The organism is Pseudomonas sp. TNT3, from assembly GCF_010095445.2.
In the GTDB taxonomy this organism is placed as follows: Bacteria; Pseudomonadota; Gammaproteobacteria; order Pseudomonadales; family Pseudomonadaceae; genus Aquipseudomonas.
The window spans coordinates 1-42,589 of sequence record NZ_WFGV02000051.1 but is presented as its reverse complement, the minus strand read 5'-3'; the positions used below and the strand labels follow the sequence as shown (position 1 = coordinate 42,589).

At 59.7% G+C, this 42,589-nt stretch carries 38 protein-coding genes and 1 pseudogene; 20 read left to right on the top strand and 19 right to left on the bottom strand.

Annotated elements, in window-relative coordinates:
• The 10 genes from GBC55_RS23965 to GBC55_RS23920 all read left to right on the top strand — a co-directional run.
• Positions 1-1,808 (top strand): primosomal protein N' (locus GBC55_RS23965; protein WP_247266984.1); only part of this gene is annotated, 1,808 nt, incomplete at its 5' end.
• Between the two features lie 149 nt (positions 1,809-1,957).
• Positions 1,958-3,694, top strand: a complete 1,737-nt coding sequence (argS, locus tag GBC55_RS23960; RefSeq protein ID WP_162440025.1) for an arginine--tRNA ligase — start codon at positions 1,958-1,960, stop codon at positions 3,692-3,694.
• Between the two features lies 1 nt (position 3,695).
• Positions 3,696-4,403 carry an SPOR domain-containing protein gene (locus GBC55_RS23955; protein WP_008149545.1) on the top strand — a complete coding sequence of 236 codons (708 nt, stop codon included), beginning with the start codon at positions 3,696-3,698 and terminating at the stop codon, positions 4,401-4,403.
• Between the two features lie 231 nt (positions 4,404-4,634).
• Entirely contained in the window at positions 4,635-5,165 is a 531-nt protein-coding gene (hslV, locus tag GBC55_RS23950; RefSeq protein ID WP_162440024.1) for an ATP-dependent protease subunit HslV, read from the top strand.
• Positions 5,166-5,220: 55 nt separating this feature from the next.
• Positions 5,221-6,561 carry an ATP-dependent protease ATPase subunit HslU gene (hslU, locus tag GBC55_RS23945; protein WP_162440023.1) on the top strand — a complete coding sequence of 447 codons (1,341 nt, stop codon included), beginning with the start codon at positions 5,221-5,223 and terminating at the stop codon, positions 6,559-6,561.
• A gap of 206 nt (positions 6,562-6,767) precedes the next feature.
• Positions 6,768-7,148: a DUF971 domain-containing protein gene (locus GBC55_RS23940; protein ID WP_162440022.1), complete on the top strand. Its 381-nt coding sequence runs from the start codon at positions 6,768-6,770 to the stop codon at positions 7,146-7,148.
• Positions 7,149-7,403: 255 nt separating this feature from the next.
• Positions 7,404-9,083, top strand: coding sequence for a class II poly(R)-hydroxyalkanoic acid synthase (gene phaC / locus GBC55_RS23935; RefSeq protein ID WP_162440021.1), 1,680 nt, complete (start codon positions 7,404-7,406; stop codon positions 9,081-9,083).
• Between the two features lie 147 nt (positions 9,084-9,230).
• The gene (gene phaZ / locus GBC55_RS23930; RefSeq protein ID WP_162440020.1) at positions 9,231-10,085 is read left to right on the top strand and encodes a poly(3-hydroxyalkanoate) depolymerase; all 855 of its coding nucleotides are present in this window, start codon (positions 9,231-9,233) and stop codon (positions 10,083-10,085) included.
• Positions 10,086-10,200: 115 nt separating this feature from the next.
• Positions 10,201-11,883: a class II poly(R)-hydroxyalkanoic acid synthase gene (gene phaC / locus GBC55_RS23925; RefSeq protein ID WP_162440019.1), complete on the top strand. Its 1,683-nt coding sequence runs from the start codon at positions 10,201-10,203 to the stop codon at positions 11,881-11,883.
• A 27-nt stretch (positions 11,884-11,910) separates the two neighbouring features.
• Positions 11,911-12,531: a TetR/AcrR family transcriptional regulator gene (locus GBC55_RS23920; RefSeq protein WP_162440018.1), complete on the top strand. Its 621-nt coding sequence runs from the start codon at positions 11,911-11,913 to the stop codon at positions 12,529-12,531.
• A 201-nt stretch (positions 12,532-12,732) separates the two neighbouring features.
• Here GBC55_RS23920 and GBC55_RS23915 read toward each other — a convergent pair whose 3' ends face one another.
• The 3 genes from GBC55_RS23915 to GBC55_RS23905 form a co-directional block, all read right to left on the bottom strand.
• Positions 12,733-13,653 (bottom strand): phasin family protein, encoded by a 921-nt coding sequence (locus GBC55_RS23915; protein ID WP_162440017.1) that lies wholly within the window; start codon positions 13,651-13,653, stop codon positions 12,733-12,735.
• 10 nt (positions 13,654-13,663) lie between these two features.
• On the bottom strand, positions 13,664-14,086 hold the full coding sequence (locus GBC55_RS23910) for a phasin family protein (RefSeq protein ID WP_162440016.1): 423 nt from the start codon (positions 14,084-14,086) through the stop codon (positions 13,664-13,666).
• A gap of 245 nt (positions 14,087-14,331) precedes the next feature.
• Entirely contained in the window at positions 14,332-14,607 is a 276-nt protein-coding gene (locus GBC55_RS23905; protein ID WP_162440015.1) for a polyhydroxyalkanoic acid system family protein, read from the bottom strand.
• Positions 14,608-14,761: 154 nt separating this feature from the next.
• Here GBC55_RS23905 and ubiE point away from each other — a divergent pair, with 154 nt between their 5' ends.
• From ubiE to GBC55_RS23855, 10 genes are all read left to right on the top strand, one after another.
• Entirely contained in the window at positions 14,762-15,532 is a 771-nt protein-coding gene (gene ubiE, locus GBC55_RS23900) for a bifunctional demethylmenaquinone methyltransferase/2-methoxy-6-polyprenyl-1,4-benzoquinol methylase UbiE (RefSeq protein WP_007948968.1), read from the top strand.
• Positions 15,532-16,155, top strand: coding sequence for an SCP2 domain-containing protein (locus GBC55_RS23895; protein WP_162440014.1), 624 nt, complete (start codon positions 15,532-15,534; stop codon positions 16,153-16,155). The genes ubiE and GBC55_RS23895 overlap by 1 nt, the downstream gene beginning before the upstream one ends.
• Entirely contained in the window at positions 16,152-17,756 is a 1,605-nt protein-coding gene (ubiB, locus tag GBC55_RS23890) for a ubiquinone biosynthesis regulatory protein kinase UbiB (RefSeq protein ID WP_162440013.1), read from the top strand. Before GBC55_RS23895 ends, ubiB begins: the two co-directional genes overlap by 4 nt.
• Before the next feature lie 90 nt (positions 17,757-17,846).
• Positions 17,847-18,248 carry a phosphoribosyl-AMP cyclohydrolase gene (hisI, locus tag GBC55_RS23885; protein ID WP_162440012.1) on the top strand — a complete coding sequence of 134 codons (402 nt, stop codon included), beginning with the start codon at positions 17,847-17,849 and terminating at the stop codon, positions 18,246-18,248.
• On the top strand, positions 18,241-18,573 hold the full coding sequence (locus GBC55_RS23880) for a phosphoribosyl-ATP diphosphatase (protein ID WP_007899279.1): 333 nt from the start codon (positions 18,241-18,243) through the stop codon (positions 18,571-18,573). The genes hisI and GBC55_RS23880 overlap by 8 nt, the downstream gene beginning before the upstream one ends.
• Positions 18,574-18,598: 25 nt before the next feature.
• A complete protein-coding gene (locus tag GBC55_RS23875; protein WP_162440011.1) occupies positions 18,599-18,874 on the top strand; it encodes a twin-arginine translocase TatA/TatE family subunit in 276 nt (91 codons plus the stop codon).
• Positions 18,875-18,884: 10 nt separating this feature from the next.
• Positions 18,885-19,346 (top strand): Sec-independent protein translocase protein TatB, encoded by a 462-nt coding sequence (gene tatB, locus GBC55_RS23870; protein WP_162440010.1) that lies wholly within the window; start codon positions 18,885-18,887, stop codon positions 19,344-19,346.
• A complete protein-coding gene (gene tatC, locus GBC55_RS23865; protein WP_178114335.1) occupies positions 19,325-20,137 on the top strand; it encodes a twin-arginine translocase subunit TatC in 813 nt (270 codons plus the stop codon). Before tatB ends, tatC begins: the two co-directional genes overlap by 22 nt.
• A complete protein-coding gene (locus GBC55_RS23860) occupies positions 20,134-20,841 on the top strand; it encodes a 16S rRNA (uracil(1498)-N(3))-methyltransferase (protein ID WP_162440008.1) in 708 nt (235 codons plus the stop codon). Before tatC ends, GBC55_RS23860 begins: the two co-directional genes overlap by 4 nt.
• Positions 20,842-21,059: 218 nt before the next feature.
• Complete coding sequence (locus GBC55_RS23855) at positions 21,060-22,976, top strand: methyl-accepting chemotaxis protein (RefSeq protein WP_162440007.1); 1,917 nt, start codon at positions 21,060-21,062, stop codon at positions 22,974-22,976.
• Between the two features lie 143 nt (positions 22,977-23,119).
• Here GBC55_RS23855 and GBC55_RS23850 read toward each other — a convergent pair whose 3' ends face one another.
• From GBC55_RS23850 to GBC55_RS23775, 16 genes and pseudogenes are all read right to left on the bottom strand, one after another.
• Positions 23,120-23,854 (bottom strand): amino acid ABC transporter ATP-binding protein, encoded by a 735-nt coding sequence (locus GBC55_RS23850; RefSeq protein ID WP_123361152.1) that lies wholly within the window; start codon positions 23,852-23,854, stop codon positions 23,120-23,122.
• On the bottom strand, positions 23,847-24,806 hold the full coding sequence (locus GBC55_RS23845) for an amino acid ABC transporter permease (RefSeq protein ID WP_162440006.1): 960 nt from the start codon (positions 24,804-24,806) through the stop codon (positions 23,847-23,849). Before GBC55_RS23845 ends, GBC55_RS23850 begins: the two co-directional genes overlap by 8 nt.
• 199 nt (positions 24,807-25,005) lie before the next feature.
• Positions 25,006-25,803, bottom strand: a complete 798-nt coding sequence (locus GBC55_RS23840; protein ID WP_162440005.1) for a transporter substrate-binding domain-containing protein — start codon at positions 25,801-25,803, stop codon at positions 25,006-25,008.
• A 269-nt stretch (positions 25,804-26,072) separates the two neighbouring features.
• Entirely contained in the window at positions 26,073-28,643 is a 2,571-nt protein-coding gene (gene mdoH / locus GBC55_RS23835; protein ID WP_162440004.1) for a glucans biosynthesis glucosyltransferase MdoH, read from the bottom strand.
• Positions 28,636-30,459, bottom strand: a complete 1,824-nt coding sequence (locus GBC55_RS23830) for a glucan biosynthesis protein G (RefSeq protein ID WP_162440003.1) — start codon at positions 30,457-30,459, stop codon at positions 28,636-28,638. The genes mdoH and GBC55_RS23830 overlap by 8 nt, the downstream gene beginning before the upstream one ends.
• Before the next feature lie 322 nt (positions 30,460-30,781).
• Positions 30,782-31,219, bottom strand: coding sequence for a D-aminoacyl-tRNA deacylase (dtd, locus tag GBC55_RS23825; protein WP_162440002.1), 438 nt, complete (start codon positions 31,217-31,219; stop codon positions 30,782-30,784).
• Entirely contained in the window at positions 31,216-32,187 is a 972-nt protein-coding gene (pip, locus tag GBC55_RS23820) for a prolyl aminopeptidase (protein ID WP_162440001.1), read from the bottom strand. Before pip ends, dtd begins: the two co-directional genes overlap by 4 nt.
• A gap of 201 nt (positions 32,188-32,388) precedes the next feature.
• Complete coding sequence (gene hutG, locus GBC55_RS23815; RefSeq protein ID WP_162440000.1) at positions 32,389-33,192, bottom strand: N-formylglutamate deformylase; 804 nt, start codon at positions 33,190-33,192, stop codon at positions 32,389-32,391.
• A 10-nt stretch (positions 33,193-33,202) separates the two neighbouring features.
• Positions 33,203-34,408: an imidazolonepropionase gene (gene hutI, locus GBC55_RS23810; RefSeq protein ID WP_162439999.1), complete on the bottom strand. Its 1,206-nt coding sequence runs from the start codon at positions 34,406-34,408 to the stop codon at positions 33,203-33,205.
• Between the two features lie 101 nt (positions 34,409-34,509).
• A complete protein-coding gene (gene hutH, locus GBC55_RS23805; protein ID WP_162439998.1) occupies positions 34,510-36,042 on the bottom strand; it encodes a histidine ammonia-lyase in 1,533 nt (510 codons plus the stop codon).
• A 134-nt stretch (positions 36,043-36,176) separates the two neighbouring features.
• A complete protein-coding gene (hutH, locus tag GBC55_RS23800; protein ID WP_162439997.1) occupies positions 36,177-37,700 on the bottom strand; it encodes a histidine ammonia-lyase in 1,524 nt (507 codons plus the stop codon).
• Positions 37,701-37,863: 163 nt separating this feature from the next.
• Positions 37,864-38,694 carry a glycine betaine/L-proline ABC transporter ATP-binding protein gene (locus GBC55_RS23795; protein ID WP_162439996.1) on the bottom strand — a complete coding sequence of 277 codons (831 nt, stop codon included), beginning with the start codon at positions 38,692-38,694 and terminating at the stop codon, positions 37,864-37,866.
• Complete coding sequence (locus GBC55_RS23790; RefSeq protein WP_162439995.1) at positions 38,691-39,542, bottom strand: proline/glycine betaine ABC transporter permease; 852 nt, start codon at positions 39,540-39,542, stop codon at positions 38,691-38,693. The genes GBC55_RS23795 and GBC55_RS23790 overlap by 4 nt, the downstream gene beginning before the upstream one ends.
• Positions 39,543-39,612: 70 nt before the next feature.
• On the bottom strand, positions 39,613-40,581 hold the full coding sequence (locus tag GBC55_RS23785) for an ABC transporter substrate-binding protein (protein WP_162439994.1): 969 nt from the start codon (positions 40,579-40,581) through the stop codon (positions 39,613-39,615).
• 69 nt (positions 40,582-40,650) lie between these two features.
• Positions 40,651-42,123 carry a cytosine permease gene (locus tag GBC55_RS23780; protein ID WP_162439993.1) on the bottom strand — a complete coding sequence of 491 codons (1,473 nt, stop codon included), beginning with the start codon at positions 42,121-42,123 and terminating at the stop codon, positions 40,651-40,653.
• 155 nt (positions 42,124-42,278) lie between these two features.
• Positions 42,279-42,589, bottom strand: a pseudogene (locus GBC55_RS23775) (urocanate hydratase); the annotation flags it as partial.

Below are 42,589 nucleotides of genomic sequence, written 5' to 3'. Positions count from 1 at the left end.
CCCCGCGCCAGCGTGAAGCGCTGGCGACCCTTGCCCAGCACCCCCACGGCGTCGCCCATCAATTGCTGAGCAAACTGATGCTGAGCAAAGACAGTCTGGATTTGCTGCTGGCCAAAGGCCTGGTGCAGGTGGAGATCCGCAAGCACGCCCCCGGTGCTCGGCATGAGCACTGGCTGGCTCAGCCAGAATTGCCCCTCAATCCCGAACAACGTGCGGCATACGAGGCCATTCGCGCCGGGTTCGACAGTTACCACGCCTTCCTGCTCGCCGGCGTGACAGGCAGCGGCAAGACAGAAGTCTATTTACAACTGATTCGCGAAACCCTCAAGGCCGGCAAACAGGCACTGGTACTGATTCCAGAGATCAACCTCGGCCCGCAAACGCTGGCGCGCTTTGAACAGCGATTCAATGCGCGCATTGCGCTGATCCACTCAGCCGTGAACGACCGCGAGCGCCTTGAAGCCTGGCTCGCCGCCCGCGATGGCGACGCCGACATCATTATCGGCACGCGTTCAGCACTGTTCACGCCGATGAAAAATCCCGGCCTGATCATCATCGACGAAGAGCACGACGGATCCTACAAACAGCAGGAAGGCCTGCGCTACCACGCCCGCGATCTGGCGCTGGTGCGCGCACGGCAGGAAAACATCCCGATCGTCCTCGGCTCGGCGACGCCGTCCCTGGAAAGCCTGCACAACGCCTACACCGGTCGGTACGGGCTCCTGCGCCTGAACGAGCGAGCCGGCGGTGCCAAGCAGCCGCGCTTCCTGCGTCTGGACGTGAAAAGCCGTCCACTGGACAGCGGTATTTCCGGGCCCATGCAGCAGGCCATCGGCCAGACGCTTGCGGCGGGGCAACAAGTGCTGGTGTTCCTCAACCGCCGCGGATTTGCCCCGACACTGCTGTGTCACGATTGCGGCTGGATGTCCGAATGCCAGCGCTGTGATGCGCGAATGACCGTGCACCAGCGTTCCGGCGAGCTGCGCTGCCACCATTGCGGCTACGTTGAGCGTGTGCCCCGGCATTGTCCGAAGTGCGGCAAAGTCGACTTGCGGCCCGTGGGAGCCGGCACCGAGCGTGCCGAAGAGCGGCTGGCGATTCTGTTTCCGGACGTGCCAGTACTGCGGGTGGATCGCGATAGCACGTCGCGCAAAGACGCGATGAATCAATTGTTCGCAACCATCCAGAAGGGCCATCCCTGCATTCTGGTGGGCACGCAGATGCTTGCCAAAGGGCACCATTTCCCTCGGGTGACCCTGGTGTCGATCCTGGATGCCGATGGCGGGCTGTTCTCCGGCGATTTCCGCGCCAGTGAGCGCATGGCGCAATTGATTGTTCAGGTGGCTGGCCGCGCGGGCCGGGCTGAAGAGCCGGGACGAGTGATTATCCAGACGCACCTGGCCGATCATCCACTGCTGGTGCAACTGACCGAGCAGGGTTATTTCGCCTTTGCCGAACAGGCGCTCAGTGAGCGGCGCTCGGCAGGTTTGCCTCCATTTGCGCATTTGGCGCTGCTGCGGGCTGAAGCGCACAAGCCAGGACAGGCCGAGGGATTTCTCGATGAGGCGTGCAGCGAGGCCGAACGCTTGCTGGCCGAACAGAATCTGACCGGAATTGAGCTGCTTGGGCCAGTGCCGGCTCCCATGGAACGTCGGGCGGGGCGCTATCGCGCGCAGCTGCTGTTGCAGGCGACAGCGCGGGCGCCGCTGCATCGATTACTGAGCAGTTGGTTGCTGGTGTTGGAGCAGATGCCGAGCGGGCGGGCGGTGCGCTGGTCTCTGGATGTTGATCCCGTCGATCTGTATTGATACCTGTGGGCCTGACGCACCGCTTTTTGTCACCACATATCCATAACCTGCCCGCTATAGTTGGCAAGCCCGTCTCCGCCACGGATAATGCCCAGTTTTTCCACCCGCGCATCCAGGCGCCGCCGCGCTTGCGGTCGAAAGAGAGCCCCATGAAAGACACCATTCGTCAGCTGATCCAACAAGCCATCACCCAACTCGTCAACGAAGGTGTGTTGCCTGAAGGCCTGTCGCCGGCGATCCAGGTGGAAAACTCCCGAGACAAGAAGAACGGCGATTTCGCCAGCAACATCGCGATGATGCTCGCCAAACCGGCCGGCATGAAACCGCGCGACCTGGCCGAAAAAATCATCGCCGCGCTGCCGGCTGACGAGAACGTCACCAAGACTGAAATCGCCGGCCCAGGCTTCCTGAATTTCTTCCAGAACACCCAAGCCCTGGCCGCTCGCCTGGACGCCGCACTCGCCGACGAACACATCGGCGTGCGCAAGGCCGGCCCGGCCCAACGCACCGTTGTCGACCTGTCCGCCCCCAACCTCGCCAAGGAGATGCACGTCGGCCATTTGCGCTCGACCATCATCGGCGACGGCGTGGCTCGCGTACTGGAGTTTCTCGGCGACACCGTGATCCGTCAGAACCACGTCGGCGACTGGGGCACCCAGTTCGGCATGCTGATGGCTTATCTCCAGGAAAACCCGATCACCAGTGACGAGCTGTCGGACCTGGAAAATTTCTACCGTGCGGCCAAGCAACGCTTCGACGAATCCGAAGAGTTCGCCGACCGTGCCCGTGGTCTGGTGGTCAAGCTGCAAGCCGGCGACCCGGACTGCCTGGCGCTGTGGACCAAGTTCAAGGACATCTCGCTGTCCCACTGCCAGAAAATCTACGAGCTGTTGAACGTCAAGCTGACCATGGCCGACGTGATGGGTGAAAGCGCCTACAACGACGACCTGATCAACGTGGTCAACGACCTGAAGGCCGCCGGCATGCTTGTCGAAAGCAACGGCGCGCAGTGCGTTTTCCTCGACGAGTTCAAGAATGCCGATGGCGACCCGCTGCCGGTGATCATCGTCAAGGCTGACGGTGGCTACCTCTACGCGACCACCGACCTGGCGGCCGTGCGCTATCGCAGCAACGTACTGAAAGCCGATCGCGCACTGTATTTTGTCGATCAGCGCCAGGCCCTGCATTTCCAGCAGGTGTTCGCCGTGGCCCGCAAGGCAGGCTTCGTGACGCGCCCGATGGAAATGGAACACATGGGCTTCGGCACCATGAACGGCGCTGACGGCCGTCCGTTCAAGACCCGTGACGGCGGCACCGTGAAGCTGATCGACCTGCTGATCGAAGCCCAGGAGCGCGCCTATACCCTGGTCAAGGACAAGAACCCCGAGCTGGCCGAAGCCGAGCTGCGCAACATCGCCAAGGTCGTAGGCATCGGCGCGGTCAAATACGCTGATCTGTCCAAGCACCGCACCAGCGATTACAGCTTCAACTTCGATCTGATGCTGAATTTCGAAGGCAATACTGCGCCGTATCTGTTGTACGCCTACACCCGTGTGGCCGGCGTGTTCCGCAAACTCGGCAAGGATTTCAGCGAAGTCGAAGGCCAGATCGTTCTGGAAGCGGAGCACGAGCACGAACTGGCGGCCAAACTGGCGCAGTTCGGTGAAGTCCTGAACAACGTTTCCGACAAAGGCACGCCGCACATTCTGTGCACGTACCTGTACGATGTGGCGGGCTTGTTCTCCAGCTTCTACGAGAACTGCCCGATCCTCAGTGCCGACACCCCGGCGCAAATGCAAAGCCGCCTGCGCCTCGCCGCGCTGACCGGTCGCACTCTCAAGCAAGGCCTGGAACTCTTGGGTCTGGAAACTCTGGAGCGTATGTAAGTTGGCTGCCAAGAAAAAACCTGCACCCAAGCGTGGCGCCAGCCGTTACCAAGCTCCTGCGAAGCAACCGATTCCGGGTTGGCTGTGGATGGCCATCGGCCTGACGGTCGGCGCGTTCATCGTGTTTCTGATGAAGCTGGAGCCTGGCAAGGGCAGCGAGAGCGTCAAGCGCGAGAAGATCGAGCAGCAGAAAGCCACGAAGATCGCCGAGGCCAACAAGACCCCGCCGAGCCCGACCCAACCGGTGAAGCCGAAGTACGACTTCTACACGTTGCTGCCGGAATCGGAAGTCATCGTGCCGCCGGATGCTGTCCCGGAGAAAACCCTGCCGACGCCGCAAGTACCAGCGATTCCGACAACGCCGGTGACGCCTGAGCAAGCAGCGAAGATCGACACGGCACGGGCACAGGCGGCACTGGCCGGGATCACTCCACCGCCTGCGCCTCCGGTCTCCAAGGCGGCGCCAGTGACCAAGTTCTTCCTGCAAGCCGGTTCGTTCCGCAAAGAGGCTGACGCGGACAAGGTTCGGGCGCAGATCATCCTGCTGGGTCAAGCCGTAGCGGTTGAGTCCGGCACGGTGAAGGACGAGACCTGGTACCGCGTGTTGGTCGGGCCGTTCAGCAACCGCGAACAGCTGACCACCGCTCAGAAACAACTGGCGGGCAGCGGGTTTAGCAATTTGTTGTTACAACAACGCCAGAGCCGCTGACCCTGCGCCGCCACAGCGCCAGCAGGAGACAACAATCCCTGTAGGAGCTGCCGCAGGCTGCGATCTTTTGATTATGTTTTTAAAGACAAGATCAAAAGATCGCAGCCTGCGGCAGCTCCTACGCGACTCGCACCACTCGTCTCCTCTCCCTCCCCGCAGTTGAAAAACCCGTCACCACCCCCATATGAGTTTGCATAAGGCATTTTCGCCCCGCTGCGTGGAGACTCTCCCTTGACCACCATCGTTTCAGTTCGCCGCCACGGCAAAGTCGTCATGGGCGGCGACGGCCAGGTTTCTCTCGGCAATACCGTGATGAAAGGCAACGCGAAGAAAGTTCGCCGCCTGTACCACGGTCAGGTTATCGCCGGTTTTGCCGGGGCCACGGCTGACGCTTTCACCCTCTTCGAGCGTTTTGAAGGCCAGCTTGAAAAACATCAGGGCCACCTGGTGCGCGCCGCCGTTGAACTCGCCAAAGAATGGCGCACCGACCGCTCCCTCAGCCGCCTCGAAGCCATGCTCGCGGTCGCCAACAAAGACGCTTCCCTGATCATTACCGGCAATGGTGACGTGGTCGAACCCGAAGGAGGTTTGATCGCCATGGGTTCAGGGGGTGGTTACGCCCAGGCCGCCGCCAGCGCGCTGATGAAGAAAACCGATCTGTCGGCTCGGGAAATCGTCGAAACCGCCTTGGGTATCGCCGGCGACATCTGTGTATTCACCAACCACACCCTGACCATTGAGGAGCAGGACTGCGCCGAGTAAGCCTGTTTAGGCCTTTGTGCCACGGCTCATTCTTGCTTGAGGTCCGCCAAATACTATGTCCATGACTCCCCGTGAAATCGTCCACGAACTCAATCGCCATATCATCGGCCAGGACGATGCCAAACGCGCCGTCGCCATCGCGCTGCGTAACCGCTGGCGCCGGATGCAGCTGCCTGAAGAGCTGCGCGTTGAAGTAACACCGAAGAACATCCTGATGATCGGCCCGACCGGTGTCGGCAAAACCGAAATCGCCCGTCGTCTGGCCAAACTCGCCAACGCGCCGTTCATCAAAGTCGAAGCGACCAAATTCACCGAGGTCGGCTATGTCGGCCGCGACGTTGAATCGATCATCCGTGACCTGGCAGATGCGGCTATCAAGCTGCTGCGCGAACAGGAAATGACCAAGGTGCGCCATCGCGCCGAAGACGCTGCCGAAGACCGTATTCTTGACGCCCTGCTGCCTCCGGCACGCGCGGGTTTCAACAGCGATGACACGGTAACGTCGGCCGACTCCAACACCCGCCAGCTGTTCCGCAAGCGTCTGCGCGAAGGTCAGCTGGATGACAAGGAAATCGAAATCGAAGTCGCCGAAGTGGCCGGCGTCGATATTTCCGCGCCGCCAGGCATGGAAGAAATGACCAACCAGTTGCAGAGCCTGTTTGCCAACATGGGCAAAGGCAAAAAGAAAAGCCGCAAGCTCAAGGTCAAGGAAGCGCTGAAGCTGGTCCGCGATGAAGAAGCCGGTCGACTGGTCAACGAAGAAGAGTTGAAGGCCAAGGCGCTGGAAGCGGTCGAGCAGCACGGCATCGTGTTCATCGACGAAATCGACAAGGTCGCCAAGCGCGGCAATTCCGGTGGTGTCGACGTGTCCCGTGAAGGCGTGCAGCGTGACTTGCTGCCGCTGATCGAAGGCTGCACCGTCAACACCAAGCTGGGCATGGTCAAGACCGACCACATCCTGTTCATTGCATCCGGCGCGTTCCACCTCAGCAAGCCAAGCGATCTGGTGCCTGAACTGCAAGGTCGTCTGCCGATCCGTGTCGAACTGAAGGCGCTGACGCCTGAAGACTTCGAGCGCATCCTCAGCGAACCCCATGCATCGCTGACCGAGCAATATTGCGCCCTGTTGAAAACCGAAGGGTTGGGCATCGAGTTCATGCCGGACGGCATCAAGCGCATTGCCGAGATTGCCTGGCAGGTTAACGAAAAGACCGAGAACATCGGTGCCCGTCGTTTGCACACGTTGCTTGAGCGCCTGCTTGAAGAGGTGTCGTTCAGTGCCGGCGACCTGGCCAGCAGCCACGACGGCAAGGTGATCCTGATCGACGCGGAATACGTCAACAGCCACTTGGGCGAATTGGCGCAGAACGAAGACCTGTCCCGTTATATCCTGTAGGTCAAAATCTGTGTGAGCGGGCTTCTGTGGCGAGGGAGCTTGCTCCCGCTGGGACGCGCAGCGGCCCCAAAGCCCGCGAATGCGGTTTATCAGATGAACCGCATCGCCCGGGTTTTACGACTGCTGCGCAGCCGAGCGGGAGCAAGCTCCCTCGCCACGGGATCACCTGCCGACACAGGGCCTCCATCAGACGGACGACCGGCCCCATGACGACCCAACTCCCCACCGACATCAAACTCCACAAAGCCTCGAAAACCCTGTCGCTGAAATACGCATCCGGCGAGGAACATCACCTGCCCGCCGAATTCCTGCGCGTGCACTCCCCTTCCGCCGAGGTCCAGGGCCACGGCAAACCTATCCTGCAATTTGGCAAGATCGGCGTAGGACTGACCAAGGTAGAACCTGCCGGTCAGTACGCACTGAAATTGACCTTCGACGACGGGCACGACAGCGGCCTGTTCACCTGGGAATACCTGTACCAGCTGGGTGTGCGTCAGGAGGATCTCTGGAGCGATTATCTTGCCGAGCTCAAAGCGGCAGGGAAAACCCGCGACCCGAACGAATCCATCGTCAAGCTGATGCTCTAGCCCGCACCTCTTGCTCATTAGTGGGCATTTTCTAATTTCATCTGTTTGAATGCTCCGCTTCAGGGCCGACGATTGGCCCGCTTGCGAAAAAAATTAAACTCGGGTAACCAATGGAGCTGGCAAGTTCCCTGCAGTGCTCTCTGCATAAAAAAGCAGTGGTGCAGATTATCGGTCACCCGAGCAGTAGTACCTGACGCGTGCTGTGCGACTGAACAGCGGAACAGGTACTCGTCTCAGGACAATGGAGCGTCGTAGATGAGTAACAAGAATAACGATGACCTGAAATCTCAGGCCTCGGAAAATACCTTGGGGCTGAATCCTGTCGTTGGACTGCGTGGAAAGGATCTGTTGGCTTCTGCTCGAATGGTGCTCAGGCAGGCCATCAAACAACCGATTCACAGTGCCAAGCACGTCGCCCATTTCGGCCTTGAGCTCAAGAACGTTTTGTTTGGCAAATCCGCGTTGCAACCGGGTGGTGATGACCGTCGTTTTGCCGATCCGGCCTGGAGCCAGAACCCGCTCTACAAACGCTACCTGCAAACCTACCTGGCGTGGCGCAAGGAACTCCACGACTGGATTGACGACAGTAACCTCGAGCCCAAGGACGTCGCCCGAGGGCATTTCGTGATCAACCTCATAACCGAAGCCATGGCCCCGACCAACAGTGCGGCCAACCCGGCGGCGGTCAAACGTTTCTTCGAAACCGGCGGCAAGAGCCTGCTCGACGGCCTCTCGCATCTGGCCAAGGACATGGTGCACAACGGCGGCATGCCAAGCCAGGTCAACATGGGCGCGTTCGAGGTGGGCAAGAGCCTGGGCGTAACGGAAGGCGCAGTCGTGTTTCGCAACGATGTGCTGGAGCTAATCCAGTACCGGCCAATTACCGAGCAAGTGCATGAGCGCCCGCTGCTGGTGGTGCCGCCACAGATCAACAAGTTCTACGTATTCGACCTGAGCCCGGACAAGAGCCTGGCGCGTTTCTGCCTGCGCAACAATGTGCAGACCTTCATCGTCAGCTGGCGCAACCCGACCAAGGAACAGCGCGAGTGGGGCCTGTCGACCTACATCGAAGCCCTGAAGGAAGCCGTGGACGTGGTCACCGCGATCACCGGCAGCAAAGACGTGAACATGCTGGGCGCGTGCTCCGGCGGCATTACCTGCACCGCGCTGCTGGGCCACTACGCGGCGATCGGCGAGAAGAAGGTCAATGCACTGACGCTGCTGGTCAGCGTGCTGGACACCACCCTGGACAGCGACGTGGCCCTGTTCGTCGACGAGCAGACCCTCGAGGCCGCCAAGCGTCACTCTTACCAAGCCGGGGTGCTGGAAGGCCGCGACATGGCGAAGGTCTTCGCCTGGATGCGTCCCAACGATCTGATCTGGAACTACTGGGTGAACAACTACCTGCTGGGCAACGAGCCGCCGGTGTTCGACATCCTGTTCTGGAACAACGACACCACTCGATTGCCAGCCGCGTTCCACGGCGACCTGATCGAGATGTTCAAAAGTAATCCACTGATCCGCCCCAATGCACTGGAAGTGTGCGGTACGCCGATCGACCTGAAGCAGGTCACTGCCGACATCTTCTCGCTGGCCGGCACCAACGACCACATCACGCCGTGGAAGTCCTGCTACAAGTCGGCGCAACTGTTTGGCGGCAAGGTCGAGTTCGTACTGTCGAGCAGCGGCCACATCCAAAGCATTCTGAACCCGCCGGGCAATCCGAAGTCACGTTACATGACCAGTGTCGACATGGCCGCCAACGCCGAGCAGTGGCAAGAAAACTCCACAAAGCACACCGACTCCTGGTGGTTGCACTGGCAGGCGTGGCAGGCGGAGCGCTCGGGCAAGCTGAAGAAATCGCCGACCGCTCTGGGAAACAAAACCTATGTCGCGGGCGAAGCTGCACCGGGCACTTATGTACATGAGCGGTAACTGACACACCCCACACTTCGGTAGGAGCTGCCGCAGGCTGCGATCTTTTGATCTTGACCCTTGAAGCAGGATCAAAAGATCGCAGCCTGCGGCAGCTCCTACAGGGTTGGGGATGAATTTGAGAGCGTGACCCACAGGGCCTGAAGCATGCCGCAACCGTTCGTTTTTCGTACCGTCGACCTGGATGGCCAGACCCTCCGGACCGCGGTACGCCCCGGCAAGCCTCATTTGACGCCCTTGCTGATTTTCAACGGCATCGGCGCCAACCTGGAGCTGGTATTTCCGTTTGTCGCGGCGCTGGACCCGGACCTGGAAGTCATCGCTTTCGATGTTCCCGGGGTCGGCGGTTCGTCGACACCCAATCGGCCGTATCGCTTTCCAGGTCTGGCAAAACTCACGGCGCGGATGCTCGACTACCTGGACTACGGACAAGTCAACGTGATCGGCGTGTCCTGGGGGGGCGCCCTCGCCCAGCAGTTCGCCTACGATTATCCCGAGCGTTGCAAAAAACTCGTCCTGGCGGCGACAGCGGCCGGTGCAGTCATGGTCCCGGGCAAACCGAAGGTGCTGTGGATGATGGCCAGTCCCCGACGCTACATTCAGCCTTCTCACGTCATTCGCATTGCGCCGATGATCTATGGTGGCTCGTTCCGTCGCGACCCCACACTGGCGGCCAGCCATGCGGCGAAAGTGCGGTCGGCTGGCAAGCTCGGTTACTACTGGCAGCTGTTCGCCGGCCTTGGCTGGACCAGCATTCATTGGCTGCACAAGATCCATCAGCCGACGCTGGTATTGGCCGGTGATGATGATCCGCTGATCCCGTTGATCAACATGCGCTTGCTGGCATGGCGAATTCCCAACGCTCAATTGCACGTCATCGATGACGGGCATCTGTTCCTCATTACCCGGGCCGAAGCGGTGGCCCCGATCATTATGAAATTCCTCGAGGAAGAACGGCAGCGCGCGGTGATGCACCCGCACCCGGCGCCATTGGGCGGTTAAGCCTCCCCATCGTCGGTCGGCAGGATGCCGCACCGCGCAACAACCCGTTGCAGCGTCTATGGTGTTCTGGTTCGGTACGTTTGTTTTTGGCCTGAAGACGAAGGAGTGTTGAGTCATGCGCGACAAACCAGTGAGGGATTCCTTACCCACTCCCGCCGCGTTCATCAACGCACAGAGTGCGATTACCGGCCTGCGTGGCCGTGATCTGTTTTCGACCTTGCGCAGTGTGGCCGCCCATGGCTTGCGCAATCCCGTGCACAGCGCCCGACACGCCTTGAGACTCGGCGGTCAACTGGGCCGCGTGTTGCTGGGAGAAACCTTGCACCCCACCAACCCGCAGGACAATCGGTTTGCCGATCCGGCGTGGAGCCTCAACCCTTTTTACCGCCGCAGTCTGCAGGCTTACCTGAGCTGGCAGAAACAGGTCAAAAGCTGGATCGACGAGAGCAACATGAACCCGGATGATCGCGCTCGCGCGCACTTCGCGTTCGCTTTGCTCAATGACGCCGTGGCGCCCTCCAACAGCTTGCTCAATCCGCTGGCCATCAAGGAAATTTTCAACTCCGGCGGCAACAGCCTCGTGCGCGGGGCCAGCCATCTGATCGACGATTTTCTGCACAACGACGGCCTGCCAAGGCAAGTCACCAAACAAGCTTTCGAAGTGGGCAAAACCGTCGCCACGACCACCGGCTCCGTGGTGTTTCGCAATGACATGCTGGAGCTGATCCAGTACAAGCCGATGAGCGAAAAACAGTATTCCAAACCCCTGCTGGTGGTGCCGCCCCAAATCAACAAGTACTACATTTTTGACCTGAGCCCGAGTAACAGCTTCGTCCAGTTCGCCCTGAAAAACGGTTTGCAGACGTTCATGATCAGCTGGCGCAATCCTGATGTGCGACATCGCGAATGGGGCCTTTCGTCCTACGTTGAAGCCGTGGAAGAAGCCATGAACGTGTGCCGGGCCATCACCGGCGCCCGCGAGGTCAACCTGATGGGCGCCTGCGCTGGCGGGCTGACCATCGCCGCGCTGCAGGGTCATTTGCAGGCCAAACGACAACTGCGTCGTGTCTCCAGCGCGACGTACCTGGTGAGCCTGCTCGACAGTCAGATGGACTCGCCAGCCACCCTGTTCGCCGACGAGCAGACGCTGGAAGCCGCCAAGCGTCGTTCCTATCAGAAAGGTGTGCTGGACGGGCGTGACATGGCAAAGGTATTCGCCTGGATGCGCCCCAACGATTTGATCTGGAGCTACTTCGTCAACAATTACCTGTTGGGCAAAGAGCCGCCAGCGTTCGACATCCTCTATTGGAACAACGACAACACACGGCTGCCGGCAGCGTTGCACGGTGATCTGCTGGATTTCTTCAAACACAATCCACTGAGTCACCCAGGCGGTCTTGAAGTGTGCGGTACGCCGATAGACCTGCAAAAAGTCACGGTCGACAGCTTCAGCGTGGCCGGTATCAACGACCACATCACGCCCTGGGACGCGGTGTATCGCTCAACCTTGTTGTTAGGGGGTGACCGGCGTTTCGTGCTGTCCAACAGCGGCCATGTACAAAGCATCCTGAACCCGCCGAGCAACCCGAAAGCCAACTACATCGAAGGCGCCAAGCTGAGCAGCGACCCACGCGCCTGGTATTACGACGCAAAGCAAGTCGACGGCAGCTGGTGGACTCAATGGCTGAGCTGGATTCAGGAACGTTCGGGCGCGCAAAAAGAAACCCACATGGCACTTGGCAACCAGAACTATCCACCGATGGAGGCAGCACCTGGCACCTATGTGCGCGTGCGCTGACGCTCAACGAACCATTAAGAAGACTGGATGAAAACCCGCGACCGGATTCTCGAATGTGCTTTGCAGTTGTTCAATCAGAAGGGCGAACCGAACGTTTCCACGATGGAAGTGGCGAACGAAATGGGCATCAGCCCTGGCAACCTCTACTACCATTTTCACGGCAAGGAACCGCTCATCCTAGGGTTATTCGAGCGCTTTCAAGCCGAGCTGGCACCGCTGCTCGATCCACCTGCGGATGTGGAACTGGCGCCGGAGGATTACTGGCTATTCCTGCACTTGATCGTCGAGCGGCTGGCGCATTACCGGTTTCTGTTCCAGGACCTGTCGAACCTTGCCGGACGCTTGCCGAAACTCGCCAAAGGCATCCGCAACCTGCTCAACGCGCTCAAGCGCACGCTGGCTTCGTTGTTGGCGCGTTTGAAGGCTCAGGGTCAGTTGGTCAGTGATACCCAGGCGTTGGGGCAACTGGTGGAGCAGATCACCATGACGCTGTTGTTCTCACTGGACTATCAGCGAATTCTGGATCGCGAGGGTGAAGTGAAGCTGGTGGTGTATCAGATCATGATGCTGGTGGCACCGCATTTGTTGCCGCCGATCAAGGCTGCAACGGAGCACATGGCGATGCAGTACCTGGAAGAACACGAATAACCCTCTCACTGGATAAACATATTTCACTGTAGGAGTGAGCCTGCTCGCGATGGTGTGGGGCCAGTCAATATCAATGTTGAATGACACACCGCAATCGCGAGCAGGCTCACTCCTACAGGGGATCTGCGGTGACTCTTAAAATGTTTTCACAAACAAAAACGCCCGACCTTTGCAGGCCGGGCGTTTTTTTGAGCCCTGAAATCAGGACTGACTGGTTGGCGTCGATGGGGCTGGCGCGACAGTCGGGGTGGCAGCAGGGGTCGGCGCGGCAGCAGAGTTCGATGTGCTGGCCGCAGGTGCCGGGGTTGCCGGTTTGGCGGCAGCCACTGCTGGTTTTGGTGCTGCGGCTTTCGGTGCCGCCGGTTTTTTCACTGCTGGCTTTTTGGCTGCGGCAGGTTTTGCCGCTGGCTTGGCTGCAGGTTTGGCTGCTGCCGTTTTCGCTGCGGGCTTGGCCGCAGGTTTAGCAGCCGGCTTGGTGGCAGGTTTGGCGGCGGCTTTTGCGGCGACCGGTTTGGCCGCGGCCTTGGCTACTGCTTTGGCTGCCGGTTTTGCGGCAGCGGTTTTAGCGGCGACTTTGGCGGCTGGTTTGGCCACTGCTTTAGCAGCTGCCTTGACCAGTGGCTTGGCAGCCGTTTTGGCCGCGGGTTTAGCCGCTGCCGTTTTAGCTGCAGGTTTTGCCGCTGCGGTTTTCGTCGCAACAGGCGCAACCTTGGCACCGGTGAGTCTTTCGATCTGCTTGGTCAGGGTATCGACCTTGCTGTGCAGGGCTTTGACTTCATTGCGGCTTGGAACGCCCAAGCGCGAAATGGCACTGTTCAGGCGCTTGTCAAAAGCACCTTCCAGCTCGTCCCACTTGCCCAGCGCACGATCTTTAACACCGGTAATGCGCGACTTGGCCGAGGTAGCGGAGTCCTTGGCAGCGTCGACTTTCTTGCCGACTGCGTTCTTGGTGAGCTTCTCGGCTTTCTCGCCGTCTTTGACCAATGTATCGAAGAGCTTGCCGCCGTCATTGTCGATCTTCGAGTACACGCCTAAACCAGCCAGCCAGATTTTGCGGGAGTAGTCTTCGACTTTCCCGATCCACGAGCTGCCTTCTTTTTCGGTGTTCTTTTTACCAGCCATCCCGTTCTCCTTAAGATTTACGCGCGACGCGTTCGAGCAATGCCGTCAACTCATCGAGCTTAGCAGACAGCGTCTCAACGTCATGTTTAGACGGAATGCCGATACGATTCAAGGCACTTGCGACACGCGAGTCAAAAGCCTTCTCGACTTTGTCGAGTTGAACTTCGACCTTGCCTTTGAAAGTGCTGACTTCGCTCTTCGCTTCTTCGATCTCGGTGTTGGCTGCTTCAAGTTTCTCAGCAACTACCTTTTTGCCTTTCTTTTCAACAGTTTGACCTTCTTTGATCAACTCTTGAAAGTACTCGCTGCCTTCTTGTCCGACCTTGGTGTAGGCACCCAGGCCTGCCAGCCAGATCTTGCGGGCATAGGATTTGACGTCGCCCAGAGCAGTGGTCGTAACGTCGATTTTTTTCTTCAAAATAACTTTGGCCATGGTGCACCTCACGCGCAGAAGGTTTGAGGAACTGCCCGCGAAAGAGTCGGGCTCAGGCACAAAGTAGTGAGAATAATTAGAAACGGCACCCTAACAACTGACATAAATCTCTGGCTTCACCACAAAACAAATGTAGGAGTGAGCCTGCTCGCGATAGCGGCCTATCAGTCGAAACTAATGTTGACTGACAGACCGCTATCGCGAGCAGGCTCACTCCTACAGGGGGAAGGGATTTCAATCCGGAATCAGACCAACGCTTTATCCAGGGCCTTCTCGATTTCCGATTTGATCGTGCCGCTCATGGCCGACATCAGCATGCCCAGCTCCACATCCACCTTGATCGAGTCCTCGCCGACCTGCACCGTGCCTTTTACGCCCGAGCGTTTGAGGTTCAGGGTGTCGCCGGACCATTGCGGCTCCAGGCCATATTGGTCGGACAGTTTCTGCGCCAGCTTTTCAGCCTTCTCGCGGGCCGCTTCCTTACCCAGGCCGTGGGCACGTTCAACACTAATTCGGGCCATCGAATGACTCCTGCTTGATGAATACTTCCTGAAGCATCTTGACCGCCGCTGCGGCAAAACGTCCCGGTGTTTCCTTATCTTACCTTTACCCACTCCAAGACAAAGCAGGCCACCGGGATTAGAATGTCCCGCATTCTCTTCTGGTGACAGCGATATGACTGATCAGCGCAAAGGCAGCGATGCCGAACCCACCACTCACTTCGGTTTCAAAAACGTTCCGGAAAGCCAAAAAGCGGAAAAAGTCGCTGAGGTTTTTCACTCGGTAGCCGCCAAGTACGACCTAATGAATGACCTCCTGTCGGGCGGCATGCACCGTCTGTGGAAGCGCTTCGCAATCGAACTGTCGGGCGTGCGCACCGGTAATCGCGTGCTGGACATCGCGGGTGGCACCGGCGACCTGACCAAAAAATTCTCGCACCTCGTTGGCCCGACCGGCCAGGTCGTGCTGGCCGATATCAACGAATCCATGCTCAAGGTCGGTCGTGACCGCCTGCTGGACCTCGGTGTTGCCGGCAACGTTGAGTTCGTCCAGGCAGACGCTGAAAAGCTGCCGTTCCCGGACAACCATTTCGACTGCGTGACCATCGCTTTTGGCCTGCGCAACGTGACACATAAAGAGGACGCCCTGCGTTCGATGTTGCGCGTACTGAAACCGGGCGGCCGTCTGCTGGTTCTGGAGTTCTCCAAACCGACCAACGCGCTGATGTCCAAGGCCTACGACGCCTATTCGTTCGCGTTCATGCCGCTGATGGGCAAGCTGATCACCAACGACTCGGAGAGCTATCGCTACCTGGCCGAATCGATCCGCATGCACCCGAATCAGGAAACCCTGAAATCGATGATGGTCGAGGCCGGCTTCGACCGCGTGACCTATCACAACATGACCGCAGGCATCGTTGCCTTGCACCGCGGCATCAAACCCTGATGTTGCTCGCCGGTCTGCTCGCCAGCGTTGAACTCGGTCTGAACCGGGTGCTGCGTCTCGACAGCACGGCACTGCCACGGCTCGCGCATTTGAGTGGCAGGGTGATTGCCGTCGATTGCCGCAGCCCGGCCTTTCAGCTGTTCATCCTGCCCAGTGACGAAGGCCTGATGCTCGCTTCCCAGTGGGAAACCGGCGCCGACTGCACTTTGCGTGCACCCGCCTCAAGCCTGCTGAAACTGGCGATGAGCAAAGACAAGACCGCGGTGCTGCATGGCCCCGAAGTCGAGCTCGACGGTGACAGCGGTGTGCTGCTGGAACTGGCGGCGATCCTTCAGGACCTCGAACTGGATTGGGAGTACGAACTCTCGCGCTGGCTGGGACCGGTGGCCACGCAACTGGTTGGCGGTCATCTGCGCAGCCGCGCACGTTGGTACCAGCAAGGATTCACAAGCCTGGGGCAGAACCTGGGTGAATACCTGGCCGAAGAATCGCGAACCCTCGTCGGTCAGCGCGAAGCCGAAGCCCGTTTCAGTGAACTGGACCAGATCAAACTCGATCTGGAACGTCTCGAGGCGCGTTTCGAGCGCCTTTCCCGATCCCTCGACCCAAGCGATAACGCATGAAGCTGCTTGCCGTCCGCCGTTTGTTGCGCATCCAGCGCGTTGTGATTCGCTACCGCCTCGATGACCTTCTCTTCGCCCTGCCGCTGCCCTGGTTTCTGCTGGCGCTGCGCTATGCCTTGCCGTGGCGCTGGTTCCCGCGCAAAACCCTGGACCTGACCCGAGGCGCACGTTTGCGTCTGGCATTACAGGACCTGGGGCCGATCTTCATCAAGTTCGGACAGATACTGTCCACCCGTCGTGATCTGCTTCCCGAAGACATTGCCGATGAGCTGATGAAGCTTCAGGACCGGGTGCCTCCGTTCGATTCGCAAGTGTCGGTCAAGCTGATCGAAGAACAGCTCGGCAAAAAGATCAGCGAAGTGTTCAGTCGCTTTGACGTTGAGCCCCTGGCCTCGGCTTCGGTGGCGCAGGTGCATGCCGCGCAACTGAAAACCGGCGAAGAAGTCGTGGTCAAGGTTATCCGCCCGGGCCTGAAGCCGATCATTGCGCAGGATCTGGCCTGGCTGTTCATCCTCGCCCGAGCTGCAGAAAAGCTATCGGCCGACGCCCGCCTGCTACACCCGGTGGACGTGGTCCTGGACTACGAAAAAACCATCTACGACGAACTGGACCTGCTGCGCGAAGCTGCGAATGCCAGTCAGTTGAAACGCAACTTCGAAGGCTCGCCACTGCTCTACGTCCCCCAGGTCTATTGGGATTGGTGCCGGCCGAAAGTGCTGGTGATGGAGCGTATCTACGGCATTCAGGTCACTGATCTGGCCACCCTCGCTGACCAGCGCACCGACATGAAAATGCTCGCCGAGCGCGGCGTGGAGATCTTCTTCACCCAAGTGTTCCGCGACAGTTTCTTCCACGCCGACATGCACCCGGGCAACATTTTCGTCAGCACCGTGAACCCGTGGAGCCCGCAATATATTGCCATCGACTGCGGCATCGTCGGCAGCCTGACTCCGGAAGATCAGGATTACCTGGCGCGCAACCTGTTCGCGTTTTTCAAACGTGACTACCGGCGAGTCGCCCAACTGCACATCGATTCAGGATGGGTACCGGCAGAGACCAAACTGAATGAATTCGAGGCAGCGATTCGCACCGTATGCGAACCGATTTTCGAAAAACCGTTAAAAGATATTTCCTTCGGACAGGTCCTGATGCGCCTGTTCCAGACCGCTCGGCGCTTCAACATGGAAGTGCAGCCGCAGCTGGTGCTGCTGCAGAAAACCCTGTTGAACATCGAAGGCCTGGGCCGTCAGCTGTACCCGGACCTGGACCTGTGGAACACCGCCCAGCCGTTCCTCGAACGCTGGATGCGTGAGCGCGTCAGCCCGAAAGCCTTGATTGGCAACGTTCAGAGCCAGTTTGAGCAATTGCCGCACCTGGCGAATATGGCTCGCGACCTGCTCGAACGCATGTCCCAACCCCACGCCTACGACCCACCGCCGCCGTGGCACAAACGCAAGGACGACTGGTTCCTGCGGCTGCTCGGCTGCGCTCACCTGGCCGGTGGCGCTATTTTGCTTGCCGGTGGACCGCTGGGTGAAATGGGTCATTGGCCGGCCGGAATCATGGTGGCTGTCGGTTTGTATCTGGTCGTTCGCCGATAGCCAGTCGCGCAACACGCTGGCACACTGTTTCAACGCTGAATTTCACGTGGGCCTCAATTGATGAAGTGAGAGCCTGCATCGGAGTCGAAGATGAAAAACTGGCTGGACGAGATCAAGTGGGACGCCGATGGCCTGGTGCCCGCGATTGCCCAGGATCACAAGACCGGGCGCGTCCTGATGATGGCCTGGATGAACCGTGAAGCGCTGGAGCTGACCGCCGCCGAGAACCGCGCCATTTACTGGTCCCGGTCCCGGGGCAAGCTATGGCGCAAGGGCGAAGAGTCCGGTCACGTGCAGACCTTGCATGAGATGCGCCTGGACTGTGACGCCGACGTGATCATCCTGATGGTCGAGCAAGTCGGTGACATCGCCTGTCATACAGGACGCCAGAGCTGCTTTTATCGTGTCTTCGAGAACGGCGACTGGACAACCGTCGACCCGGTGCTGAAAGACCCGCATGCCATTTATTCCGCAGGACACAAACATGAGTGACACTCTGACCCGTCTGGCCCAGGTGCTGGAAGAGCGCAAAGGCGCCGCCGCCGATAGCTCGTATGTCGCCAGCCTGTACCACAAGGGCTTGAACAAGATTCTGGAAAAAGTCGGCGAAGAGTCGGTCGAAACGATCATTGCCGCCAAGGATGCCGCCATCAGCGGTGACTGCAGCGATGTGATTTACGAAACCGCCGACCTGTGGTTCCACAGCATGGTTATGCTCGCCCAACTGGGGCAGCATCCTCAGGCTGTACTCGATGAACTGGACCGTCGCTTCGGTCTGTCCGGACACGCCGAGAAAGCCTCGCGTCCGTCCGCCTGAACAACTATTAGAGAGGAGCAGCAACATGGGCATTTTTGACTGGAAACACTGGATCGTCATCCTGGTTGTTGTCGTTTTGGTATTCGGCACCAAGAAACTGAAAAACCTCGGGACTGACGTCGGCGAGTCCATCAAGGGCTTTCGCAAAGCCATGAACGATGATGAAAAACCGGCTGATCCAACCGTGACTCCGGCCCAACCGGTTCCGCCCGTTCAGCCTCAGACCACACCGGTAAACCAGCCGCACACCATCGATGTGCAGGCACAAAAAGTCGAAGAGCCAATCCGCAAAGACGTGTGAGCACAGACTAATGTTCGGTATCAGCTTCTCTGAACTGCTGCTCGTCGGCCTCGTCGCCCTGCTGGTATTGGGCCCCGAGCGCCTGCCGGGTGCTGCGCGTACGGCTGGCCTGTGGGTCGGGCGTCTGAAGCGCAGCTTCAACGCGATCAAACAGGAAGTTGAACGTGAGATCGGTGCTGACGAGATTCGTCGGCAACTGCACAACGAGCACATTCTGTCGCTGGAGCAGGAGGCGCGGAAGATCTTCTCGCCGACCCAGCAGGAGGCCACACCGGTTCAGCCTGCCGAACTGGTGACGACGCCAACGATTCATGCTCCGACGACGGAAGCTGCACCCGCCACTGCGCCGACGGAAGCGGTGAAAGCCGTTGAACCGACACCGGTCATCGCGCCCGCCGAACCCGTTGCTCCTGCCGCCGCGCCGACAATCACGGCGCCTCACGACACCCCATTGCCGCCGCGAGCCCCATGAGCGACCTTCCTGAAAATGACCAGCACATGCCGCTGGTTTCGCACCTCACCGAGTTGCGTACTCGCCTGCTGCGCTGTGTAGCGGCGATCTTCATCGTCTTTGCCGGTTTGTTCGCCTTTACCCAGCAGATCTATACCTTCGTCTCCACGCCGCTGCGGCAATACCTGCCAGTCGGCGCGACGATGATCGCCACCGACGTCTCGTCACCGTTCCTGACACCGCTGAAGCTGACCATGATGGTCTCGCTGTTCCTGGCGATCCCGGTGATCCTGCATCAGATCTGGGGCTTCATCGCACCAGGCCTTTACAAGCATGAGAAGCGCATCGCGGTGCCTTTGCTGGTCTCCAGCATTCTGTTGTTCTACGCCGGCATGGCGTTCGCCTATTACCTGGTATTCCCGCTGATCTTCAAATTCTTCGCCGCCGCCACCCCGGCTGGCGTGGAAATGATGACGGATATCAGCAGCTACCTCGACTTCGTCATGACGCTGTTCTTCGCATTTGGCGTAGCGTTCGAAATCCCGGTCGCCGTGGTGCTGCTGGTGTGGATCGGCGTGGTCGACGTCAAATACCTGAAGAAAATCCGTCCGTACGTGATCATCGGCTGCTTCGTGGTCGGCATGATCCTGACGCCGCCGGACATCTTCTCGCAGACGTTGCTGGCCGTTCCAATGTGGCTGTTGTTCGAGATCGGCATCCTGTTTGGCAGCCTGATCAGCAAACGTGGCGAGCACCCGGACGACCAGCCGGTTGACGATCACAACGACCAGCCGCCAGCGACCCAGCCGTGAACCTGCTGCTACTTGAAGAAGCTGATTTCATTGCAGCCGACCGGGCGATCCTGCGTGATCGCCGGTTGACCCACATGCAGGAAGTCCACCGCTCTGAAGTCGGTGATAGCTTGCGTGTTGGCCGCATTGGCGGATTGATGGGTTCTGCCGAACTGCTGCGCCTGGACGCAGATGAAGCCGAATTGCGGGTCACCCTTGACCAGCCGCCACCGACCAAGCTGCCATTGACCCTGATTTTGGCCCTGCCACGCCCGAAAATGCTCCGCAGGGTGTTTCAGACCGTAGCGGCCATGGGTGTGCCACGGATCATCCTGGTGAACAGCTATCGCGTCGAGAAGAGCTTCTGGCAAACGCCGTTCCTGGAGCCCGAGGCGATTCGCGAGCAGTTGATCCTGGGGCTGGAACAGGCCCGAGACACCGTGTTGCCGGAGATCGTCATCGAGAAACGCTTCAAGCCGTTCGTCGAAGACCGCCTGCCGGCCATCAGCGAAGGTACCCTCGGGTTGGTGGGCCATCCCGGCAACTACCCCGCCTGTCCTCGCGGTCTCGAAGAACCGGTGACCCTGGCCATCGGCCCGGAAGGTGGCTGGATCCCTTACGAAATAGACCTCCTGGGCAAGTCCGGTCTGCAACCGGTACAGCTCGGCGAACGCATTCTTCGGGTCGAAACAGCCGTCACTGCGCTGCTCGCACGCCTTTTCTGACACTCTTCCCTGAACACCGCACCCTGTAGGAGCTGCAGAAGGCTGCGATCTTTTGATCTTCGGTCATCTCACCAAACAAAAATCAAAAGATCGCAGCCTTCGGCAGCTCCTACAGGGCCGTGGGATGTCAGGTGAGTTGCGTCACATCCCTACAGAAACCGGCACACCTGCCGATAAAACTCCCATAAAACCTATGAGTGGTTCGAGGGAGTTTCAGCATGTACCAATGGCTAGCCGATAAACTGGGAAACGTCAGCGTCAATCGCAAGCTGGGGGTGGGTTTCGGCCTCGTTTTGCTGCTGACGATGTTGATCACCCTCACCGGCTGGACCGGCCTGAGCGGCGTGCTGAGTCGCGGTGACAAGCTGGGTTTCATTTCCAGCCTGATCGAGCTGAGCCAGGACCTGCGCATTGCCCGAATGAACTACGACATGCGTCGCGGCGAGCAAGGGCCGGGCGCGGTCAACGAAGTGCTGAGCGAACTCGACACCCGCCTGAAAACGGCACGTACGATGATTGAGCAACCTGCTGATGCCGCCATGGTCGACCAGCAAATCGCCGCCGTCGCCGAGTATAAGCGCGCCTTTGCCGACATGGCCCAAGCCACCGTTAAGCGTGAAGATGCCCGCAGCAAACTCGGGGCGACCGCCGACAATGCCGTGGCTCAGGTCGCCACGGTCGAGAAGTCCATGCTGCAAGGCGAAAACGTTGCCGATTACAGCAACGTGATCGAGCTGAGCAAGCTGCTCCAGCAGGCGCGTTATCAAGTCCGCGGCTACACCTACAGCGGTAAGGCCGAAGCAGAACAGCCCGCGCTGGACGCTATCGACAAGGCCCTGGAAAGCCTGGGAACACTCTCCTCCAAAGTGCCGGAACAGCACCTCACCAACCTCCAACAAGCCACTGAATCGCTAACGGCTTACCGCGCTGCCGTCAGCCAGTTCCGAGACTCGCAGACAGCAAACGCCACCGCTCTGAAACACATGGCCGCACAAGGCGAAATCCTGATCGACCTCAGCAAAAAACTGACGGCGTCGCAAACCGTCGTACGTGACACCGATGCCGCGCATGCCAAAAACATGCTGCTGCTGGCCACCCTCCTGGCCCTGGCGTTTGGTTTGATAGCGGCCTGGGCCATTACTCGTCAGATCGTGATTCCTCTCAACCAGACTCTAAAAGTCGCCGAGCGCATCGCGGCGGGTGACCTGACCCACAGCCTCATCTCCCAGCGCCAGGACGAACTTGGCCAACTGCAGCGCGCCATCCAGAGCATGACTCAAGGGCTGCGCGAACTGATCAGCGGCATCAGCGATGGTGTAACGCAAATCGCCAGCGCTGCCGAAGAACTGTCCGCGGTGACCGAACAGACCAGCGCCGGGGTTAACAGCCAGAAGGTTGAAACCGACCAGGTCGCAACCGCCATGAACGAAATGACCGCCACCGTGCAGGAAGTTGCACGCAACGCTGAAGAAGCCTCGGAAGCCGCCGTTGCCGCCGACCAGCAAGCCCGTGAAGGTGACAAAGTGGTCGGTGAAGCCATCGCCCAGATCGAGCGCCTGGCCCTCGAGGTTGGCAACTCCACCGAAGCCATGGGTCATCTCAAGCGCGAAAGCGACAAAATCGGCAGCGTGCTCGACGTGATCAAGTCCGTGGCCCAGCAAACCAACCTGCTTGCCCTCAACGCCGCCATCGAAGCTGCCCGCGCCGGTGAGGCAGGACGGGGTTTCGCAGTGGTCGCCGACGAAGTTCGCAGCCTCGCTCAGCGCACCCAGAAGTCCACCGAAGAAATCGAAGAGTTGATCGTCGGCCTGCAAACCGGCACCCAGCACGTCGCCACTATCATGGACAACAGCCGCACCCTGACCGACAGCAGCGTCGAACTGACCCGCCGAGCTGGAGGTTCGCTGACCAACATCACCCGCACCGTGTCGGCGATCCAGTCGATGAACCAGCAGATTGCTGCGGCAGCCGAGCAACAGAGCGCCGTGGCTGAAGAGATCAACCGCAGCGTGCTGAACGTGCGCGATGTGTCCGAGCAGACCTCGGCAGCGAGTGAAGAGACTGCGGCGTCCAGTGTTGAGCTGGCGCGGCTGGGGACGCATTTGCAGATGCTGGTGGGGCGGTTCAGGGTTTGAGGTGATGGCCTGATCTCGGTGCACTCGGCACCGAGGCGATGCCATCGCCAGCAGGCTGGCTCCCACAGTGGATTTGTGGTGTTCACACCTAACCCGGTGGGAGCTAGCCTGCTAGCGATGAGCGGCCCTCAAGGCCGCCGCAGTTAGAGAACCTGGCGCAAAAACGCCTGCGCCCGAGGATCCTTCGGCGCATCGAAGAACTCCGCTGGCGAGGCATCTTCCAGCAGTTTCCCGTGATCGAAGAACAGCACCCGGTCCGCCACTTCCCGCGCAAAACCCATTTCATGAGTAACGCAGACCATGGTCATGCCTTCCAGCGCCAGGGTTTTCATCACATCCAGCACCTCGCCGACCATCTCCGGGTCGAGGGCCGAAGTCGGTTCATCGAACAGCATCACCTTCGGCTCCATCGCCAGCGCGCGGGCAATCGCCACCCGTTGCTGCTGGCCGCCGGACAGGCGTGACGGAAATTCGTTGGCCTTTTGCGCAATGCCGACCTTCTCCAGCAACGCCAGAGCCTTGGCCTCACGCTCTTTCTTGCCGCGCTTGCGCACAACCTTTTGGGCCAGGCAAAGGTTCTCCAGCACGGTCATGTGCGGGAACAGATTGAAGTGCTGGAACACCATGCCGACTTCACGGCGGTAGGCGTTGACATCAGTTTTCGGGTCGGCCAGTTGCAAGCCGTCGATGCTCACCGACCCCGAGTCGAATTCTTCCAGGCCATTGAGGCAACGCAGGAAGGTCGACTTGCCGGAGCCAGACGGGCCGATCACCACCAGCACCTCGCCCCGCTTCACGTGCGTCGTGACGTTATCCACAGCACGAACCACCTGGCCGCGGGTGTCGAAGACTTTTACCAGATCGCGAACTTCAATCACTTTGCGCGAGCCTCCGCTCAAGCCGGCTGGCGATTTTCGACAGCGGCAGGTTGATCAACAGATAAAGACCGGCCACGCAGAACAGGATTTCGAACGGCGAAAATGAGGTGGTGATGACTTCACGGCCGCTTTTTAGCAGCTCGGTGATCGCGATCACCGACACCAGCGAGGTGTCTTTCACCAGGCTGATGAACTGCCCTGCCAAGGGTGGCAGGACGCGTTTCAACGCCTGGGGCAGCACGACATGGCGCATCGACTGACCGGCGCTCAGGCCCAACGAACGCGCCGCTTCGTTTTGGCCGCGGGCGATCGACTGCACGCCCGAACGGATGATCTCCGCAACATAGGCGCCAGTGAACAGCGAAAGCGCGGCGATCCCGGCGAATTCCCGGGACAGGTTCATCACGGTGCCGATGAAGAAGTAGAAAATGAAAATTTGTACCAGCAGCGGCGTGCCGCGCACCAGTTCGACGTAGATCGTCGAGAGGTCGCGCAACGTCGGGTTGTTCGACAGACGGCACAGGCCGGTGGCGAGGCCGATCAACAAACCGAGCACACCCGACACCACCGACAGCCACAAGGTCGTCCAAAGGCCCCACAACAGCGGACCTGCGGCCCAATGACGGGTGACACCAATGACATCGCCTTCAGCGACATCATCGCCTTGAGCGACTTGCAGGCTGTTGTCGTCCACGATCAGACGCTGTTCATCGCCAGCATCGTTGCGCAGGGTGACTTCAGCCTTGTCGCCCTTTCGCACCAGTTCGCTGACGGTGGAAATATCGGCAGCGCGCTGGGACTCTTCGGCGTGATAGGCGAAGTATTGCGGCACACGGTTCCAGCGCCATTCGTATGACATCAGCGACGTGGCGTAATACAACGCGCCGGCCAGGCCGATCAGCACGAGCACGGTTAGAACGTGCCATGGCCATTGGGATTTTCTTTGTTTCATTTGTCAGCAGTTTCCAGAATTCGTGTCGCCAGGAACGGCGTCATCGAGCCAGTTCGCGGTCCTGTAGCAGCTGCCGAGGTACGAGGCTGCGTTGCGTGTCCGCAGGACCGCCCCAAAGGGCCGCTACGCAGCCCAGCGCAGCCTCGTACCTCGGCAGCTGCTACAGGGGGCGAGGCTGTTCGCGATTGGCGCTGAAGCCTTATTCCATATCCTTGAGCCAAGCGGTGTCTTTGAACCACTTGTCATGGATGCGATCGTAGGTGCCGTCTTCGTGGATCTGGTGCAGAAAGTTGTTGATGAAGTTGATGCTGTCGTAGTCACCCTTCTTCAAACCAAAGGCCAGCGGCTCGTAGGTGAACGGCTTGTCGAGGAACACCAGCTTGCCGGCACCCACTTTGTTCACCGCAACAACGTTGTACGGCGCGTCGTAGATGAACGCGTCGGCCTTGCCGTTGACCACGTCAAGCACGGCTTCCTGCTCGTTGTCGTAGCCGTGGTATTTGGCTTTGGAGATCAGCTTTTTGGCGACCATTTCGCCGGTGGTGCCTAGCTTGGAGGTGATGCGGTAGTCGGCGGTGTTCAGGTCTTTATAGGACTTGATGGTGCCTTCGAGCTCCTTGCGGATCAGCAGGGTCTGGCCGACCACGATGAAGGGGTCGCTGAAGTTCAGGCGCAGGTTGCGTTCCTGGGTCAGGGTCATGCCACTGCCGATCATGTCGAACTTGTCGGTCATCAGGGCCGGGATGATGCCGTCGTAGCCGGTGGACACCAGCTCCAGCTTGACGCCCATGGCCTTGGTCATGGCTTTGAGGATGTCGACTTCGAAACCGATGATTTCGCCGCGCTTGTTGGTCATTTCGAACGGCATGTAGGTCGGGTCCATCCCGACTTTCAGCGTGCCGCGCTTGACCGCGTCATCGATGGCACCGGCCTGCGCCGTGTTGATTGCAACCAAAGCCGTGACGCCGACCAGCAGCATCGAAAGATACTTCTTCATCATCAAGTCCCCAAAACCATTGCGGTGTGAGGCACGCAATCGGCGGTTTTCCCTGGAAAACCGGCAGATACGAACAGAAAGCTGTCCGGGCGCACCAATTCGGGGACGGATGCTAACGTAGCCTCGGAGGATTTGTTAGACGCAAAAGCAAAAGATCGCAGCCTTCGGCAGCTCCTACAGGGTCGGGTTAACACCGAACAACGTAGGAGCTGCCGAAGGCTGCGATCTTTTAATGGCCCCCCCGCTTCATCTGGCAGCGGGGGCCATGCTCACGCCAACTGAGGCTGTGCGCTCAGCGGTTTGAGCGGGAGCAACGGTGCATGGGGATCGGCTTTCACCGATTTGCGCCAGGCTTCCAGCCACTCGGGGTGACCTTCGTTCCAGATTTGCTCATGCAGACGACCCAATGCCACAGGGTCACTGAGCAACTGCAAGCGCTCGTTGTTGTTCAGACCTGCGGGCCCGACCTTCAACGCGTGACGCACACGCTCGACGCGCAGCCACTCAATCGGCTCGGCCTGACCGTGACGGGAGGTCGCCAGCGAGCACGCCAAGGCGTTCTGCTGTGGATCGACTACCGACCGGATGAAGCCGTCATTCAGCGCGTGATAACGGTTTTCATGGGTGTACTGGTCCGTTGCCACCAGCGCCTGCGGCGGATTGTATTCCTCAGGGATCAGGAACAGGCTCTCGTCACGGGACTTGAGGCCCAGGCCGACACGACTGGAAATCACCGACACCGGAATCGACAACATCAACGAACCGACGATCGGCACCAGCCACCACAGGAAGCTCGGGTTCAGCCAGATCACCAGCAGCGCCCAGAAGAAGCCCAGCAAGGTCTGCGGACCATGGCGTTTTACCGCTTCGCTCCACGGCGTGGAGTCATCGTCACGTTGTGGCGAGTTCCAGGTCGCGGCCCAACCGAGGAACGCAGCCAGGACGAAACGGGTGTGGAAAATCATCCGCACCGGCGCCAGCAGCATGGAGAACAGCATCTCCAGCAGCATCGACATCGTCACCTTGAACTTGCCACCGAACTCTTTCGCGCCCTTGGCCCAGATCAGGATGATGCTCAACAGCTTCGGCAGGAACAACAGCACGACTGTGGTCGAGAAAAGCGCGACCGCCTTGTCCGGATGCCATTGAGGCCATAGCGGATAGAGCTGCCGGGGTTCCATGAAGTACTGCGGTTCCATCAGCGTGTTGACCGCCAGCAGCGCCGTCGACAGCACCAGGAAGAAGAACCACAGAGGCGCCGACAGGTAAGACATCACGCCTGTCAGGAACACCGCGCGGTGAACCGGGTGCATGCCCTTGACCAGGAACAACCGGAAGTTCATCAGGTTGCCGTGGCACCAACGACGGTCACGCTTGAGTTCGTCCAACAGGTTGGGCGGCAGTTCTTCGTAGCTACCCGGCAGATCGTAGGCAATCCACACGCCCCAGCCGGCACGGCGCATCAGCGCGGCTTCAACGAAGTCGTGGGACAGGATCGCACCAGCAAATGCGCCTTTACCGGGCAATGGCGCCAGTGCGCAATGCTCGATGAACGGCTTCATGCGGATGATCGCGTTGTGACCCCAGTAGTGGGATTCGCCCAACTGCCAGAAGTGCAGACCGGCGGTAAAAAGCGGGCCGTAAACACGGGTGGCGAACTGCTGCATGCGTGCATACAGCGTGTCCATGCCCGATGCACGCGGCGCGGTCTGGATAATCCCGGCGTCCGGCGTGGCTTCCATCAAGCGCACCAGACTGGTCAGGCATTCACCGCTCATCACGGAGTCCGCGTCGAGCACGACCATGTACTTGTAGTCACCGCCCCAGCGACGGCAGAAGTCGTCGAGGTTGCCGCTTTTGCGTTTGACGCGACGGCGACGGCGGCGGTAGAAAATCTTGCCGAAGCCTTTTGCTTCACGGCAGACGTCCAGCCAGGCTTGCTGTTCGGCGACGCAGATGTCTGCATCGTTACTGTCGCTGAGTACGAAGAAGTCGAAGCGGTCCAGGTCTCCCGTGGCGGCTACCGACTCGAACGTTGCTCGCAGGCCGGCGAAAACCCGCGGCACATCTTCGTTGCAGATCGGCATCACCAACGCGGTGCGCGCGTCCTTGGCGATCGGCTCATTGCCAGCACTTTTACCGGAGATACGGTATTTATCGTGACCGGTGAGCAACTCTAGGAAGCCCATCAGTGCTGTCCAGAAACCGGCCGATACCCAGCAAAACAGAATCCCGAACAGAATCAGGATGCTGGTTTGCAGTGCATACGGCAGTACTTGCGTGGCCGTTTGCAACAGCGGTTGATGCAGCACTTCGTTGAGGTCGACAAACGACCAGCCCTGGTACGGCATGATGCCTTTCATGTACCAGCCAGCGACGATCGTCTGGCCAAGCATCAGCACCAGCAATATGTAACGACGGATCGATCCCACCGTGCGCCAGCGTGCAGCCGGCAGCACACGTTCATCCTTCGGCGGAGCCGGCGGATTGGTGCGACCGGTCAGGCGACGCCAGCCGCGCACCAGAATGTTGGTGCGCCACGGCTCTGGCACGACTTTGGTCCGACGAATCGGCGGGGTTGCCTTGAGGCATACCCGGCCACTGGCATCCAGCACCAGCATTTCCGCGTCTTGCAGTTCTTCAGCGGTGCTCAAGGTCAGGCGCTTGCCGACCGAGGCCTGGGCGGCCTCGCTCGGTGCGTCGAACGTCGAGGACGACAGGCGTTGATGCAGTTCACTGAACGACTGGCAGCCCGCGAGTTCCGCGCGCTGCTCGTCGGTCATCGGCAGATGCGCCAGATACTCTGCAAGAGTCTCCGGCTGTACTTGAGAGTTACTCATCGGCAGGCAACTGGTAGCTCCAGGTCTCGGTCAGGACTTGTTCAGTCGGTGCCGATTCCGGTGTGGCTGGGGCCGCGTCGGCAGCTGCAGGCTGCTTGGCGTCTTTGTTGTCCTTGTTCTGGGTATCCGTTGCCGGCTTGGCATCGGCCGGTTTGGCCTCTGCCTGCTTGGCTTCTTTAGCTTCCTTGTCCGCCTTCTCCTGCTGCTTGGCGGCAACCTTGTCGGCCTTGGCTACAGAAGAGTTGGAGACCGGGAGCGACGTCTTGGCGAGATCGGCAGGCACGATGTTCTGCACCAGGGCCGCACGCATCTCGGTGGACTTGCTCGGATCCTTGATCTTCATGCGCAGCGTCAGGCGCCAGCCCTTGGTTTCAGGGTTGTAGCGCACGCTGTTCTCGACCAGCTCGGCGTTATCGCCAACGCTGACCTGACTGCGAACATCGGTATCCGGCGACAAAGCTGCCAAGGATGGACCTTCAAAATCCACCAGGTAAGCAACGCTGCCATCCGGCTGACGGATCAGGTTGGACTGCTTGACGTCACCCGTGGAGCGCAAGGTCTGGCTGACCCAGGCGCTGTCCGGTGCGTGCAGCGCGGCTTCGTCGATGGTCCAGTGCATGCGATAAGCGACGTCCAGCGGTTGGCCAGGCTCAGGCAGCTTCTCCGGGCTCCAGAACGCAACGATGTTGTCGTTGGTTTCATCGGCCGTCGGGATTTCCACCAGGTCTACAGAACCCTTGCCCCAATCGCCTTTTGGCTCGATCCAGGCACTTGGGCGTTTGTCGTAACGGTCATCCAGGTCTTCATAGTGGCTGAAGTCGCGGCCACGTTGCAGCAAGCCAAAACCACGCGGGTTTTCGACTGCGAAGTTGCTCACGGCAAGGTGTTTAGGGTTGTTCAGCGGACGCCAGATCCATTCGCCATTGCCGGCGTGGATAGCCAGACCGCTTGAATCGTGCAGCTCGCGACGGTAATTCAGCACTTTGGAGGGCTGGTTGGCACCGAAGAGGAACATGCTCGTCAGCGGAGCGATACCCAGCTTGGTAACCTTGTCACGCAGGAACATTTGCGCCTTGACGTCGACAACGGTGTCGCTGCCTGGACGCAGGGTCAGGCGGTAGGCACCGGTCGCTCGCGGCGAATCCAGCAGCGCGAAAATTACCAGGTGCTTGTCGCCCGGCTTCGGCTGTTCAATCCAGAATTCGGTGAAACGCGGAAACTCTTCGCCGGACGGCAAAGCGGTATCGATGGCCATGCCGCGAGCGGACAAGCCATAGGTGTGACCTTTGCCGACAACGCGGAAATAGCTCGCGCCCAGCATGGTCATGATTTCGTCTTGCTTGTCGGCTTTGTTGATCGGGTACAGCACACGGAAACCGGCATAACCCAGTTGTTCAGTGGCCTTAGGATCAAACTTCACATCGCCGAAATCGAAACGACTTGGGTCGTATTTGATCTCTTCGACGGTATTAGCCGTGATTTCGTTGATTTTCACCGGCGTATCGAAATGCATACCCTGGTGATAAAAGGACAGCTTGAACGGGGTTTTTTGATCGGCCCATTCGGCTTTTTCGGTGCGGAAACGAATTTTTTGATAGTCCGCGAATTTCATCTCGCGGAATTCGTTCGGCAGATTACTGCGCGGGGCTTCGTATTTCTGCCCGGCCAACTCTTTTGCCTTGGCCGATACATCATCCAGACTGAAAGCCCAAAGCTGACCGGCGCTGAGCAGGCAGAGCAGTGCAGAGCCCGCTACCAGAGCGCTTCGGAACCGTTTGGCAGACAATTTTGGAGCATTACAGGGACTAACAATCACGAGCAACCCTCGCCGAAAACAGATCAAAAAACCAACGGCCAGTTAAAGTGCCTGCACGGTGTACGGTATCGAAAACCCGACCCTGCGAACGACTCTTGCCAAGTTGGCGAGCATTATTCCGACTCCTATGGGGCAAAATGATTCCCCAAGAGGTCCAGGACAAGTCTCTACCTAAGTCAAAAATGGGCCAACGAACGCTGATCCCCGTAGCGCGCGATTATCTAGCAGGCCGCGTTACAACGCATCAGGGGTAACAAAGTATTTATCGCGAAAAACCCCTGCTTTCAGTCGAAAAGGGCTTAAAAAGTTGTTTCAAGCGCTTTCAGGTCTGTAACAGGAAGGTGACCGGGCCATCATTGACCAAGTGCACCTGCATATCCGCGCCGAATCTACCTGATGCCACAGTGCCATGCACTTGTTTCGCTTTGTTTAATAGATAGTCGAAAAGCTCTTCACCCAAGGCCGGAGGGGCGGCGGTCGAAAAACCCGGGCGCAACCCGCTGCGTGTGTCGGCGGCGAGGGTGAACTGAGAGACCAGCAGCAGCCCGCCACCGACATCGGCCAAGGACAAATTCATTTTGCCTTCAGCGTCACTGAACACCCGATAGTTAAGCAGCTTATGGAGAAGTTTGTCGGCGCTGGCCCGCGTATCGTCGGGTTCGACCGCCACCAGGACCAACAAACCCTGGTCGACCGCGCCGACCACCTCGCCTTCTACTTCGACTCGCGCGCCTCGCACGCGCTGCAACAACCCCTTCATGCTTCTTCTGGCGCCAGGTCGAGCATACGCCGCGCCATCAGGTCGGCGGCACGCACCAGTGCATCGGTGATCCCCGGCTCGGAGGCCGCATGGCCGGCGTCACGGATGACTTGCAGTTCGCTGTTGGGCCAGTTCTGGTGCAATTCCCAGGCGTTATCCAATGGGCAGATAACGTCGTAGCGGCCATGGACGATCACGCCAGGCAAGTGGGCGATCTTGCCCATGTCACGAATCAGCTGGTTCGGTTCAAGAAACGCATTGTTGGTGAAGTAGTGGCATTCGATACGGGCGATCGACAAGGCGCGTTGCGGCTCGGAGAAACGATCGACGACCAGCGGATTCGGACGCAAGGTCGCGGTCCGCCCTTCCCATGTGGACCAGGCCTTGGCCGCGTGCATCTGGGCGATCTGATCGTTGCCGGTCAGGCGTTTGTGGAATGCTGTGAGCAAGTCGCCGCGCTCGTCCATCGGGATCGGCGCGATGTAATCCTGCCAGTAATCCGGGAACAGACGGCTGGCGCCAGCCTGGTAGAACCACTCGATTTCTTGCGGACGGCAGAGAAAAATCCCGCGCAGGATCAGACCGTGCACGCGCTCCGGGTGGGTCTGCGCGTAAGCCAGCGCCAGCGTCGAACCCCAGGAACCGCCGAACAGTACCCATTTCTCGATACCCAGGTGTTTACGGATTCGCTCAAGATCGGCGACCAGATCCCAGGTGGTGTTGTTTTCCAGGCTGGCGTGGGGCGTGGAGCGACCGCAGCCGCGCTGGTCGAAGGTGACAATGCGATACAGGTTCGGATCGAAGTAACGACGGCTCTGGGCATCACATCCGGCGCCGGGACCGCCGTGGATGAACACCACCGGCAAACCCTCCGGTGAACCGCTTTCGTCAACGTAGAGTGTGTGGGTTTCATCGACGGCCAGATCGTGCCGGGCGTGGGGTTTGATCTGCGGGTACAAAGTCTGCATTGCGCGCTCCGTAAGGGGTCGAGGTCATCCCTGGGGGGACTACTATTATTCTGCCGTGAGGCATCATAAACCCGAATTACGTGAATGAGCATGTCCTGTGTAGGAGCGAGCTTGCTCGCGAAAAACGTGAGGGTACATATTCATCCAAGTGCCCCCCGTTATCGTTAACGTCCATCGCGAGCAAGCTCGCTCCTACACGTTTTAGCCTCGATAATGCGCCTGCCCCCAATCCAGCAACCCTTGCAACAATTCCTTCAGCACCACCTGAGTCGGTGCCGCGAGATCAGGCCGGTAACGGAACGGCTCGAACTCTTCCATGTACGTGCACTGCCCCAGTTCAAGCTGCACCGCATGAATGTTCTCGGCCGGGTTGCCGTAGTTTCGGGTGATGTGGCCGCCCTTGAAGCGGCCGTTCAGCACATGGCTGTACTCGCCGTGGCGCGCACAGATCGCCTCCAGCTGCGACGCCAATTGCGCATCGCAACTGGCACCATTGAAGGTGCCCAGGTTGAAGTCCGGCAGCTTGCCGTCGAACAGGTGCGGGATGATCGAGCGAATCGAATGCGCATCGAACAGCAACGCATAGCCGAATTCGGCTTTGAGTCGAGCCAGCTCGTTCTGCAAGGTGCTGTGATACGGCGTCCAGATCTGCTCCAGGTAGGTCGCCCGCTCTGCCGCCGACGGCTCCATGCCTTCACGGAACAACGGAATGCCGTCGAACAGCGTCGCGGGATACAGACCGGTCGTGGCACCCGCATATAAAGGCTTGTCATCTGACGGACGGTTCAGGTCGATGACAAATCGCGAGTACTCGGCAGCCAGGGTACTGGCACCCAATTCAGCGGCAAATTCATAAAGCGTGGGGATGTGCCAGTCGGTGTCCGGCAAGCTGCGCGCATCGGGGATCAACCCGGTTTCTACCGCAGGTGTCAGGCGCAAGCCGGCGTGAGGCATGCTGATCAGCAGCGGCACACGGCCTTGTTTGAAGTTCAGAACTTTATCCACAACTGTTCTCCTAAACGCTCGTTTCGACGCCGTGACGCACGACGCGTTTTTCCAGATCACCGCCCAGCCAGTACGAAAGGTCGGCAGGACGATCGATTTGCCAGGCAACAAAGTCCGCAACCTTGCCGACCTCCAGCGAACCGTGGGTGTCCGCCATACCCAAAGCGCTGGCGGCATGAATTGTCGCGCCGGCCAGGGCTTCTTCCGGGGTCATGCGAAAGCAGGTGCAGGCCATGTTCAGCATCAGGCGCAACGACAGCCCAGGCGAAGTGCCGGGGTTCAGATCGCTGGCAATGGCGATTTTCACACCGTGTTTGCGCAAGGCGTCCATTGGTGGCAACTGGGTTTCACGCAGGAAGTAGAACGCCCCCGGCAGCAGTACCGCGACGGTGCCGGACTTCGCCATGGCGATGGCATCGTCTTCGGTCATGAATTCCAGATGATCGGCAGACAGGGCGTGGTACCGCGCGGCCAGACTCGAGCCATGCAGCGACGATAGTTGTTCGGCATGCAGCTTCACCGGCAATCCGAGTTCCTGTGCGGCAATGAATACCCGCTCGACCTGCTCCTGAGAAAACGCCAGGTATTCGCAGAAGGCATCCACCGCATCCACCAAACCTTCGGCAGCCAGCGCCGGAAGCATATCGGCACAGATGTGATCGATGTAGGCGTCGGCGCGATCCACGTATTCCGGCGGCAGGGCGTGAGCGGCCAGGCAGGTGGTGCGCACGCTGACCGGCAGTTCGGCGCCAAGGCGCCGGGCCACGCGCAGCATCTTGCGTTCGTTGTCCAGGTTCAGGCCGTAGCCGGATTTGATTTCGATGCTGGTGACGCCATCGCGCATCAGGCTTTTCAGACGCTTGGCGGCGCTGGCGAACAGTTCGTCTTCGGTTGCGGCGCGGGTGGCGCGAACGGTGCTGGCGATACCCCCCCCTTTGGCGGCGATTTCCGAGTAGCTGACGCCTTGCAGGCGCTGTTCGAATTCGCCGCTGCGGTTACCGCCGAACACCGTGTGGGTGTGGCAGTCGATCAGGCCCGGTGTAACCCAGGCCCCTTTCAAATCGTTGACCGCCGGGTACTCGCCGGACGGCAATTCGCTGCGCGGGCCAACCCACTCAATGTGCGCACCGGACGTCACGATGGCCGCGTCCTCGATGATCGAGTAGACGCCTTGCGCCATGGTTGCGACGTGGCAGTGTTGCCAGAGAGTTTTCATCCCTTAGTCTCCACAGTATTCAAAATAGAATCGCCAGCAGGCTGGCTCCCACAGTTGGAATGCGTACCTCTGTGGGAGCCAGCCTGCTGGCGATGAGTCCATCACAGGCTAGGCAAAAGCTTGGTCGACACCAGCTCGTTCAAGCAACGGGTCGCCAACAACTCAGTCGCGGCATTAATGTCCGGCGCGAAGAAACGGTCTTTCTCATAGAACGGCACTTCTTTACGCAGAATCCCACGTGCCTGTTCCAGCTTCGCCGAGGTCTTCAAGCCTTCACGCAAGTCCAGGCCCTGGCACGCTGCCAGCCATTCCACCGCAAGAACACCGCGGGTGTTTTCGGCCATCTCCCACAGACGCTTGCCTGCAGCGGGCGCCATGGACACGTGGTCTTCCTGGTTGGCCGAGGTCGGCAAGCTGTCCACGGAATGCGGATGGGACAATGCCTTGTTCTCGCTGGCCAATGCGGCAGCCGTCACTTGGGCGATCATGAAACCGGAGTTCACGCCGCCATTGGCCACCAGGAACGGCGGCAGTTGCGACATGTGCTTGTCCATCATCAGCGAAATACGACGCTCGCTCAGGGAGCCGATTTCCGCGATCGCCAACGCCATGTTGTCAGCGGCCATGGCCACTGGCTCGGCGTGGAAGTTACCGCCAGAAATCACATCGCCTTCAGCCGCGAACACCAGCGGATTATCCGAGACTGCGTTGGCTTCGATGGCGAGCACTTCGGCGGCCTGACGGAACTGGGTCAGGCAGGCGCCCATGACTTGTGGCTGGCAGCGCAGGGAGTACGGGTCCTGAACCTTCTCGCAGTTCTGATGCGAATCGGACACTTCGCTGCGCTCGCCGAGCAGATCGCGGTAAGCGGCCGCGGCGTCGATCTGGCCTTTCTGGCCACGCGCGGCATGGATACGGGCGTCGAACGGTGAGCGCGAACCCAGCACGGCTTCCACCGTCAACGCACCCAGCGCAACAGCACCAGCGAACAGGTCTTCACCTTCGAACAGACCACGCAGCGCATAAGCGGTGGACACCTGAGTACCGTTGAGCAGCGCCAGACCTTCTTTCGCCGCCAACGTCAGCGGGGTCAGGCCGGCCACTTTCAGCGCTTCGGTCGCCTCCAGCCATTCGCCTTTGTAGCGCGCCTTGCCTTCGCCCAGCAGCACCAGCGACATGTGCGCCAACGGCGCCAGATCACCCGAGGCGCCGACGGAGCCCTTCAATGGAATGTGGGGATAAACCTCGGCGTTGATCAGGGCGATCAACGCGTCGATCACCACCCGGCGAATGCCGGAGAAGCCACGGCTCAGGCCGTTGACCTTGAGCACCATGACCAGACGCACCAGTGCGTCGCTGATCGGTTCGCCAACACCGGCGGCGTGGGACAGCACCAGCGAGCGCTGCAGGTTTTCCAGGTCTTCGCTGGCGATGCGGGTCGAGGCCAGCAGGCCAAACCCGGTGTTGATGCCGTAGGCAGTACGGTTCTCGGCGAGAATCTGTTCCACGCACGCGACACTGGCTTCGATCTGGGCCGAAGCGCTGCTGCCGAGTGTCAGTTGCACGGGCTGCTGATAGATATCACGCAGTTGGGCGAGGCTCAGCTGGCCGGGAATCAGGTTTAGGGCTGTCATTTTGTGCTCCTTTTGAGAGTTGTAAATGCTCTCTGTTTAGAGAGGCAGACCAGACGCTCCGGAAATATCCGTTGTCCGTCGCTTCCCCCTTTTTGAGGGGGCTGGCGCCTTGGCACGCTGGTTTTGGATAAAAATCAGTTCAGATTCGGCAAAGCTTTGTGCAGCAGATTCGGTTCTTTCAACACACTGGCCGCAGCGGCAATGTCCGGCGCCAACCAGCGATCCTGATCGTAAGCCGGGACACGCTCGCGCAGCAGACGCCATGCCGCATCGGTGCCAGCACCAAAGCGCTGTTCTTTCAGGAACTCGAATGCCTGGGCCGCCAGCAAGTACTCGATGGCGAGAATCTGCGTGCAGTTTTCCAGGCCGCGGTGCAGCTTCAGCGCCGCATTGGTGCCAAGGCTCAGGTGATCTTCCTGCAGGCCAGAGGTGACGTAGTTATCGAGCACGGCCGGTTGCGCCAGTTGGCGGTTTTCCGCGCACAGCGAAGCGGCGACGTATTGCACGATCATCATCCCGGAGTTCACGCCCGGGTTGGCCACCAGAAAGGCCGGCAGGCCGCTGACGTGCGGGTTGATCAAGCGATCCAGGCGACGCTCGGCGATGGAGCCGATCTCCGCCATGGCGATGGCCAGCAGGTCCGCCGCCATGGCTACAGATTGGCCATGCGGGTTGGCCTGGGACACCACGCGGTAGTTGTCCGCAGTGCCCAGCACCAGCGGATTGTCGGTGGCGCTGTTGAGTTCGGTTTCGATCTGACGGGTCGCGTGCACCAGTTGGTCGCGCGCGGCGCCGTGCACTTGCGGGATGGAACGAATGCTCAGGGCGTCCTGAGTCCGAATGCCTTTGCTCTGGGCAATCACTTCGCTGCCGTCGAGCAAGGCGCGCAGGTTGATACCGACCTGCTGCATACCCGGATGCGGCTTGAGCGCGATGATTTCGGCGTCAAAAGCGTCGATCTGCCCCCGCTGGGCTTCGAAGCTCATGGCACCAATCACGTCGGCCCACTGCAACAGATGCTCGGCGTCGGCAATGGCCAGGCAGCTCAGGCCAGTCATGCACGGCGTGCCGTTGACCAGGCACAGACCATCTTTGGCACCCAGTTTGACCGGTTGCAGCCCTTCTTCCGCCAATGCCTGCTGCGCGGAGACGATGTGCCCGCGGTAGCTGACATTGCCGACACCCAGCAGCGCGATGCCGATGTGCGCCATGTGGGTCAAATAGCCCACGGAGCCCTGGGACGGCACTTGCGGGGTGATGCCACGGTTGAGCAACGCCAGCAGCGCTTCAACTACCTGGCGGTGCAGGCCGGATTTGCCGTGGCTGTAGTTGATGACCGCGGCGCACATGATCGAGCGAGTCTGCTCGTCGGCCAGCGGCGCGCCAACGCCACAGGCGTGGCTGAGCAAGGTGTTGCGCGACAACTGGCTGAGTTGTTCATCCTGCAGCGAGACGTTGCACAGCGCGCCCAGGCCGGTGTTGATGCCATAGGCGCGTTCGCCACTGGTGACGATGCGCTGGACGATCGCCTGGGCATTCTCGATGCGCGCCCAGATTTGGGGGGACAGCTCGAGCTGTGCGCCATGACGGGCGACGGCGACCACGTTCTGCCAAGTGACTTGCGCTTCGGTGATAACGATTTTTTCAGCCTGGGACATCATTGACCTCAATCCGGAATATTGATGCAGCTTCACTGGCCCCATCGCGGGCAAGCCCGGCTCCCACAGGTTCTCTTGTGTAAACAACATCTGTGCAACACAACTAAACCTGTGGGAGCCGGGCTTGCCCGCGATGAGGCCGGAACAAGCACCGCAGATCTCTTTAAACCACCGCAGCCCGACGCTGCACGAACCGGTCGACATACTCATCCGCTGGCGAATGCAGGATCTCGCGCGGCGTGCCGACCTGGATCAGGCGGCCGTCCTTGAGGATCGCAATGCGATTGCCGATGCGCACGGCCTCGTCGAGGTCGTGGGTGATGAAAACGATGGTCTTGTGCAAGGTCTTTTGCAGCTCCAGCAACTGGTCCTGCATCTCCGCACGGATCAGCGGATCGAGGGCGCTGAAGGCTTCGTCCATCAGGATGATGTCAGTGTCCGCCGCCAAGGCGCGGGCCAGGCCCACACGCTGGCGCATGCCGCCCGAGAGCTGGTGCGGGTATTTGTTTTCGTAGCCTTTGAGGCCCACGGTGTTGATCCAGTGCAGGGCACGCTCGGTGCACATCTGCTTGCTCTCGCCGCGCACTTTCAGGCCGTAGGCGACGTTGTCCACCACGGTCTTGTGCGGCAGCAGGCCGAAGCTCTGGAACACCATGCTGATCTTGTGCCGACGAAATTCGCGCAAGGCTTCCATGTCGTATTGCAGGATGTCCACGCCGTCCACCAGGATCGCGCCGCTGGTGGGATCGATCAGGCGATTGAAGTGGCGAACCAGCGTCGACTTGCCGGAGCCCGAGAGGCCCATGATCACGAAGATCTCACCGGTTCCGATGCTCAACGACAAGTCGTTCACACCCACCACGCAGCCGGTTTCGGAAAGCACCTGATCCTTGGTCTTGCCTTGGCCAACCATGGCCAACGCATCCTTGGAACGGTTGCCGAAAATCTTGAAGACGTTTTTGACTTCGATCTTGCTCACGGTTGCGTCGTTCATTTGCTCACCTCATGCCGTGGCCGACCATACGCCTGAGTAATGCGGTCGATGACCACTGCCAGAATCACGATCGCCAGACCGGCTTCCAGGCCTCGTCCAACGTTGAGGGTCTGAATCCCCACCAACACATCTTCACCCAGGCCACGGGCACCGATCATCGAGGCAATCACCACCATCGACAGGGCCATCATGGTGGTCTGGTTGATCCCGGCCATGATGCTCGGCAGGGCCAGCGGCAGTTGCACGCCGAACAGTTGTTGCCAGCGGTTGGCACCGAAGGCGTTGATGGCCTCCATCACTTCTCCGTCGACCTGGCGAATGCCCAGATCGGTCAGGCGGATCAGCGGCGGCGCGGCGTAAATCACGGTCGCGAAAATCGCCGGCACCTTGCCCAGGCCGAACAGCATCAACACCGGGATCAGGTACACGAAACTTGGCATGGTCTGCATGATGTCGAGCAACGGCATCAGTACCGAACGCAGGCGATTGCTGCGCGCCGAGAGGATGCCCAGCGGAATGCCGATCAGCACCGAAATCACCGTCGCGACCATCATCAGAGCGAGCGTCTGCATCAGCTTGTCCCAGAGGCCAACCGCCCCCACCAGGAACAACAAGCCGACAATGACAGCGGTGGTCACGATCTTGCGGGTCGCGTGCCAGGCCACACCTGCAACGATTGCCAGCATCAGCCACCAGGGCGCCGCACGCAGCAGGCCTTCAAGGTTGACGATGGCCCACAACAGGGTGTCTGAGATGTGTCGGAACACATCGCCGTAATTGGTCACCAGCGAATCGACCCAACCGTTGACCCAGTCGGCGATGGAAAAGGTAAAGCTTTCGGGAAACATAAGAGACTCTCAATCAAGGGGTTGCGATGCAGCACCCGACTGCCGTCGCCGGCAGTCGACGAAGCTGGACCTACAAAGCCGCGTCGATCTTCTTGGCTGCGTCTTCGCTTACCCACGCATGCCAGACTTCAGGATGTTCCTTGAGGAAGATTTTCGCCAGCTTCGGCGAAGCAATCCGCTCCTTCGCCATGCGCCCCAGGTTCTGGTTCAGCAGGTCGATCGGCAGGTTGACCTTTTCCAGCACGGCCACCAGTTCCGGGGCCTCGTCGTGGAAGGTTTTGGACAGGCCGACCTTGATGGTCACGCTCTTGTCCACGCCCGGTTTCTCTTCAAGCTTGACCAGGTCGACCTGCCCCATCAGCGGCGTCGGCGACCAGTAGTAGAACAGGATCGGCTCGCCACGCTTGTAGCTCGACAGCACCGCTGCATCCAGCGCCGGGCCGGTGCCTGGGCGGAAGTTGGTGTAGGTGCTTTCCAGGCCGTAGCTCTTCAGCATCTCGCTGTTGTCCAGCTCACAGGTCCAGCCGGCCGGGCAATTGTAGAAACGGCCTTTGGACGGTTCTTCCTGATCCTTGAACACGCTGGCGTACTTGGCCAGATCAGCAATGTTTTTAAGGTCTGGCGCCTTGGCTTCCAGCTTGCGATTGGCATCGCCTTCGATCACGTAGCGCGGTACGTACCAGCCTTCGACAGCGCCCGTAATCGGAGCGCCCACACCGACGACCTTGCCGGCCTTCTCGGCCTTGTTCCAGACTTCACTACGCCCCACCCATTCTTCGGCGAAGACTTGAATGTCGTTGCTGCTCAGGGCGTTTTCCATGGTGATGGAGTTGCCTGGCAAGCTGTCGGTCTTGCAGTCGTAGCCTTTCTCCAACACGACTTGCAGCACGTCGGTCAGGAGCATGCCGCTTTCCCAGTTGAGGCCGGCGAACTTCACCGGTTTACCGGATTCGCACCAACCGGCTGCCTGGCTGGCGCCGGCGCTGGCGAGCAGGCCCATGGAAATCAATGTAGTCAGCAGGGTCTTGTTCGATTTCATTGTTGTGACGCTCCTAATCATGAGTTGGCTTACGGCAGTCAAGAGGCATCCAGCCCTGTCCTCGTCCAATCAGGCCCGCGCCGCAGCGCGACTGGCCCCGCTCGTTACTGGTTGTCCAACACTGTCCTGCTCGACCGGCAGAATCAGTTGATCGGGCACTGAGCCGTGCCATTTTTTCGCACACACGTAATACAGGGCTGCAGGAAGCACCAGACCAATGATCCAGGAGATATCCACATCACCCAGGGCCGCTACCAGCGGACCGGTATAGAACTTGGTGGAGATGAACGGTAGCTGCACCAGTACACCGAAAACATAGACGCTGATACCCAATGGGTTCCAACGGCCGTAGCGACCTTTCGGATCGGACAGCGCTGGCACGTCATAACGCTCGCGAGTGATGCAGTAGTAGTCCACCAGGTTGATCGCGCTCCATGGCGTAAAGAACGCCAGCAGGAACAGGATGAAGGACTTGAATGCACCGAGGAACGAGTGCTGGCCGAGCAATGCCATCAGGGTCGCAGCACCGACGATGACCAGCACGAAGACCAGACGCTGCAAGCGCGTGACCTTCAGCTCACCACGGAAGCCGCTGATGATGGTCGCAATGCACATGAAGCTGCCGTAGGAATTGAGCGTGGAGATGGTGACCTTGCCGAAGGCGATGCTGAAGTACAGCAGCGCGGCGGTGGCACCGGTCCCGCCCAGACCCACGATGTAGGCGACTTCGTGACCGACGAACTGGCCGTTGGCCGATGCAGCGGCGAACACACCGAGGATCATTGCCACCTGTGCACCAATGACCGAACCCGCGCCAGCGGCGAAAAAGGTCTTCACCGAGGAAGTCTTGCTTGGAAGGTAGCGCGAATAGTCAGCCACGTAAGGGCCGAAGGCGATCTGCCAGGACGCCGCGAGTGATACAGCCAGCAGGAAGCTGCTCCAGCTGAAGTGGCGGATTTCCAGCAGTGCGCCAACGTCCGTCTGGCTCATGAGACGGCTGAACAGGAAAACGAAAGCAATCACGCCAATGACACTGGCGACGCGGCCAATCCAATGGATCACCCGATAGCCGAGCACCGTGACCAGCACGATGACACTGGCAAAAATGAGGATACCGACGCTGTCGCTGACGCCGAACAACTGGCCCAGCGCCTGGCCGGAAAGTACGGTGCCCGTGGCAGTGAAACCGAGGTACATCAAGCAGACCAGTACGATCGGGATGGCCGCGCCATAAACACCGAACTGTACCCGGCTGGAAATCATCTGTGGCAGGCCAAGCTTGGGCCCTTGCGCCGCATGCAACGCCATCACCCCGCCCCCCAGCAGTTGACCGATCAACAGACCGATCAACGACCAGAACACATCACCACCCAGCACCACGGCCAAGGCCCCGGTGACAATCGCAGTGATTTGCAGGTTGGCCCCCATCCACAGGGTGAACTGACTCAATAGACGACCGTGTCTTTCCGCTTCCGGGATGTAGTCGATCGAACGTTTCTCGATCAACGGTTTGTTGCCTGCACGATCGTTGTTTACAGCCATGATTCAACCTCTGTGGATTGTTATTGTAGGTTTACGCAATCCCTGTAGCAGCTGCCGCAGGCTGCGTTGGGTTGCGAAGCGACCCCGGCACTCCAATGTGGAGCGAAGGTCCTTCGGCCCTTAACGCAGCCTTCGGCAGCTGCTACATGGGTTGTCTATTTACCGGTGATCATCGGCAGGTTCAGGCCCTGTTCCTTGGCGCAGTCGATCGCGATCTGGTATCCCGCATCGGCGTGGCGCATGACCCCGGTCGCCGGGTCGTTGTGCAGCACGCGAGCGATGCGTTCGGCCGCTTCATCGGTGCCGTCACAGACGATGACCATGCCCGAGTGCTGGGAGAAGCCCATGCCGACGCCGCCGCCGTGGTGCAGCGACACCCAGGTCGCGCCGCTTGCGGTGTTCAGCAGGGCGTTGAGCAGTGGCCAGTCGGACACGGCGTCGGAACCGTCCTGCATCGATTCGGTTT

Coding starts and splice junctions, on each gene's coding strand:
- phaZ (WP_162440020.1), top strand. CDS start 9,231: ATGCCGCAACCGTTCGTTTTTCGTACCGTCGACCTGGATGGCCAGACC.
- mdoH (WP_162440004.1), bottom strand. CDS start 28,643: ATGAGTAACTCTCAAGTACAGCCGGAGACTCTTGCAGAGTATCTGGCG.
- dtd (WP_162440002.1), bottom strand. CDS start 31,219: ATGAAGGGGTTGTTGCAGCGCGTGCGAGGCGCGCGAGTCGAAGTAGAA.
- hslU (WP_162440023.1), top strand. CDS start 5,221: ATGTCCATGACTCCCCGTGAAATCGTCCACGAACTCAATCGCCATATC.
- ubiE (WP_007948968.1), top strand. CDS start 14,762: ATGACTGATCAGCGCAAAGGCAGCGATGCCGAACCCACCACTCACTTC.
- phaC (WP_162440021.1), top strand. CDS start 7,404: ATGAGTAACAAGAATAACGATGACCTGAAATCTCAGGCCTCGGAAAAT.
- ubiB (WP_162440013.1), top strand. CDS start 16,152: ATGAAGCTGCTTGCCGTCCGCCGTTTGTTGCGCATCCAGCGCGTTGTG.
- hutI (WP_162439999.1), bottom strand. CDS start 34,408: ATGAAAACTCTCTGGCAACACTGCCACGTCGCAACCATGGCGCAAGGC.
- GBC55_RS23780 (WP_162439993.1), bottom strand. CDS start 42,123: ATGGCTGTAAACAACGATCGTGCAGGCAACAAACCGTTGATCGAGAAA.
- GBC55_RS23875 (WP_162440011.1), top strand. CDS start 18,599: ATGGGCATTTTTGACTGGAAACACTGGATCGTCATCCTGGTTGTTGTC.
- GBC55_RS23795 (WP_162439996.1), bottom strand. CDS start 38,694: ATGAACGACGCAACCGTGAGCAAGATCGAAGTCAAAAACGTCTTCAAG.
- GBC55_RS23915 (WP_162440017.1), bottom strand. CDS start 13,653: ATGGCTGGTAAAAAGAACACCGAAAAAGAAGGCAGCTCGTGGATCGGG.
- hutH (WP_162439998.1), bottom strand. CDS start 36,042: ATGACAGCCCTAAACCTGATTCCCGGCCAGCTGAGCCTCGCCCAACTG.
- argS (WP_162440025.1), top strand. CDS start 1,958: ATGAAAGACACCATTCGTCAGCTGATCCAACAAGCCATCACCCAACTC.
- GBC55_RS23840 (WP_162440005.1), bottom strand. CDS start 25,803: ATGAAGAAGTATCTTTCGATGCTGCTGGTCGGCGTCACGGCTTTGGTT.
- phaC (WP_162440019.1), top strand. CDS start 10,201: ATGCGCGACAAACCAGTGAGGGATTCCTTACCCACTCCCGCCGCGTTC.
- GBC55_RS23940 (WP_162440022.1), top strand. CDS start 6,768: ATGACGACCCAACTCCCCACCGACATCAAACTCCACAAAGCCTCGAAA.
- GBC55_RS23790 (WP_162439995.1), bottom strand. CDS start 39,542: ATGTTTCCCGAAAGCTTTACCTTTTCCATCGCCGACTGGGTCAACGGT.
- GBC55_RS23785 (WP_162439994.1), bottom strand. CDS start 40,581: ATGAAATCGAACAAGACCCTGCTGACTACATTGATTTCCATGGGCCTG.
- GBC55_RS23880 (WP_007899279.1), top strand. CDS start 18,241: ATGAGTGACACTCTGACCCGTCTGGCCCAGGTGCTGGAAGAGCGCAAA.
- tatB (WP_162440010.1), top strand. CDS start 18,885: ATGTTCGGTATCAGCTTCTCTGAACTGCTGCTCGTCGGCCTCGTCGCC.
- hutH (WP_162439997.1), bottom strand. CDS start 37,700: ATGTCCCAGGCTGAAAAAATCGTTATCACCGAAGCGCAAGTCACTTGG.
- hisI (WP_162440012.1), top strand. CDS start 17,847: ATGAAAAACTGGCTGGACGAGATCAAGTGGGACGCCGATGGCCTGGTG.
- GBC55_RS23905 (WP_162440015.1), bottom strand. CDS start 14,607: ATGGCCCGAATTAGTGTTGAACGTGCCCACGGCCTGGGTAAGGAAGCG.
- pip (WP_162440001.1), bottom strand. CDS start 32,187: ATGCAGACTTTGTACCCGCAGATCAAACCCCACGCCCGGCACGATCTG.
- GBC55_RS23920 (WP_162440018.1), top strand. CDS start 11,911: ATGAAAACCCGCGACCGGATTCTCGAATGTGCTTTGCAGTTGTTCAAT.
- GBC55_RS23910 (WP_162440016.1), bottom strand. CDS start 14,086: ATGGCCAAAGTTATTTTGAAGAAAAAAATCGACGTTACGACCACTGCT.
- GBC55_RS23895 (WP_162440014.1), top strand. CDS start 15,532: ATGTTGCTCGCCGGTCTGCTCGCCAGCGTTGAACTCGGTCTGAACCGG.
- GBC55_RS23845 (WP_162440006.1), bottom strand. CDS start 24,806: ATGAAACAAAGAAAATCCCAATGGCCATGGCACGTTCTAACCGTGCTC.
- GBC55_RS23855 (WP_162440007.1), top strand. CDS start 21,060: ATGTACCAATGGCTAGCCGATAAACTGGGAAACGTCAGCGTCAATCGC.